Origin of the sequence: Flavobacterium sp. ACN6, assembly GCF_002304005.1 — a bacterium.
Taxonomy (GTDB): Bacteria; Bacteroidota; Bacteroidia; order Flavobacteriales; family Flavobacteriaceae; genus Flavobacterium.
Genome location: NZ_MRCQ01000002.1, coordinates 288,357 through 346,027 on the forward strand (window position 1 = coordinate 288,357; position 57,671 = coordinate 346,027).

General features: G+C 33.4%; 60 protein-coding genes (2 of these 60 cut by a window edge). 41 read left to right on the top strand and 19 right to left on the bottom strand.

Annotation, left to right across the window (positions count from 1 at the left end; genetic code table 11):
* Positions 1–827 carry the 5' portion of an NADP-dependent glyceraldehyde-3-phosphate dehydrogenase gene (locus BSF42_RS04185; RefSeq protein WP_095951865.1) on the bottom strand. Its footprint begins 754 nt before the window's first position, so 827 of the gene's 1,581 nt are visible here — the first part of the coding sequence; the start codon lies at positions 825–827; its stop codon lies beyond the left edge, outside the window.
* A gap of 73 nt (positions 828–900) precedes the next feature.
* Positions 901–1,212, bottom strand: a complete 312-nt coding sequence (locus BSF42_RS04190) for a rhodanese-like domain-containing protein (protein WP_095951866.1) — start codon at positions 1,210–1,212, stop codon at positions 901–903.
* A 364-nt stretch (positions 1,213–1,576) separates the two neighbouring features.
* Here BSF42_RS04190 and BSF42_RS04195 point away from each other — a divergent pair, with 364 nt between their 5' ends.
* On the top strand, positions 1,577–2,203 hold the full coding sequence (locus BSF42_RS04195) for a Crp/Fnr family transcriptional regulator (protein ID WP_095951867.1): 627 nt from the start codon (positions 1,577–1,579) through the stop codon (positions 2,201–2,203).
* Positions 2,204–2,464: 261 nt separating this feature from the next.
* Positions 2,465–3,250, top strand: a complete 786-nt coding sequence (locus BSF42_RS04200) for a sulfite exporter TauE/SafE family protein (RefSeq protein WP_095951868.1) — start codon at positions 2,465–2,467, stop codon at positions 3,248–3,250.
* Positions 3,251–3,381: 131 nt separating this feature from the next.
* Here BSF42_RS04200 and BSF42_RS04205 read toward each other — a convergent pair whose 3' ends face one another.
* On the bottom strand, positions 3,382–3,768 hold the full coding sequence (locus BSF42_RS04205) for a helix-turn-helix transcriptional regulator (protein ID WP_095952065.1): 387 nt from the start codon (positions 3,766–3,768) through the stop codon (positions 3,382–3,384).
* 232 nt (positions 3,769–4,000) lie between these two features.
* Positions 4,001–4,405 carry a hypothetical protein gene (locus tag BSF42_RS04210; RefSeq protein ID WP_095951869.1) on the bottom strand — a complete coding sequence of 135 codons (405 nt, stop codon included), beginning with the start codon at positions 4,403–4,405 and terminating at the stop codon, positions 4,001–4,003.
* Between the two features lie 412 nt (positions 4,406–4,817).
* On the opposite strand from BSF42_RS04210, the gene BSF42_RS22755 reads away from it, so the two are divergent.
* Positions 4,818–4,940, top strand: a complete 123-nt coding sequence (locus tag BSF42_RS22755) for a hypothetical protein (protein WP_256385337.1) — start codon at positions 4,818–4,820, stop codon at positions 4,938–4,940.
* Positions 4,941–5,360: 420 nt separating this feature from the next.
* Here the strand turns inward: BSF42_RS22755 and BSF42_RS04215 are convergent, their stop codons facing one another.
* From BSF42_RS04215 to BSF42_RS04235, 5 genes are all read right to left on the bottom strand, one after another.
* Positions 5,361–6,119, bottom strand: coding sequence for a hypothetical protein (locus BSF42_RS04215; protein WP_095951870.1), 759 nt, complete (start codon positions 6,117–6,119; stop codon positions 5,361–5,363).
* The gene (locus BSF42_RS04220; protein ID WP_095951871.1) at positions 6,109–6,693 is read right to left on the bottom strand and encodes a hypothetical protein; all 585 of its coding nucleotides are present in this window, start codon (positions 6,691–6,693) and stop codon (positions 6,109–6,111) included. The genes BSF42_RS04215 and BSF42_RS04220 overlap by 11 nt, the downstream gene beginning before the upstream one ends.
* A gap of 274 nt (positions 6,694–6,967) precedes the next feature.
* Complete coding sequence (gene cydB / locus BSF42_RS04225; RefSeq protein ID WP_095951872.1) at positions 6,968–8,044, bottom strand: cytochrome d ubiquinol oxidase subunit II; 1,077 nt, start codon at positions 8,042–8,044, stop codon at positions 6,968–6,970.
* Between the two features lie 2 nt (positions 8,045–8,046).
* Positions 8,047–9,393 (bottom strand): cytochrome ubiquinol oxidase subunit I, encoded by a 1,347-nt coding sequence (locus BSF42_RS04230; RefSeq protein WP_095951873.1) that lies wholly within the window; start codon positions 9,391–9,393, stop codon positions 8,047–8,049.
* A 412-nt stretch (positions 9,394–9,805) separates the two neighbouring features.
* The gene (locus BSF42_RS04235; RefSeq protein WP_095952066.1) at positions 9,806–10,399 is read right to left on the bottom strand and encodes an HD family hydrolase; all 594 of its coding nucleotides are present in this window, start codon (positions 10,397–10,399) and stop codon (positions 9,806–9,808) included.
* 213 nt (positions 10,400–10,612) lie between these two features.
* Between BSF42_RS04235 and BSF42_RS04240 the strand changes: the two genes are divergently transcribed.
* The 23 genes from BSF42_RS04240 (at position 10,613) to BSF42_RS04350 (ending at position 34,439) form a co-directional block, all read left to right on the top strand.
* Positions 10,613–12,028, top strand: coding sequence for a rhodanese-like domain-containing protein (locus tag BSF42_RS04240; RefSeq protein ID WP_095951874.1), 1,416 nt, complete (start codon positions 10,613–10,615; stop codon positions 12,026–12,028).
* An 87-nt stretch (positions 12,029–12,115) separates the two neighbouring features.
* On the top strand, positions 12,116–12,679 hold the full coding sequence (locus tag BSF42_RS04245; RefSeq protein ID WP_095951875.1) for a YeeE/YedE family protein: 564 nt from the start codon (positions 12,116–12,118) through the stop codon (positions 12,677–12,679).
* A gap of 10 nt (positions 12,680–12,689) precedes the next feature.
* Positions 12,690–13,169 (top strand): DUF6691 family protein, encoded by a 480-nt coding sequence (locus tag BSF42_RS04250; protein ID WP_095951876.1) that lies wholly within the window; start codon positions 12,690–12,692, stop codon positions 13,167–13,169.
* Positions 13,170–13,797: 628 nt separating this feature from the next.
* Complete coding sequence (locus BSF42_RS04255; protein ID WP_095951877.1) at positions 13,798–15,381, top strand: glycerol-3-phosphate dehydrogenase/oxidase; 1,584 nt, start codon at positions 13,798–13,800, stop codon at positions 15,379–15,381.
* Between the two features lie 320 nt (positions 15,382–15,701).
* The gene (locus BSF42_RS04260) at positions 15,702–16,163 is read left to right on the top strand and encodes a MarR family winged helix-turn-helix transcriptional regulator (RefSeq protein ID WP_095952067.1); all 462 of its coding nucleotides are present in this window, start codon (positions 15,702–15,704) and stop codon (positions 16,161–16,163) included.
* Positions 16,164–16,167: 4 nt separating this feature from the next.
* Complete coding sequence (locus tag BSF42_RS04265; RefSeq protein ID WP_095951878.1) at positions 16,168–16,800, top strand: NAD(P)H-dependent oxidoreductase; 633 nt, start codon at positions 16,168–16,170, stop codon at positions 16,798–16,800.
* A 32-nt stretch (positions 16,801–16,832) separates the two neighbouring features.
* Positions 16,833–17,399 carry a YceI family protein gene (locus BSF42_RS04270; RefSeq protein WP_095951879.1) on the top strand — a complete coding sequence of 189 codons (567 nt, stop codon included), beginning with the start codon at positions 16,833–16,835 and terminating at the stop codon, positions 17,397–17,399.
* Positions 17,400–17,606: 207 nt separating this feature from the next.
* Complete coding sequence (locus BSF42_RS04275) at positions 17,607–18,887, top strand: hypothetical protein (protein ID WP_095951880.1); 1,281 nt, start codon at positions 17,607–17,609, stop codon at positions 18,885–18,887.
* A gap of 295 nt (positions 18,888–19,182) precedes the next feature.
* Positions 19,183–20,583, top strand: coding sequence for an anthranilate synthase component I family protein (locus BSF42_RS04280; RefSeq protein WP_095951881.1), 1,401 nt, complete (start codon positions 19,183–19,185; stop codon positions 20,581–20,583).
* A 148-nt stretch (positions 20,584–20,731) separates the two neighbouring features.
* Positions 20,732–21,175: a hypothetical protein gene (locus BSF42_RS04285; protein WP_095951882.1), complete on the top strand. Its 444-nt coding sequence runs from the start codon at positions 20,732–20,734 to the stop codon at positions 21,173–21,175.
* A gap of 75 nt (positions 21,176–21,250) precedes the next feature.
* Positions 21,251–21,817: an aminodeoxychorismate/anthranilate synthase component II gene (locus BSF42_RS04290; RefSeq protein WP_095951883.1), complete on the top strand. Its 567-nt coding sequence runs from the start codon at positions 21,251–21,253 to the stop codon at positions 21,815–21,817.
* A gap of 160 nt (positions 21,818–21,977) precedes the next feature.
* Complete coding sequence (gene trpD, locus BSF42_RS04295; RefSeq protein WP_095951884.1) at positions 21,978–22,970, top strand: anthranilate phosphoribosyltransferase; 993 nt, start codon at positions 21,978–21,980, stop codon at positions 22,968–22,970.
* Positions 22,971–23,060: 90 nt separating this feature from the next.
* A complete protein-coding gene (gene trpC / locus BSF42_RS04300; protein ID WP_095951885.1) occupies positions 23,061–23,840 on the top strand; it encodes an indole-3-glycerol phosphate synthase TrpC in 780 nt (259 codons plus the stop codon).
* Positions 23,841–24,002: 162 nt separating this feature from the next.
* Entirely contained in the window at positions 24,003–24,635 is a 633-nt protein-coding gene (locus tag BSF42_RS04305) for a phosphoribosylanthranilate isomerase (RefSeq protein ID WP_095951886.1), read from the top strand.
* A 12-nt stretch (positions 24,636–24,647) separates the two neighbouring features.
* Positions 24,648–25,829: a tryptophan synthase subunit beta gene (gene trpB / locus BSF42_RS04310; RefSeq protein WP_095951887.1), complete on the top strand. Its 1,182-nt coding sequence runs from the start codon at positions 24,648–24,650 to the stop codon at positions 25,827–25,829.
* A 129-nt stretch (positions 25,830–25,958) separates the two neighbouring features.
* Positions 25,959–26,279: a gamma-glutamylcyclotransferase family protein gene (locus BSF42_RS04315; RefSeq protein WP_095951888.1), complete on the top strand. Its 321-nt coding sequence runs from the start codon at positions 25,959–25,961 to the stop codon at positions 26,277–26,279.
* 71 nt (positions 26,280–26,350) lie between these two features.
* On the top strand, positions 26,351–27,088 hold the full coding sequence (locus tag BSF42_RS04320) for a carbon-nitrogen hydrolase family protein (RefSeq protein ID WP_095951889.1): 738 nt from the start codon (positions 26,351–26,353) through the stop codon (positions 27,086–27,088).
* 101 nt (positions 27,089–27,189) lie between these two features.
* Positions 27,190–27,951, top strand: coding sequence for a tryptophan synthase subunit alpha (trpA, locus tag BSF42_RS04325; protein WP_095951890.1), 762 nt, complete (start codon positions 27,190–27,192; stop codon positions 27,949–27,951).
* Between the two features lie 46 nt (positions 27,952–27,997).
* Positions 27,998–29,680, top strand: coding sequence for a M1 family metallopeptidase (locus BSF42_RS04330; RefSeq protein WP_095951891.1), 1,683 nt, complete (start codon positions 27,998–28,000; stop codon positions 29,678–29,680).
* A gap of 131 nt (positions 29,681–29,811) precedes the next feature.
* Positions 29,812–30,441 carry a TetR/AcrR family transcriptional regulator gene (locus tag BSF42_RS04335; protein WP_095951892.1) on the top strand — a complete coding sequence of 210 codons (630 nt, stop codon included), beginning with the start codon at positions 29,812–29,814 and terminating at the stop codon, positions 30,439–30,441.
* Entirely contained in the window at positions 30,431–31,753 is a 1,323-nt protein-coding gene (locus BSF42_RS04340; protein WP_095951893.1) for a TolC family protein, read from the top strand. Before BSF42_RS04335 ends, BSF42_RS04340 begins: the two co-directional genes overlap by 11 nt.
* Before the next feature lie 12 nt (positions 31,754–31,765).
* Positions 31,766–32,845 carry an HlyD family secretion protein gene (locus tag BSF42_RS04345; protein WP_095951894.1) on the top strand — a complete coding sequence of 360 codons (1,080 nt, stop codon included), beginning with the start codon at positions 31,766–31,768 and terminating at the stop codon, positions 32,843–32,845.
* A gap of 4 nt (positions 32,846–32,849) precedes the next feature.
* The gene (locus BSF42_RS04350; protein WP_095951895.1) at positions 32,850–34,439 is read left to right on the top strand and encodes an MDR family MFS transporter; all 1,590 of its coding nucleotides are present in this window, start codon (positions 32,850–32,852) and stop codon (positions 34,437–34,439) included.
* Between the two features lie 235 nt (positions 34,440–34,674).
* On the opposite strand, the gene yaaA is transcribed toward BSF42_RS04350, so the two are convergent.
* Positions 34,675–35,433 carry a peroxide stress protein YaaA gene (yaaA, locus tag BSF42_RS04355; RefSeq protein ID WP_095951896.1) on the bottom strand — a complete coding sequence of 253 codons (759 nt, stop codon included), beginning with the start codon at positions 35,431–35,433 and terminating at the stop codon, positions 34,675–34,677.
* 420 nt (positions 35,434–35,853) lie between these two features.
* Between yaaA and BSF42_RS04360 the strand changes: the two genes are divergently transcribed.
* Genes BSF42_RS04360 through BSF42_RS04375 form a run of 4 tightly spaced genes read left to right on the top strand, consistent with a single transcriptional unit; the run spans position 35,854 to position 39,221 of the window.
* On the top strand, positions 35,854–37,284 hold the full coding sequence (locus BSF42_RS04360; protein WP_172426643.1) for a CCA tRNA nucleotidyltransferase: 1,431 nt from the start codon (positions 35,854–35,856) through the stop codon (positions 37,282–37,284).
* The gene (locus tag BSF42_RS04365; RefSeq protein WP_095951897.1) at positions 37,284–37,652 is read left to right on the top strand and encodes a hypothetical protein; all 369 of its coding nucleotides are present in this window, start codon (positions 37,284–37,286) and stop codon (positions 37,650–37,652) included. The genes BSF42_RS04360 and BSF42_RS04365 overlap by 1 nt, the downstream gene beginning before the upstream one ends.
* Entirely contained in the window at positions 37,649–38,674 is a 1,026-nt protein-coding gene (locus BSF42_RS04370; protein ID WP_095951898.1) for a COX15/CtaA family protein, read from the top strand. Before BSF42_RS04365 ends, BSF42_RS04370 begins: the two co-directional genes overlap by 4 nt.
* Positions 38,675–38,699: 25 nt before the next feature.
* Positions 38,700–39,221 (top strand): hypothetical protein, encoded by a 522-nt coding sequence (locus BSF42_RS04375; protein WP_095951899.1) that lies wholly within the window; start codon positions 38,700–38,702, stop codon positions 39,219–39,221.
* A 1-nt stretch (position 39,222) separates the two neighbouring features.
* Here the strand turns inward: BSF42_RS04375 and BSF42_RS04380 are convergent, their stop codons facing one another.
* The 8 genes from BSF42_RS04380 to BSF42_RS04415 form a co-directional block, all read right to left on the bottom strand.
* A complete protein-coding gene (locus BSF42_RS04380) occupies positions 39,223–39,990 on the bottom strand; it encodes a LytTR family DNA-binding domain-containing protein (protein ID WP_095951900.1) in 768 nt (255 codons plus the stop codon).
* 40 nt (positions 39,991–40,030) lie between these two features.
* The gene (locus BSF42_RS04385; RefSeq protein ID WP_095951901.1) at positions 40,031–40,411 is read right to left on the bottom strand and encodes a 2TM domain-containing protein; all 381 of its coding nucleotides are present in this window, start codon (positions 40,409–40,411) and stop codon (positions 40,031–40,033) included.
* A 22-nt stretch (positions 40,412–40,433) separates the two neighbouring features.
* Positions 40,434–40,739, bottom strand: a complete 306-nt coding sequence (locus tag BSF42_RS04390) for a 2TM domain-containing protein (RefSeq protein WP_253250977.1) — start codon at positions 40,737–40,739, stop codon at positions 40,434–40,436.
* Positions 40,740–40,741: 2 nt separating this feature from the next.
* The gene (locus BSF42_RS04395; protein WP_095951903.1) at positions 40,742–41,071 is read right to left on the bottom strand and encodes a 2TM domain-containing protein; all 330 of its coding nucleotides are present in this window, start codon (positions 41,069–41,071) and stop codon (positions 40,742–40,744) included.
* Positions 41,072–41,073: 2 nt separating this feature from the next.
* Complete coding sequence (locus tag BSF42_RS04400; protein WP_095951904.1) at positions 41,074–41,376, bottom strand: 2TM domain-containing protein; 303 nt, start codon at positions 41,374–41,376, stop codon at positions 41,074–41,076.
* Between the two features lie 2 nt (positions 41,377–41,378).
* Positions 41,379–42,737 carry a histidine kinase gene (locus BSF42_RS04405; protein WP_095951905.1) on the bottom strand — a complete coding sequence of 453 codons (1,359 nt, stop codon included), beginning with the start codon at positions 42,735–42,737 and terminating at the stop codon, positions 41,379–41,381.
* A 22-nt stretch (positions 42,738–42,759) separates the two neighbouring features.
* A complete protein-coding gene (locus BSF42_RS04410) occupies positions 42,760–43,380 on the bottom strand; it encodes a hypothetical protein (protein WP_095951906.1) in 621 nt (206 codons plus the stop codon).
* Between the two features lie 514 nt (positions 43,381–43,894).
* On the bottom strand, positions 43,895–46,054 hold the full coding sequence (locus BSF42_RS04415; protein ID WP_095951907.1) for a TonB-dependent receptor: 2,160 nt from the start codon (positions 46,052–46,054) through the stop codon (positions 43,895–43,897).
* Positions 46,055–46,195: 141 nt separating this feature from the next.
* On the opposite strand from BSF42_RS04415, the gene BSF42_RS04420 reads away from it, so the two are divergent.
* From BSF42_RS04420 to BSF42_RS04465, 10 genes are all read left to right on the top strand, one after another.
* The gene (locus tag BSF42_RS04420) at positions 46,196–46,924 is read left to right on the top strand and encodes a carbon-nitrogen hydrolase family protein (RefSeq protein WP_095951908.1); all 729 of its coding nucleotides are present in this window, start codon (positions 46,196–46,198) and stop codon (positions 46,922–46,924) included.
* A 54-nt stretch (positions 46,925–46,978) separates the two neighbouring features.
* Positions 46,979–47,437 carry a DinB family protein gene (locus BSF42_RS04425; protein ID WP_095951909.1) on the top strand — a complete coding sequence of 153 codons (459 nt, stop codon included), beginning with the start codon at positions 46,979–46,981 and terminating at the stop codon, positions 47,435–47,437.
* A gap of 4 nt (positions 47,438–47,441) precedes the next feature.
* A complete protein-coding gene (locus BSF42_RS04430) occupies positions 47,442–48,017 on the top strand; it encodes a sugar O-acetyltransferase (protein ID WP_095951910.1) in 576 nt (191 codons plus the stop codon).
* Positions 48,017–48,406 carry a VOC family protein gene (locus tag BSF42_RS04435; protein WP_095951911.1) on the top strand — a complete coding sequence of 130 codons (390 nt, stop codon included), beginning with the start codon at positions 48,017–48,019 and terminating at the stop codon, positions 48,404–48,406. The genes BSF42_RS04430 and BSF42_RS04435 overlap by 1 nt, the downstream gene beginning before the upstream one ends.
* Before the next feature lie 369 nt (positions 48,407–48,775).
* Positions 48,776–50,053 carry a chloride channel protein gene (locus tag BSF42_RS04440; protein WP_095952069.1) on the top strand — a complete coding sequence of 426 codons (1,278 nt, stop codon included), beginning with the start codon at positions 48,776–48,778 and terminating at the stop codon, positions 50,051–50,053.
* A gap of 101 nt (positions 50,054–50,154) precedes the next feature.
* Positions 50,155–50,757 (top strand): HPP family protein, encoded by a 603-nt coding sequence (locus tag BSF42_RS04445; RefSeq protein WP_095951912.1) that lies wholly within the window; start codon positions 50,155–50,157, stop codon positions 50,755–50,757.
* A 267-nt stretch (positions 50,758–51,024) separates the two neighbouring features.
* On the top strand, positions 51,025–51,564 hold the full coding sequence (locus BSF42_RS04450) for a hypothetical protein (protein ID WP_095951913.1): 540 nt from the start codon (positions 51,025–51,027) through the stop codon (positions 51,562–51,564).
* A gap of 118 nt (positions 51,565–51,682) precedes the next feature.
* Positions 51,683–52,042 carry a four helix bundle protein gene (locus BSF42_RS04455; RefSeq protein WP_095951914.1) on the top strand — a complete coding sequence of 120 codons (360 nt, stop codon included), beginning with the start codon at positions 51,683–51,685 and terminating at the stop codon, positions 52,040–52,042.
* Positions 52,043–52,088: 46 nt separating this feature from the next.
* Positions 52,089–53,147 carry a nucleoid-associated protein gene (locus BSF42_RS04460; protein WP_095951915.1) on the top strand — a complete coding sequence of 353 codons (1,059 nt, stop codon included), beginning with the start codon at positions 52,089–52,091 and terminating at the stop codon, positions 53,145–53,147.
* Positions 53,148–53,438: 291 nt separating this feature from the next.
* Positions 53,439–55,808: a GAF domain-containing protein gene (locus BSF42_RS04465; RefSeq protein WP_095951916.1), complete on the top strand. Its 2,370-nt coding sequence runs from the start codon at positions 53,439–53,441 to the stop codon at positions 55,806–55,808.
* 90 nt (positions 55,809–55,898) lie between these two features.
* Here BSF42_RS04465 and BSF42_RS04470 read toward each other — a convergent pair whose 3' ends face one another.
* A complete protein-coding gene (locus BSF42_RS04470; RefSeq protein WP_095951917.1) occupies positions 55,899–57,077 on the bottom strand; it encodes a Pycsar system effector family protein in 1,179 nt (392 codons plus the stop codon).
* A 26-nt stretch (positions 57,078–57,103) separates the two neighbouring features.
* On the opposite strand from BSF42_RS04470, the gene BSF42_RS04475 reads away from it, so the two are divergent.
* A protein-coding gene (locus tag BSF42_RS04475; RefSeq protein WP_095951918.1) for a metallophosphoesterase crosses the window boundary here: on the top strand, positions 57,104–57,671 show its start. The gene runs 3,167 nt beyond the window's last position; only the first 568 of its 3,735 coding nucleotides appear in the window; its start codon is at positions 57,104–57,106; its stop codon lies beyond the right edge, outside the window.

Here is a 57,671-nt window from a genome sequence, read left to right on the forward strand (position 1 = left end):
TTTTTGGCTTCTAAACCTAAAATTAAACGCAGTCTATTTTTGTTTGGATGCTGATCTTGTAAAGCAATCGCCGATTTACTGTTTCCAATTAATGCCAAAACATCAATTTTTCCAGATTTCATAATCGGAGAAGCCACTTCACGCCCTCTACCGTAAACAATATTGATTACGCCTTTTGGAAAACTGCTTCTAAAAGCTTCTAATAATGGCGAAATACATAAAACACCATGTTTAGCCGGTTTAAAAATCACCGTATTTCCCATAATTAAAGCAGGAATCAACAATGAAAAAGTCTCGTTTAAAGGATAATTGTAAGGTCCAAGACACAATACAACTCCAAGAGGTCCGCGGCGAATCATTGCGTTTACACCTTGTACTTTTTCAAAATGCGAACTGCGTCCGTTTAATTCCTTGTAGCTGTCAATAGTATCGTAAATATATTCTACAGTTCTGTCGAATTCTTTTTGTGAATCTCCAAGGTTTTTTCCAATTTCCCACATCAAAAGTTTAACCACTTCTTCGCGGGTTTCTTTCATTTGTTTCACAAAATTTTCCATGCTTTTTATACGATCCGCTACTTTCATAGTCGGCCATAAGCCTTGGCCCATATCGTATGCATTGGTAGCAGCTTCGACAACTTCTGCTGCTTCTTTATCTCCCATAAAAGGAATAGATCCCAGTAAAGTCGGTGAATATTTTTCAGTTGAAGAAATAGTTGAAAACACAGGTGTGGTTTGCCCTGTCCATTGTTTCAATTCTCCATTTACAAGATAAGTATCTTGATTTATCAGCGTATTTATCTGATATTCTTCTGGTATAAAACTCATAATTTGGTTGTTTAATAGTCTGGTAATTCTATTTTCAAAAGAAAAAAGAGGCTTTAATATGCCTCTTCTCCTTTTATGGTTGTACTGTTTCGCCTTCCCAATCCAGGATTCCGCCAAGCAGATTGTAAGCATTTTGTATACCCAATTCGTTCATTACCTGACATGCTTTTGCACTTCTAGCACCAGAACGGCAGTATACATAGTAATTTTTATTTTTGTCTAATTCTTCGATTTCATAAATAAACCCCTGCCCTTTATTGATATCAATGTTTAAAGCATTTTCAATATAGCCGTCATTAAATTCGTCTTCAGTTCTTACGTCAAGTATAACTGCATTTTCGTCAGCCTCTAACTGTGCAACCCAATCTTCTTGTGATAAATTCATAATAAAATGTCTTTTTGTAAAATTACGACGTTTCTTTCTATAAAAAACGTACCAAATGCGATTTCGATTATAATTCTCAGAAAACGTTTTAGAGAAACTATTATAATCAGTGATTTACAAATTTACTTACTATTTTTAAAAATTCAGTCCACAAAATCGATAGAAAATAGGATTTTTTCATTTACACAAAATACATCTTAAATATAGTTTTATGCCAATCAATACCATTTCAATCTATTATCTTTGTAAAAAATTATATATTTTAATCTCTTTTTGATAAAACTAAAGATATTAAAAAACATCTGTCAGTTCAAGCAAAGTTTACAATCTTACGCTGCTCGATTTGATAAAATCATTTAATTCAATGCAAAATTCATTACAAAATATCTTTCCTAATTTCTCCAGTGAACTTATCGCAACTATTGAAGAAAACGGAAGTCTTCAGGATTTTGAAGCCGGCACTATCTTAATGCGTACCGGACAATACATTAAAAACACCGTTTTAATCACCAAAGGTAAAATCAAGATTTATCGCGAAGGCGAAGATGGCGGCGAATTCTTAATGTATTATTTACAGCCCGGACAAGCCTGTGCTATCTCGATGATTTGTACTGCCAAAAGCGAGAAAAGCCAGATTATGGCAAAAGTTGTAGAAGATGTTTCTGTAATGATGATTCCGCTGCAATTAATGGACAAATGGATGATGGAACACAGAAGCTGGTACGAATTTGTTATCGAAACTTACCGAAGCCGTTTTGAAGAAGTACTGGAAGTTGTTGATAATATTGCTTTCCGTTCTATGGATGAACGTTTAGAATTTTACTTAAAAAGACATTCTGATGCCTGCGGTTGCTCTGAAGTCAATTTATCGCATCAAGAAATTGCTACAGAACTAAATACATCAAGAGAAGTGGTATCCAGATTACTCAAAAAAATGGAACAGCGAGGTTTGGTCAAACTCAACCGAAACCAGATTGAGTTACTGAAATAGTTTTTTTTTAGCCACGAATTCACGAATTTTATTTTTTTCAATCTGAAACGAATAAAATTAGCACTAATTCGTGAATTCGTGGCGAAAATTTTTCCTGTTGTCAGGCTGAGCGAAGTCGAAGCCTTACAAAGCATTTCGACTTCGCTCAATGTGTCATGCGAATTAATGAATTTGTGTCAAAAAAACAGAAAATCTCGTTCTGTGATAAATGTTACTGTGGGATTCTAATTTCCGAAGCAACTTTGCATCAAAATAAATGCAATGGAATATTTAGGATTTTTTGCTTCAATCATAATCGGAATTTCGCTTGGCTTAATTGGTGGCGGCGGTTCTATTCTGACTATTCCTATTTTAGTTTATTTATTTAAGGTAAATCCAGACCAGGCAACGTCATACTCTTTATTCATTGTTGGATTAACTGCTTTATCAGGAAGTTACAGCCATTATAAAATGGGAAACTTAAAACTGAAATCGGCTTTGTATTTTGCAGTTCCGTCGGTTATTTCCATTTTAATTATTCGCGAAGTCATATTTCCTCAAATTGCGGCAACCTTATTTTGTGTAGCGTCTTATACCGTCTCAAAAGATTTCCTGATCATGATTATCTTTTCTGTATTAATGATTACGGCAGCAATTTCGATGATCAAAAAAAATCAGCCAGAAATAAAAACAACCGAAACCAATTATCTGCAGCTAAGCTTAATTGGCTTTTTAGTCGGAATCGTAACTGGGTTTCTAGGAGCGGGCGGCGGGTTTTTAATTATTCCAGCGCTTCTTTTTTTCGCCAATTTACCTATGAAGCAAGCTGTTGGAACTTCATTATTAATTATAACAATTAATTCTTCAATAGGTTTTGCAGGCGACTTATATATCGGAACACCAATCGATTATACATTTTTACTAAGTGTTTCTGCCATGGCTTTAATCGGGATGATTATTGGGAGCCGACTTTCTACAAAAATCGATGGCTCAAAACTAAAACCAATTTTTGGATGGTTTGTGCTTGTAATGGGTTTTTACATCATTACAAAAGAAGTTTTGTTTTAACTTTTAAAATTTGAAGCAGATCGCCAATCTGTCTAGATTTTTATTTAAATATTTTGAATTTAGTTTTACTTGTAGAGTAATCTTTGTCAAAGTTTTTACACTTTGACAAAGATGAAACTAAAAAGTAAGTTTTAAATCTCTCCAAACCTGTCTTTATAACGTTCAAGCTCATTTTCGGTTCGGTTCAGAAGTTTTTCCAGCAGCTGAATTTTGTCTTCGTAAAGCTCTTTTAAAATAGCAGTGTTATCAGTATTAATCAAAATACTTCCGTTATTGTTTCCTGTAATTTTATTAAAATTATTGAAATACTTATCGTAGTCAAAGCTTATAATATCTTCCACTCTAACATCCAAAATCCTTCCTATTTCAACCAATTTTTCGTAACTCAAAGAAGTTTTTCCTTTTTCAATTTTACTGTAACCCGCCTGCGTTACACCTAATCTTTCTGCCATGTATTCTTGAGTATAATTTTTTAACTCTCTAATATTTTTAATCTTGTTTTTAATCGTTGCGGCCATAATTTTTTCTGATTTGGAGGTCATGTATAGTTAAAACAGCCAGCTGTTAAACTCTTTAACAGCGTACCTATACTTATTTTTGGGTAATTTAAGCAGCTCTATAATTGGGAATTTATAAAGCAGCAGTTCGTTAATTTTTTCTTTACTATTGAAATAAACATACATAAAACTGCCATTATGAAAACTATATCATAACGGGAAACATTACATATAAATATTTCTCTATTTTTATTTAAGCAGTTCTTTTTATACTTCTTTCAAACTGAAGTTCTAAGTAGTAATCTATCTGTTTACCAATCAAAGTACGATCTTTAGATTCTATTTTGGTTCTTATTTTATTTTTATAAATATCTTTTACAAAAACAAAATAAATAGATTCTTCTTTATCACTAAATGTTGTCGCTACTATCAGGCTGTAGCAGAAAATTGCAGGAATAATATAATAAAGATTCTCTAGATCAAAGAAAATCATGCAGTAGTAAGCTGCCGCGGTTACGGCAATAAAAGCGCCGTTTTCCAAAAAGTATTTTTTCTTTTTTTTCAGCAGTCCAATCTCTTTTATTTCATCAAAATTGTACTGCCAGCTTTCAGATTTGTAGTGAAATCTAATCTTGTCGGGAAAAATTGTTAAAGGCATAATAAATTGTAGGTAAAAAATAAATTTAAATGTTTTTTGTATAAATTATTTTTTAAGAATCATTGGGGGGAAATTCTTAGCTACGCAATATTAAGCATTAACTTCTTGTTTTTCTTACAACTCAAATTATAGAATATAACTGTTAGTTGTAATTAAATCTTTAATGAAAGTTTATTTTATTTATTAGTACTAAAATGTCCTTAATCGGGAGATTTTTGTTTTGGGCGTTTCCTCCGGCCGGGCTATCCGCTTGTATCTTTTTCTTGTTAAAGGAACAAGAAAAAGGATACCGCTCCTATCCCTAACGCACACTAGGATGAAATGACGTTTTTCGTTTAAAATTTTCCATGAATTGCCTCCAGCTTTAGCTGGAGATAAACAAATCTATACAAATAAAAGGCTTTAGCCAAACTTGCTATTTTGGCTAAAGCCTTATGATCCTTCTAAACAAAAACCTCCAGTTAAAACTGGAGGCAATTATTATAATCAGATTATTGAAGATACCGCTTCTATCCCTAACGGATACAAAGATTAAATGATGATTTTCGTTTAAAATTTTCAATGAATTGCCTCCAGCTTTAGCTGGAGATAAACAAATTTATACAAATAAAAGGCTTTAGCCAAACTTTACTATTTTGGCTAAAGCCTTATGATCAATCTAAACGAAAACCTCCAGTTAAAACTGGAGGCAATTTATATAATCAGATTATTAAAGATACCGCTTCTATCCCTAACGCACACAAAGATTAAATGATGATTTTCGTTTAAAATTTTCAATGAATTGCCTCCAGCTTTAGCTGGAGATAAACAAATCTATACAAATAAAAGGCTTTAGCCAAACTTACTATTTTGGCTAAAGCCTTATGATCCATCTAAACAAAAAACCTCCAGTTAAAACTGGAGGCAATTTATATAATCAAATTAGAAATATCAAAGCTCAAAAATTAAGTCATATTTACAGTTTTTCAGACTTATTGGATTCCTTTGATTTAATAAGTCCTTTTAATTTTGTAAGTGATTGTTTTATATTTTCCGATTTAGTTTTCTTAAGCATCAAATCAATTTTTTCAACCAAATCACTATAATCATAATTTGGATAAGTATTTATCAACTCTATAAAATTTGTATCAATACCGCTAGCTAGTAAATCTAAACCTGCGTTAGTATATGCTTTTTCGTTATTTATTTCATTTAAATAAAGAATCATATTATTAACTAATGTTCCTGTATTCGAGTTTACGGTATTTATTACTGACAACGAATTTGGATCATCAGCTCTTTCAATAATTTCGTCATTACCAAGTTTAAAATATTTTATTTGTAATTCTAATCCAAAATTATAAACTTCGAGATATTCTTTTTCATATAGGTATTTATCGGTTCTATCTGTTGCATTATAAATAGTAACCATATCTCTCCATTTATTAAAAAACTGCTGTCCTAACTCACTTCTATGCTTTAAACCAAGTTGATTATCATCTAGTACAACTTTAAAATTTTGTTCATCCGTAAATTTTTCAACTATTGCTTTCGTTTCTGGATCATCAAATGTTGGCAATTTTTCGTCTGGATTAGCAAATTTTATTTCTCTAATAACATAATCATAATCTTCAATATCCCAATATTTTTTATCCAGTGGAAATTTACTTTCCTCTTTACAACCAATTAAACTTAAAAATAAAAGAGATAAAAAAAGCATTTTATTATTTTTCATATATATAAACTTTCGGGGTTTTAAAATTAATGTGTGTCATTAATAAACTATCAATATTTTTTTCATATTTCTTTTGTTCTCTTAAAACATAACTATGAAAAGTATCATCATCATATTTCCATTGAAATTGCCTTTCACTATTTTTTAAATTTTCAATCAGATCTTCAATCTCTCTTTTACTTACATTCTTTCTTTTAGAGATTTCATTTTTAATCATTCTGGTATAAGCCTCAGTAATTTTAAAATGATATAATTCATGATTTAATAATTCATTGCTAAAAACTTTTCTATTGTAAACATAAGAACTAGATGGATGAAAAAAAGATTCAACTCTTACTGAATCTTTTTCAAAACTATAGTCAATTGTCGTCTTTATATATGCAAAATGCTCATTGCCGTATAATGAAGTTTGAAAAAACTCTAATCCTCTAAAATCATTTAAAGTAATATGATCTATTTCGCTATAGTTTTTAGGACTTCTATAATTTAGAAAATTCACTTTAGTTAAAATAATAAAAGCAACTAGAAGAAAAAGCAAAAAACTTATTATAACTCCTAAGTGTTTTTTTTTCATTTATTATTACTACTTTTTACTAATTAAATTTTGATTTCCATCTTTTGACAAATAACAAAAATACTTACGAAATAAGCAAGTAAAATAGTACCAAAATCTATTTTATTTTTTTGAATGATCAACCTGCAACTTTTTGATGATCCTAAATAGCTTTACTATTTTGGCTAAAGCCTTATAATGCATCTAAACAAAAACCTCCAGTTAAAACTGGAGGCAATTTATATAATTAATTAGTGAAAATTAGCGTGATTCGTGGCAAAAAAAATCAAAAAACTCAATGCTCCCCATATCCAATATCATCCATTTTCCCGCTGAATACACGATATTGAATAATAAAGTAAACAATGACCAGAAATAACGCGATAAAAAACCAGCTCAAGCCAGCGTTTAATCCGTATTCGTGTGCTGCGGTGTTGTAAATCGTTAAGGACGGATTTACATTATTTGTTGAAGGCAGCACATTTGGAAAAATCGAAACCGCTGTAGAAGCAAATCCGCCGACTAAAAATAAAGTCGAAAATATAAAACCGTGACCGTCTTTTTGAAACGAACGGACTTTAAACAATCCTAAAATCCCAACAAAAGTCATTAGCGGGAAAAACCATAAAATAGGATTTTCGACAAAATTATGAAATGGCTTTGGTTCGATAAAATGCCAAATTTGAAGTGAAATACAAACTAAAACCAACAGCACGATATTCAACCCAAAAACCACTTTTTTAAGTTTCGGATTCAGAGAAGAATTTGTTTTATAAATAATCCAGTTTGCACCGTGAATCGTCAAAGCAACAACACTCACAATTCCGAGGAAAAGCGTAAACCAATCAATAATCCCCAACTCATTTGCCTGCGGACTAAATGTTGGATTCCATAAAGGCAGAAAGAAATAATGTGCTTCTTGAGTAGAAACGCCATTTTGAACCATTCCGAGATTGACACCGCGAACGATATTTCCCAAAGCAATTCCGAAAAACAAAGCTAAAAGCAGACTTGCAATTCCGAAAGCTTTATCCCAAATACTTTCCCACATAGGATGATGCACCTGTCCGCGCATTTCTAAACCAATTGCACGAAAAATCAACAGCCATAAAATCATAATCAAAGGCAGATAAAAACCGCTGAAAGAGGATGCATACAGCGTTGGAAAAGCAAAAAACAAAACACCGCCTGCTGCAATCAGCCAAACTTCATTGGCATCCCAAAATGGCCCAATCGAATTTGTTATTACTTTTTTATCTCTTTCCGTATCCGCAAAAAATAAATGAATAATTCCTGCACCAAAATCATAACCATCTAAAACGAGATAAACGGCCAAAATCCCCATTAAAACTACGTACCAAAAAAATTCCATACCTATATTTTTTCTGTTGAAAGTTCCACATGATGCGGTCCTTTATTGATAATTTTTCCAATTAGAAGCAAAAACAACATTCCGAGCAAAAGATATAATCCTATAAACCCAAGTAATGTAAACAATGTATTTCCAGAAGAAACGGTTGGCGAAGCTCCTGCAGATGTTCTCAGTAAATTATAAACCAGCCAAGGCTGTCTTCCTAATTCTGCCGTGTACCAGCCTGTTGTGTTTGCTATATATGGAAATGGCATCATGAACATTAAGGACCATAAAATCCATTTGGTTTCGAATAATTTCCCTCTGATTAATTGAAAAAGAGAAAGTACCATCAACCCAATAAAAACCGTTCCGAGTCCAACCATAATATGATACGCATAATACAATCCAGAGATATTTGTTGGATGAAGATCTTCTTCAAACTGGTCTAAACCTTTAATTTCCTGATCCCAGTTTCCATAAGTCAGAAAACTCAAAATATTAGGAACAGCAATTTTATTATCCAGTTTTTTGTCTTTTACATCGGGCTGACCAATTAAAACAATTTCAGAACCTTTTTTCTCGGTATGGAAAATTCCCTCCATTGCAGCAAAAGTTACAGGCTGGTATTTCACCACATTTTTTGCTAGTAAATCACCCGTTGGAACCGCAACAATAATACTTGAAATCAATCCGAAGATTACGCCTGTTTTCAGGAACAATTTCCCAAAAGAAACATTCTTCTGACTCAAAATATAGAAAGCACCAATTCCAGCCACAACAAAAGAACTTGTAACCAAAGAAGCGGCTTGATTATGCAAATAAGAAGGCCATAACCATGGATTGAGAAATAGGGCTTTGAAATTCGTTAAAACAAATCTGCCGTTTTCCAGAATTTCATATCCAACAGGATTCTGCATCCAGGAATGTGTGGCAATAATTAAATAACCGCTGGCCCAAGAGCCAATCATAATTAATACTCCGGTTACAAAATGCCATTTATGTCCGAGGAGTTTTTCTCCAAATAAAAATATTCCGAGAAAGGAAGATTCGAGAAAGAAAGAAAACATTCCTTCCATTGCGAGTGTCTGTCCAATAATTCCTCCAGTTAACTCGGAGAATTTTGCCCAGTTGGTTCCAAATTGAAATTCCATCGGAATTCCTGTTACAACGCCCATTGCAAAATTAAGGGCGAAGATTTTCATCCAGAAATGGGTGGCGTGATTGTATTGTTCTTCTTTAGTTTTTAAGTATTTCCATTTGAAGTAAACTATAATGAGCGAAAGACCCATTGTAAGCTGTGGAAAAAGATAATGAAAAGTAATGGTGAAGGCAAATTGCATTCGATCATAAAAGAGCATTTCTTCCATAAGTGGTATTTTGTTTATGAAGTTCTACAAATTTACCCATTAAAACCCGAATTACCCCGCTTTAAAAAAAGTTTATCGCCTGATATTTGTTAAACTTTTCAACAATTTGAAGGGTAGAAATGACACTTATGCGTTACAGCAACTTTGTCAAAGTTCGAAACTTTGACAAAGTTTACGTCTTAAATTTTTAAACACCTAGATACATAGATTTTAAATATTACAAAAGAAACTCGTTTCTACATAGCTGTATGTGTGCGTATGTAAAACATAGCCCGCGGTTTCAACCGCGGGAACGCAATGCATCAATCCGTATTTCCCAACCCGCGGTTTCAACCGCTCTGACGCAATGCATAATCCCAATACGTTTCCCACGGTTGAAACCGTGGGCAATGTTTGATTACGCTGGCTATATTTAATCTTTCTTCAAAATCCCTTTTTCAACGCTGTCATTAATCAAACCTTCAGCATAATTCCATAAAGATTTTGAACCATTTTTGATCACGCTCTTTTTTTCGTAGACCTTGTCGTATTTCACATCAAACTCTTTCCAGGTTCCGCCATTGTTAGACGTGTTTTGCAATAAAGGCTCCAGTCTGTCCATAGATCTTGCAAACTTGGCTTCGTTGGTTTCTCCGGCTTCAAATTCTTCCCAAATTGAAATAAATTCTTCTGCTTGTTTTTTCGGAAGTAAACCAAAAATACGATTTGCGGCTACTCTTTCTTCATCAGTATTATCATGACTTTTTAAGGTATCATACATAAAAACATCACCAGAATCGATTTCAACAATGTCATGAATCAAGACCATTTTTACCACTTTCAAAACATCAATCGGTTCATCTGAATGTTCTGCTAAAACAATTGCCATTAAGGCTAAATGCCAGCTGTGTTCCGCATCATTTTCGCATCGGTCGCTGTTAAATAATTTCGTTTTTCGCTGAATGTATTTTACTTTATCAATCTCTTTTATAAAAGCAATTTGATTTAATAAATCGTCTGTGTTCATATAACTGATTATTTTTTTTCTTAAAAATGACATTCGTCATATGCAAAATTAAAGCTTAAAGCTTAATTGCTCAACTTTAAATCAATTTATATAACTCCTATGGCAGCATCAATATTATTTTTTTAACAGAAATCAAATTTCTGTAACATTAGTCACCTATTTTCCCAGAAAACAGCCTTACATTTGTAACCCACATATTTTAGATTTCATATCATGAAAATAGAACAAATTTACACCGGATGTCTTGCACAAGGTGCTTATTATATTACCTCAGATGGTGAAGCGGCCATTATAGATCCGCTAAGAGAAATACAACCTTACTTAGATCGTTTGGAACGTGACGAAGTGAAATTGAAATACATTTTTGAAACCCATTTCCACGCCGATTTCGTTTCTGGACACGTCGATTTAAGCAAAGAAACGGGCGCGCCAATTGTTTATGGACCAAACGCTGCCTGCGAATTTGACTGCATTTCTGCAAAAGACGGACAAGAATTTAAAATCGGAAAAGTTACTATAAAAGCATTGCACACTCCTGGGCATACCATGGAAAGCACTACTTTTTTACTTATCGATGAAAACGGAAAAGATCACGCTATTTTCTCTGGCGATACTTTATTTATCGGCGATGTCGGCCGTCCAGATTTAGCTCAAAAAGCTGCGGGAATGACACAAGATGAACTGGCGGGAATTTTATTTCACTCTTTAAGAGATAAAATCATGACTTTGGCCGATGACGTAATTGTTTATCCTGCGCACGGTGCGGGAAGCGCCTGCGGCAAAAACATGAGTAAAGAAACAGTTTCGACAATTAGAAACCAGAAAGCGACAAATTATGCTTTGCGCGCCACTATGACCGAAGCTGAATTTATTGAAGAAGTAACCGATGGTTTACTTCCTCCTCCAGCCTACTTTAGCATGAACGTTGCAATGAATAAACAAGGTTATGAAAGTTTTGAATCGGTTTTACATAACGGAATGAAAGCTATAAAAGTTGATGAATTTGAAGCTATTGCAGAAGAAACTGATGCTTTAATTTTAGACACGAGAAGTGCCGCCGATTTTAGCAAAGGATTTATTCCGCAGTCAATTAATATTGGAATCAATGGTGATTTTGCACCGTGGGTTGGAACTTTAATTGCAAATGTAAAACAGCCTATTGTATTGGTTACTGCTGCCGGAACGGAAGAAGAAACTGTAACACGTTTAAGCCGTGTAGGTTTTGATACTATTATCGGACATTTAGAAGGCGGATTTGAATCTTGGCACAAGGCAGGTTTTGAAACAGATACCGTAAACAGAATTACAGCCGAACAATTTGCCAGCGAAGTGAATATCGAAACAGATAAAATTATCGACATTCGCAAAGAAACAGAATACGCCGCAGAACATATTGAAGATGCATACAGCAAACCTCTGGCTTATATTAATGACTGGGTAAAAGACATTAATCCAAATGAGCATTTTTATCTGCATTGTGCCGGCGGTTACCGCAGTATGATCGCCGCTTCTATTTTACAGGCACGCGGATTTAGAAATTTCTCTGAAGTTGATGGTGGTTTTGGAGCAATTTCAAAAACAAATCTTCCAAAATCAGATTTTATTTGTCAAAGTAAAGTATTGAAATAATTTTAAGGTACAAAGAGGCAAAGGTTCAAAGCTGCAAAGTTTTTTCCTTTGAACCTCTGTACCTTTGAACCTTTGAACCTAAAAAATATGCTAGAAATTTTAAAAGAACCTTGGCCTTGGTACGTTTCGGGTCCGTTGATTGGATTAACTGTTCCAATTTTATTAATTATTGGAAACAAGTCTTTCGGGATTAGTTCTTCGCTTCGTCATATTTGTGCGGCTTGTATTCCCGCAAATATTTCGTTTTTTAAATACGATTGGAAAAAAGAAAGCTGGAATTTATTTTTCGTTTTCGGAATATTTTTGGGCGGAGTAATCGCTGCTTACTTTTTATCGAATCCGAATCCAGTGCAGATTACTACTGAACTTTCAGAACAATTGGCTGGTTACGGAATTACAGATCATACTGGTTTGGTTCCCGCACAGCTTTTCTCTTGGGAGAGTCTATTAACGCTTCGCGGCTTTATTATGATTGTTGTGGGAGGCTTTTTAGTGGGCTTCGGAACGCGTTACGCTGGCGGATGCACCAGCGGACATGCGATTATGGGAATTTCAAATTTACAATGGCCTTCAGTTGTCGCTACAATCTGTTTTATGATTGGCGGTTTCGTTATGTCACTTTTGATTTTACCTTATATTCTTTCACTTTAAAATATCAAAAATGAGTACTTTAGAAAATAAAAATACCGATACAGAAGGAATCAACGCAAGTCTGAAAAAAGAAGCCGGATTTGCCAACCTTAAATATCTAATCGTTGGAATCCTTTTCGGAATTGTATTCGTAAAAGCAGAAATCATCAGCTGGTTTCGCATTCAGGAAATGTTTCACCTACAGTCATTCTTTATGTATGGCGTAATTGGAAGTGCAGTTGCTGTTGGCGTTATATCTGTTTTTATCATCAAAAAATTCAATATTAAAACACTTCAAGGCGAAAAAATCGAAATTCAGCCTAAAACCTTCAACAAAGGACAAATTTATGGCGGACTTATGTTTGGTTTTGGCTGGGCAATTACAGGCGCTTGTCCAGGTCCGCTTTTCGCGCAAATTGGAACCGGTGCAACGGTAATCGTAGTAACATTATTAAGTGCCATTGCAGGAACTTGGTTTTATGGATTGATTAAAGATAAATTACCTCATTGATTTTATTGTTTCTTTTGTTTCAGGTTTCATGTTTCACGTTGTCTTAGAGAACTTGAAACCTGAAACCTGAAACTTAAAACCTGAAACTTGAAACTTGAAACCTTAAATAATAAGGACGTGCCACCATCGCGATAAAAGGGCCAATTCACTTTACGCTCATTCGCCCTTTTACCGCGATGCTGTCGGGCTATCCGCACTGCTTCGGCAGTCAGCTTCTATCCCTCATGCGGACAAACGGGATTATAAAAATATTTTTTTTGCACCAAACCCGACAGGTTTTTTAAAACTTGTTGGGTTTGTTTTTTGTTTCATGTTTCATGTTTCATGTTCAAACAGGTGTCCCTACAGGACACAATCCGAAATAATCCATTTTTTTTCTACCGACGAAATATTCCTAGCGGAATATTAAATAATTGTCTTTTCACTAAAAAGACAATCTACATCAAACCTGACAGGTTTCTATTTTTGTTTCAAGTTTCAAGTTGCTTAACGAAAACTTGAAACTTGAAACTTGAAACTTGAAACCTGAAACTTGAAACCTGAAACTTGAAACAAAAACACAACTAATCTAATTTCGTTTTGTTAAGTTTGCTTTTAACAATTACATCCCTCAAAAACAAACATAAAAATGAATCGTTCTGAACAGTTATCCAAATTACAAAATACCGAACATTGGGACGTAATAATCATAGGCGGAGGTGCAAGCGGTCTTGGAACCGCTCTTGATGCTGCAAATCGAGGTTATACGACACTTTTACTCGAAGCGGTAGATTTTGCCAAAGGAACTTCAAGCAGAAGTACAAAATTGATTCATGGCGGTGTTCGTTATTTAGAACAAGGAAATATTCACCTTGTTCGGGAGGCATTAAAAGAAAGAGGTTTGCTGGCTCAAAATGCCAGTCATTTGATCAAAAACCAAACATTTGTAATTCCAAACTACAATTGGTGGAGCGGTTACTTCTACACTTTCGGATTAAAAATTTACGATCTATTGGCGGGTTCTTTAAGTTTAGGCAGTTCCAAATACATTTCAAAGAAAAAAACTATTGAAATGCTTCCTAACGTAGAAGAAAAGGGTTTAGTAAATGGTGTTATTTATCACGACGGACAATTTGACGATTCGCGCTTAGCAATCAATATTGCGCAGACGGCTGTAGAAAATGGAGCCTGTCTTTTAAATTATACAAAAGTTGTCAATTTATTAAAAGACGATAAAAATCAGGTAATTGGTGTTCAGGCAGTCGATCAGGAAACTGGAAAAGCTTATGACATAAAAGGTGCTGCAATAATAAATGCTACGGGCGTTTTTACAAATGCTATCATGAAACTCAACGACAACGTTTACAAGAAATATATTGTTCCGAGTCAGGGAATTCATCTTGTATTTGATAAATCTTTTCTGCCCGGCGAAGAAGCATTAATGATTCCGAAAACAAAAGACGGAAGAGTTTTATTTGCTGTTCCGTGGCACAATCGTGTTGTAGTTGGCACAACTGATACTTTAATAAAAAAACAAAGTTTAGAGCCAATTGCATTAGAAAGTGAAATTGAATTTGTTTTGGAAACCGCACAACGCTTTTTAGCCAAAAAACCAACAAGGGCAGATGTACTTTCTGTTTTTGCAGGTTTACGTCCGCTAGCTGCGCCAAAAGAAGAAGGAAAAAGCACAAAGGAAGTTTCCAGAAGTCATAAAATCATCGTTTCTGAAACTGGCTTAATAACCATTACCGGAGGAAAATGGACTACTTATCGAAAAATAGCTGAAGATATAATAGACAAAGCAATAACTAAAGGCAAACTTCCTCACAAACCTTGTGGCACAACACATTTAGCTATTCACGGAAAAAAAGCGACGACTAATGCTGACCGCAAAAATCACTTGTACATTTATGGTAGTGATATTTCTAAAATAGTACAGTTACAACAAGAAGAACCCGAATTAAAAGAAAAACTACATCCTGATCACGAATTTACGATGGCAGAAGTAGTTTGGGCAATTCGCTACGAAATGGCTAGAACTATTGATGATGTTTTAGCAAGACGTGTTCGCCTTTTGTTTTTAGATGCAAGAGCTGCCATTCAGTCTGCCGAAAAAATTGCACGACTATTAGCCAAAGAACTCGAACATGATGAAAATTGGATATCTAAAGAAATTTCAAATTTCAAAGAGATTTCTAATGGTTTTCTACTTTCAGAGTTTAGAAACAAGTAGTTTTCAGCGATTTCAATTCACTAAATCATTAAAAACACAAAAATATTGTCATTTTTCGCTTTTCACATTTTTGAAAAAACATCATTTTATGGTATTTCAAAAATACATTTACAAATCTTTTTCTTAAGATCATCTTTTAGTTAAATATCAACAAATCAAAACTTTAAACCAAATAATTATCTATTTTTATTGTCGTTTTGAATTCAGTTATCATTTCAATTCCTACACATTTTTTCAATTAACAAAAATTTAACATGACACTTGTATATACAACTATTAAAAGTTCTACATTTGTATATACAAATTATACACTTACGACTATGACAATTGAAGAGGTTATTAAGAGTACTGTTAAGATGGATAATGAGAAAAAGGTTATTCTAAATATCATGTACACGCAGAATGTGATTCAGGATCATTTCAACGAGTTAATTAAACCGTATGATCTGTCTGGAGAACAATATAATGTGTTACGTATATTAAGAGGACAAAAAGGACAGCCTGCTAATATGTGCGTCATACAAGAACGAATGCTTGCAAAAACAAGTAATACAACACGCTTGGTAGATAAATTATTATTAAAGGAGTTTGTAACTCGAAATGTTTGTCCAGATAATCGAAGAAAAATTGAAGTCTTGATTACTCAAAAAGGATTAGATGTTTTAAAAGAATTAGATCCTAAAGTAGATGCGCACGAACGTGCATTTGCAGAAAACATAAGCTCTGAAGAGCTAGAATTATTAAATACATTATTAGAAAAATACCGAACCCAACAAAATTAATATTATGAGCACACTTTTAGAAAATCTAAACTGGAGATATGCAACAAAAAAGTTTGATGCAGCAAAAAAAATCTCTGAGGCAGATTTAAATACTTTAAAAGAAGCTGTCAGATTAGCGGCTTCTTCATACGGATTACAGCCATATAAAGTGGTTATCGTAGAAAACCCTGAATTAAGAGAGCAGTTAAAAGCTGCCGCTTACGGACAAACTCAGATTACAGATGCTTCTCAATTATTTGTTTTTGCAAATGATTTAAATGCAGGACCAGAATCTGTGGCTGCTTACATTAAAAACATCAGCGAAACAAGAGGCGTTCCTACTGAAGCTTTAGGCGGATTCTCAGATATGATGAATGGCGTGATCTCAAATTTATCACAAGATGCTAAAAATATCTGGACAGCAAAACAAACTTATATCGCTTTAGGAACTTTACTTTCTGCAGCTGCTGAATTAAAAATCGATGCCACTCCAATGGAAGGTTTCAATCCTGCTGCATTCAACGAAATTTTAGGTTTCGATAAATTAGGTTTAAACGCTTCTGTTATCGCAACTGTAGGTTACAGACATGATGAGGACGATTCTCAGCATCACAAAAAAGTTAGAAAATCTCACGAAGAATTATTTATCACTCTATAATTATTATTAATCCAAATTCAATTTAAACAAACATGAAAAATTTAAAAACAATTGCAATAGCATTATTCGTAGCAGCGGCTAGTATTTCAGTAAATGCTCAAACTAAAAAAATCGACGTAAAAGCATCTACTATCAAATGGGTAGGTAAAAAAGTAACTGGAGAGCACTCTGGAACTGTAAACTTTAAAGACGGAGCTGTAGTTTTCAAAGGAAAAAAATTAACTGGTGGTTCTTTCACTGTTGATATGACTTCATTAACTGCAACTGATTTAACTGGAGAATACCAAGGAAAATTAAACGGGCACTTAAAAGCTGACGATTTCTTCGGAACTGATAAATTCCCAACTGCTAAATTAGTTTTCAAAAAAATCGGTTCTAAATCTGCTGACGTTTATACTGTAACTGCTGATTTAACTATCAAAGGAATTACTAAACCTGTAACTTTTGACATCACTGTAGCTGGAAACACTGCTACAACTGCTTTCAAAGTTGACAGAACTAAATACGATATCAAATACAACTCTGGTAACTTCTTCGAAAACTTAGGAGACAAAACTATCAATGACGAGTTCGAATTAGCTGTAGCTTTAAAATTCTAATATTCTTTAGGCTTACTAATTCAAAAGAATTAATAACCCCTGCAGCAAAACTGCAGGGGTTATTTTTTTATATAAACTTTTCAAAAATTTAACGTTCTTAATAGTATAGTAACGCTTTCGTAATAACCATCAGGGCTTTGATTAACATACGGCTTCTAATTTTGGGGAAATTAAAAAAATCAACAACTAGAAATTAAAATCATAGTTATGAAAACAAAATTACGTATTGCTTCTATCCTATTAACTGTCAGCTTTTTTGTACATGCCCAACAACAGCCAAAAGGAATTACAGGAAATACAAACTGGATGAACAATTGGACAAACTTTAAACCAGCCGCTAATGACTATAGTGAAGCAACCAATATAATTGCCGGAACAATTGACAAAGACACCAAATTATTAAAACGTAACACTTACCATTTGGTCGGCGTTGTGTATGTTACCAATAATGCTACTTTGACTATCGAACCAGGAACTGTAATTCGAGGTGACGATAAAACCTGCGGTACGCTTGTTATTACTGCCGGTTCTAAAATTATGGCAGAAGGTCTAGAAACCGACCCAATTATTTTTACATCAGAAAATGAAATAAACAATAGAAAACCAGGTGACTGGGGCGGAATAATTGTTTTAGGGAAAGCGCCGATAAATTCTTTAGGCGGTGTTCATACTTTACCTTTTGATCTAGAACCGACTTTAAATCATTATGGTGGTCAGGATGCTGAAGATAACTCAGGAATTTTAAAATATGTTAGAATTGAATATGCTGGAAGAAAGTTAAGTGCTTCAAAAGAACTAAACGGGCTTTCTCTTGCCGGCGTTGGAAGAAAAACAACTATCAGTAATATCCAAATCAGTTTTTCTAATGATGATTCTTTTGAATGTTATGGAGGTGATCTAAATATGAGTAACTTAATCTCATTTAGAACTACTGATGATGATTTTGATTTTACACAAGGTGCTCAAATTAATCTTAGTAACAGTATCGCAATTCGTCATCCATTTTCTTCTGATATTTCAGGCTCAAGATGTTTTGAGGTAGATTCGTACGAGAAAGTTGCGAATACGGATATGACTAAAAAAATGACTAAAATTAACGCAAGCAATATTACATTGGTTAACTTAGAAGAGAACAATCAAGGTTTAGTAAGAGAATCTGTTTATGTAAAAGAAAATACATTTTTTAACTTAACCAATAGTGTAGTTTCTGGATTTGCTCCTTTCGTTTTATTGGAAGGAAATATTGGAAATGGCGAAGCGAACTTATCAAAAATCATTTTAAAAAATGTTATTGCCAATAACTGTAACGGCGAAATTGAAAGCGAAGCTGCAAGCAATACTTCTGGAATAAAAAACTATTACGGCAATCCTGCAAACGGAATAGAATTTACTAAAATTAAGCTTAGCGAGTTATTTACACTTCCTAATATCAAAGGAAATCCAGATTTTAGATTAAATGTAAACAACACTATTGCAATTGGAAATTAAAGAGTTATCACAGTGTATTTGAACGAAATTTAACAAAATTTACAGTTTCGAAAAGTTTTTTTTTGATTTTTATATACTTCAATTCAAATTACATTTATATCTTTGTCACAACAAAAACAGAAATGAGAACAATTTTAAACAATACTTGGTGGTGGAACAATTTACGTCAAACGTCGTGAACTAAGCTTCCTATGGTATTGTAAAAACTATAAATATAAAAGGCTTGTCATCACGACAAGCCTTTTTTTTTGGTCAAAATTTTAAAAAAGCATTAACGAATTAAAAACTATAAACATTGAAACCTTTTAAACTTAATACACATTACAAACAAATACTGGCAGACACTGTCACGCCTGTAAGCATTTATTTTAAAATAAGAGATAAATTCCCAAACAGTTTATTATTAGAAAGTAGTGATTATCATGGAAATGACAATAGTTTCTCTTATATCTGCTGCAATCCTATCGCTACTGTAAAAATCGAAAACGAGATTATCTCTAAAACTTTTCCAGACGGAACTTCAGAGAAAATTACTATTGATGCTTCGACTAATATTCCGCAGGTAATTCAGGAATTTTCAAGTCAGTTTAAATCAGAGAAAAATGATTTTAAATTTATTAATAACGGTTTATTTGGATACATTTCTTACGATGCTGTTCGTTATTTCGAAAAAGTTTCAATTGCTAAAAAAGACAATGCAACCGCAATTCCAGATGTATTTTATGCTGTTTACCAAAATATTATCGCAATCAACCACTTTAAAAATGAGGCTTATATTTTCTGCCACAGTTTAGACGGAAAAAATAACATTGCAGAAATCGAACAGTTACTGCAGTCTAGAAATATTGCTTCGTATAAATTTGCGAAAGAAGGTGAAGGTTTCTCTAATTTAACCGACGAGGAATTTAAACAAAATGTTGCTCTAGCAAAAAAACACTGTTACCGCGGCGATGTATTTCAGTTAGTATTATCTCGCAGATTTACCCAAGGTTTTAAAGGTGACGAATTCAATGTTTACAGAGCTTTAAGAAGTATTAACCCGTCTCCTTATTTATTCTTTTTTGATTACGGAGATTTCAAAATATTTGGTTCTTCACCAGAAGCACAAATTATTGTAAAAGATAGAAAAGCAGAAATTCACCCAATCGCTGGAACTTTTAAAAGAACCGGAGATGACGAACGTGATGCACTTTTAGCAAAAGAACTTTCTGAAGATAAAAAAGAAAACAGCGAGCACGTAATGCTTGTTGATCTAGCTCGAAATGATTTAAGCCGAAACGGTCACGATGTAAATGTTGAAAAATACAGAGAGGTACAATTCTTCTCGCACGTAATTCACCTAGTTTCAAAAGTTACAGGACATTTACATGAAAAAGCTACTACAATGCAGGTCGTTGCCGACACTTTTCCAGCTGGAACATTGAGCGGTGCACCAAAACATAGAGCCATGCAGTTAATTGAAGATTTCGAAAAAACCAATCGTAATTTTTACGGAGGCGCAATTGGTGTTATGGATTTTAATGGAAATTTTAACCATGCCATTATGATTCGAACTTTCCTTTCAAAAAACCATCAATTACATTGTCAGGCAGGAGCAGGAATCGTAGCAAGTTCAGACGAAGAAAGCGAAATGCAGGAAGTCTATAATAAATTAAGAGCTTTGAATACAGCGCTGGAAATGGCAGAGAAGATTTAGTATTCAGTCTCAGTTTTCAGTCACAGTTTTTAGTCAGAGAAAATTAGAAACATAGCCAAAGGCTTTAACTGTTGGAGACATAGATTGGCAAAAACCTGGAACCTAAAACCTGAAACTTGAAACAAATAAAAAACAAACCATAAAAATCATGAAAAAAGCAATTTCAATTTTATTTTTAATCATTACTATGACGGCTTGTAATTCAGAAAAAAAGCAAAATTCAATTGAAGGAACCTGGCGATTGATAGCAGCGGAAACGACAGAGAAAGATTCTACTTTCTCGACTTTCAATAAAAACACCAAAATGATTAAGATTATCAATGATTCTCACTTTGCTTTTTTAAATCATGATTTGAAAAACGGGAAAGACTCTACATCAGCGGTATATTTTGCGGGGGGCGGAAAATATACTTTGAAAGACAGTATTTATACCGAAAACCTAGAATATTTTAACAACCGCGATTGGGAAAATGGAAAATTTGAATTTGTTGTGAAAGTTCAAAACGATACCTTAATTCAGAAAGGAATTGAAAAAGTAGAAAAATTAGGAATCAACCGAATTATTACAGAAAAATACGTTCGAGAAAAATAGAAAAGATAATCAGTTTTCAGTCGCAGTTTTCAGTCACAGAACCTGAAACTTGAAACCTGAAACAAAACAAAAGACATGAAAAAAATACTAGTTATAGACAATTACGATAGTTTCACCTACAATTTAGTACACTATCTAGAAGATTTGAACTGCGAAGTTACCGTTTACAGAAACGACGAATTCGAAATTGATGACATTGCTTCTTTCGATAAAATTTTACTTTCTCCAGGACCTGGAATTCCAGATGAAGCCGGTTTACTAAAAGCCGTAATTGAGAAATACAGTCCGACGAAAAGCATTTTGGGAGTTTGTTTAGGACAACAGGCAATTGGAGAAGTTTTTGGAGGCACTCTTTCAAATCTGGACAAGGTATATCACGGAGTTGCGACCAACGTAAAAACAGTGGTTTCAGACGAAATCTTATTTGAAGGTTTAGGAAATGAATTCGAAGTTGGAAGATACCACTCTTGGGTTGTTGATGCTAATCTGCCAGACGTTTTAGAAGCTACTTCAATAGACGAAAATGGACAAATTATGTCACTTAGACACAAAAATTACGATGTAAGAGGCGTTCAGTTTCACCCAGAAAGTGTTTTAACCCCAAACGGAAAAAGGATTTTAGAGAATTGGATTAAGAGTTAGAATTTAGTCACAAGTTTTAAAGTCGAAAGTCATAAAGTCACATCACTAAAACGCAATCTTTCTGTATTTAAAACTAAAATAAGCATTAATCAATTTAAAATAAAAATCTAATATTTGAAGACTTTAAGACCTTCGACTTTAGACTTTAAGACTTATATAAATGAAAACTATATTAAACAAATTAATCAATCACGAAGTGCTTTCTAAAGAAGAAGCAAAAAATGTATTGATTAACATTTCAAGCGGTCAGTACAATCCAAGTCAGATTTCATCATTTTTGACTGTATTTATGATGCGAAGTATTACAATCGACGAACTTTCGGGTTTTCGCGAAGCTTTATTAGAATTATGTATTCGCGTTGATTTATCAGCTTACAATACAATCGATTTATGCGGTACAGGCGGTGACGGAAAAGATACTTTCAATATTTCAACTTTAGCTTCTTTTGTAGCTGCAGGCGCAGGAATAAAAGTTGCGAAACATGGAAATTACGGTGTTTCTTCAATTTCAGGATCGAGCAACGTAATGGAAAAAATGGGAATTAAATTCAGCAGCGATCCTTCGTTTTTAGAAAAATGTATCGATCAAGCAGGAATCTGTGTTTTGCACGCTCCCCTATTTCACCCAGCAATGAAAAATGTGGGACCAATCAGAAAAGAATTGGCTGTAAAAACATTCTTTAATATGTTGGGACCAATGGTAAATCCGTCATTCCCGCAGAATCAATTAGTTGGAGTTTTCAACTTAGAATTAGCAAGAATGTATGCTTATTTATATCAAAATACCGACGTGAATTTTACGATCCTACATTCGCTTGACGGTTACGACGAAATTTCATTAACCGGCCCAACAAAGACAATTTCAAATCATATGGAAGGAATGTTAAAGCCAGAAGATTTTGGTGTTCACCTTTTATCTCAAACAGAAATTGAAGGCGGAAAAACTATCGAAGAATCGGCTGCAATTTTTACCAATATCATTTCAGGAAAAGGAAATGAAGCACAAAACAATGTTGTTTTAGCGAATGCTGCAATGGCAATTGCAACGGTTACAAAATGCTCTCCTTTAGAAGGTTTTGAATTGGCAAAAGAAAGTCTTTTATCTGGAAAGGGATTAAAAGCATTACAAACATTACAAGAACTAAGCAGGTAAAAAAAATAGTTTCAAGTTTTCTTTGTTTCAGGTTTCAAGTTGTTGAAACGTAACCTGAAACTTGAAACCTGAAACCTGAAACAAAATAAAATGAATATACTCGATAAAATAATCTTTGATAAACAACGCGAAGTTGTTCTTAAAAAATCCATTATTCCAGTTTCGCAGTTAGAAGCTTCGGTATTTTTTGAAAAACAAACTATTTCTCTCAGTCAGAAATTAAGAGAAAGCAATTCTGGAATTATCGCAGAACATAAACGCCGTTCTCCATCAAAATCAATCATAAACAATAATTTTACGGTTGAAGAAGTCGTTAAAGGCTACGAAAATGCTGGCGCTTGCGGCATTTCAGTTTTAACCGACGGAAAATATTTTGGAGGATCTTTAGACGATTTACTTTTGGCAAGAGCTTCAGTAAATATTCCACTTTTGCGAAAAGAATTTATTGTAGACGAATATCAGATTTTAGAAGCCAAAGCACATGGAGCCGATTTGATTTTGCTAATCGCAGCGGTTTTAACCCGTGAAGAAATTAAATCATTGTCTGAATTTGCTAAGAAATTAGGTTTAGAAGTTTTACTCGAAGTTCACAATCAAGAAGAATTAGAAAAATCAATTATGCCGACTCTAGACATGATTGGTGTGAACAACAGAAACTTAAAAACATTCGAAGTAAGTTTAGATTTCAGCAAAGAATTAGCTTCTCAAATTCCAGATGAGTTTGTAAAAGTTTCAGAAAGCGGTATTTCGTCAATCGAAGCCATTCAGGAACTAAAACCTTACGGCTACAAAGGCTTTCTAATTGGAGAAAACTTCATGAAAACGCACAATGCAGGACAAGCAGCTGTTGACTTTATTAGTCAGCTGTAGGCAATACGCTATAGGCTGTAAGCTTTTAGCAAAAAGTAAATAAAAAATTAGTACAAAGAAAAGCTTAAAGCCTACTGCCTAAAGCCTAAAGCATTAAAAAAAAATCAGCACAAAGCAAAAAAGCCTAAAGCTTATTGCCTAAAGCCTAAAGCATCAAAAAAAATGAAACTCAAAATATGCGGCATGAAATATCCCGAAAACATTCTCGAAGTAGGCGCACTCCTGCCCGATTATATGGGATTTATTTTCTGGGAAAAATCCGCGCGATACTTTAACGGAACCATTCCTGAATTGATTAAAACAATCAAAAAAGTGGGTATTTTTGTCAATCAGAGTCAGGAAGAAATTTTGGAAAAAGTGACAAAATACAATTTACAAGCCGTTCAGTTACACGGAAATGAATCTGTTGAATTTTTATCAGAATTAAAAAAGCAACTGCCGAAAAAAATCGAAATGATCAAAGTTTTTTCAGCCGATGAAAATTTTGATTTCGAAATTATAAAACCTTTTGAAAGTGTCTGCGATTATTTTCTGTTTGACACAAAAGGCAAATTACCAGGCGGTAATGGAACAACTTTCGACTGGACCATATTAAAAAAATACAATTCAGAGAAACCTTTCTTTTTGAGCGGCGGTATCGGAATTAACGAATTAAAAGCCATTGAAGAAATTTTAAAAAGTAAATTACCTATTTATGCTGTCGATGTAAATAGTAAATTTGAAATCGAACCAGGGCTGAAAAACAGAAATCTATTTAGCAACTTCAAACGAAAATTTGATGTTGCCAACTTTTAAACTTTAAATAAAATGAGTTTTAACGTGAACGAAAAAGGATATTACGGAGAATTTGGAGGAGCTTATATTCCAGAAATGCTCTATCCAAACGTAGAAGAATTACGTCAAAAATACCTAAGTATAATGGATGAACCCGATTTTAAAGCGGAGTTCGACCAATTGCTTAAAGATTATGTTGGGCGCCCTAGTCCGCTGTATTTTGCAAAGCGTTTATCTGAAAAATACAATACAAAAGTTTATCTAAAAAGAGAAGACTTAAACCATACCGGCGCGCACAAAGTAAACAATACAATCGGACAGATTTTATTAGCAAAACGTCTGGGTAAAAAAAGAATTATTGCCGAAACGGGAGCTGGACAACACGGTGTAGCGACAGCAACTGTCTGCGCCTTAATGGGAATTGACTGCATTGTTTATATGGGCGAAATTGACATTGCGCGCCAAGCACCAAACGTGGCTCGTATGAAAATGTTAGGTGCAGAAGTACGTCCTGCACTTTCGGGTTCAAGAACGCTAAAAGATGCTACAAACGAAGCAATCCGCGACTGGATCAATAATCCTGTTGATACACATTATATCATCGGTTCGGCGATTGGACCGCATCCTTATCCAGACATGGTGACGCGTTTCCAGAGCATTATTTCAGAAGAAATAAAATGGCAGTTAAAAGAAAAAGAAGGCCGTGAAAATCCTGATTATGTGGTTGCTTGTATTGGTGGCGGCAGTAACGCTGCAGGAACATACTATCACTTTTTACACGAACCAGAAGTGGGAATTATTGCCGTAGAAGCGGCTGGAAAGGGCGTTGACAGCGGTCACAGTGCGGCAACAAGTAAATTAGGTAAAGTTGGTGTTATTCACGGCTGTAAAACTTTGTTAATGCAGACTCCAGACGGACAAATTACAGAACCGTATTCGATTTCTGCAGGTTTAGATTATCCTGGAGTTGGTCCTATGCATGCACATTTAGCACAAACAGGTCGCGGCGAATTTTTCTCTGTAACCGATGACGATGCTATGAATGCGGGTCTTCAATTGACAAAATTAGAAGGAATTATTCCAGCAATCGAAAGCGCGCACGCATTTGCCGTTTTAGATCAGAAGAAATTTAAACCTACAGATGTTGTCGTAATCAGTCTTTCTGGCCGCGGGGATAAAGATTTAGATAATTATATTGATTACTTTAAATTGTAATAAAATTTGTAATTTGGACGTTCCCTACGGGCGGGCTGTCCGCTATATCTTTTTTATGGCAGAAAAAGCCATAAAAAAGGATGCCGCTCCCATCCCTAACGCAAACAAATAAAGAGAAAAATCATAATTATGGAACTATTATTCTCATACGGAACATTAAGATCTAAACAGGTTCAAATGCAGATTTTTAATAAAGTTTTAGTCGGAACCCAAGATCAGATATTAGGTTTTAAACTAAAAAGTTTACAGATTGAAGAAGAATTTGGAATGGCAGATTATGTTGTTGCAGTCCCGAGCGAAAACTTGGAAGACATTATACATGGTGCTGTTTTTGAGGTTTCTAATTCAGAATTATTAAAAGTAGATCAATTCGAATCCAATTCATACAAAAGAGTTCACGTCACACTAAAATCTGGAAGAGTGGCTTGGGTGTATACCGAAAATAAATAATTGATAATATAAAAAAAACAACTGGCAGGCCTTTAAAATCTGTTAGAAATATAAAGACTGTACAATTCAAAATGATTTTAGCTGCTGCCCAAACAAAACCAAAACGCGCGGATATTAATGCAAATTTATTAGATCATTATCATCTTATAGAATTGGCAGCACAAAACGGCGCCAATTTAATTGCTTTTCCCGAAATGTCTATTACTGGTTATGAAAGATCAGATGCTGCGGAACTGGCTTTTACAAAAGACGATTATAGATTGGATCATTTAAAAACATTAGCTGTAAAAAATAATATCATTATTGTTGCCGGAGCTCCAATTCAGATCGAATCACAGCTATTTATTGGCGAATTTGTTATTTCTCCTGATAATTCAGTTTCAATTTATACGAAGCAGTTTTTACATGAAGGAGAAGATGAATTTTTTCAATCTTCTTTTGATAATAATCCAATAGTTACTATTGAGAATCAAAAGATTGCATTCGCTATTTGTGCCGATATTGATAATCCGCTGCATCCAGAAAATGCGAAGAAAAACGAAACGGATATTTATATTGCCAGCATTTTCTTTTCACCAAACGGAATCCCGAATGCTTATCGCAATTTGCAGGATTATGCACAGAAACATAAAATGAATGTTTTAATGTCGAATTTCTGTGGCGATTCTTGGGGATCTCCAGCTGCTGGACAAAGTGCTTTTTGGAACAATAAAGGAGAATTGATTGGACAAATGAATGATTCTGATGCCGGTATTTTATTAGTAGAAAATAAAAATGACGATTGGACTAGTCGGGTTATTATTTACTAGCATTGACTCCTGCAAGGTTTTCAAAACCTTGAAGGTATAATTAAATAACAAAAAACACCTACAAGGTTTTGAAAACCTTGTAGGTAAAAAACATACATAAAATGAACAGAATAACTCAAAAATTACAAGAGGACAAAAAGATACTTTCGATCTATTTTTCTGCTGGATATCCAAGTTTAAATGATACGGTGCAGATTATTGAGGATTTAGAAAAAAACGGAGTTGACTTAATCGAAATCGGACTTCCATTTAGTGATCCTTTGGCAGATGGGCCAACAATTCAAGCTAGTTCTACTCAGGCACTTCATAACGGAATGACCTCTGAAATTCTTTTTGATCAACTGAAAAATATCCGTGAAAGCGTAAAAATTCCGTTGATTATTATGGGGTATTTTAATCCGATATTACAATACGGAGTGGAAGCTTTTTGCGAAAAATGCGCTGCAATTGGTATCGATTGTTTAATTATTCCAGATTTACCAGTTGATGTGTACGCAGATGAATACAAAACGATTTTTGAAAAATATGGTTTGCTAAATGTATTTTTAATTACACCGCAGACTTCAGACGAACGTATTCGTTTTATCGACAGCGTTTCAAACGGCTTTATATATATGGTAAGTTCTGCGAGCGTTACAGGATCGCAATCTGGTTTTGGAAATGTACAGGAAGATTATTTCGAAAGAATTGCCAATATGAATTTGAAAAACCCTCAGATTGTCGGCTTCGGAATTTCAAATAAAGAAACATTCAATCAAGCAACTAAATATGCGAAAGGAGCAATTATTGGAAGTGCTTTCATTAAACATTTAAGCGAAAGCGGCAGTGGAAAAATTGAGGAATTTGTTGGAGAAATTCGATAAATAAATGTAATTTACACGGATTTTATAATTCTTAAAAAATCCGTGTATGCAGCTATTTTTGATAATTAATAAAAAAATATTTTTTCTTTTTATACTCAATCTGCTCTTTTGCTCACTTCATGCACAGGAAAATATAGCTGCAAAAATCCCAACAAAACAAGACACTTTAAACGGCTCTATAACTCCAGAAAGAATCTGGTGGGATATTCAGTACTGTGATTTAAGCGTAAAACCAGATTATTTAAATAAGACAATCTCTGGAAAAAATGAAATTGAATACAATGTAATCCATAAAAAACATTCAGATTTAATGCAGATCGATTTAGTCAGTCCGCTTAAAATTGATAGTGTTTTTCAAAAAGGAAAAAAGATTGAATATACTCAGGATCAAAATATCTGGTATTTAAAAACACCTCAAAAACAAGCTTTAAAAAACAATAAAATTCTTATTTACTATTCTGGTAAACCAACAGAATCTATTAAGCCGCCTTGGGACGGAGGTTTGGTTTGGGAAAAAGATTCGCTTGGCCGTCCGTGGATTTCTGTTGCCTGCCAATATAAAGGCGCGAGTTTATGGTATCCCTGCAAAAACACCATGTATGACGAACCAGATAGGGGCGCGAGTATCAGCATTTCTGTTCCAGATTCTTTAACTGCAATTGGAAATGGGCGTTTAAAAAGTAAAATCAAAAATCCTGATCATACCACAACTTATAAATGGGAAGTAAAAAATCCCATTAATCATTACGGAATTACTTTTTATATTGGAAACTATATAAATATCAGACAGCCATTTAATGGCGAAAATGGTAAGCTCGATCTAGATTTCTGGATCCTTGATTACAATAAAGCAAAGGCAGAATCGCACTTAATTCCTGGTTCTATTACTGCAATTAAATCATTAGAACATTGGTTTGGCCCCTATCCTTTTTATGAAGATGGATTTAAGATTGTTGATGCATCTTATATTGGTATGGAACATCAGAGTGCAATTGCTTACGGCGGGGCCTATAAAAATGGAACGAATAAAAAAGGCGGTGATATCTCTAATACAGGCTGGGGCAAAAAAACAGATAAAATTATCGTTCACGAAATAGCACACGAATGGTTTGGCAATAATCTTACAGCAATAGATATCGCTGATCGATGGATTCAAGAAGGATTTGCTGGTTTGGGCGAAGAACTTGTAATTGCAGATATATGCGGGCGAAAAGCCGGTAATGAATTTATGGCAGGAAGATTCAGAACTATAGAAAATGACAAACCTGTGATAGCCCGATACGGAATAAATGAAGATGGCAGCAACGATAATTATGTCAAAGGATGGGCAGCTATGCATATGATAGGAACTATCATTAATGACGATGATAAGTTTCGAAAAATACTGCGTGGCTTAAACCAAGATTTTCATAATAAGACCGTTACCACAAATGAAATCGAAACTTATATAAGCACAAAATCAGGGATTACTTTTGACTATTTATTCGATCAATATTTAAGAACTACAAAGGTTCCTATTTTACAATATAAATACAAAAACGGCGAACTAAGTTATCGCTATACCAATTGTAATCAAAATTTTAGTATGCCAATAAAAACCAACTGGTCTCAAGATAATTGGATACATCCAACTACTTCCTGGCAGACTTTACAAGTTGAAAATGAAGAAACTACAGCCGATTTAAAAATCAATCTTAACTTCTATATCACACTTCAAAAGGTAGAATAATACTTAAAAGCAAACATATAAAGAGCCTAAAACTACTACACCGTTTTATGTTAATATTATGTTAAAATAAAATTAAACAAGCGTTTAAATTAAACAAGTGTTTAATTTTGCATCCGATTAGAAACAATATCATGTCACAGATCGAATTAAACGAGAAAAAAATTCAGATTCTTAATGTTGCAGAGAAGCTATTTTCTGAAAAAGGATTTGAGGGGACATCAATACGGGACATTTCAAAGGAGGCAAAAATTAATATTGCCATGGTTTCGTATTATTTTGGGTCAAAAGAAAGACTTCTAGAAGCTTTGATTTTTCACAAAACTGTTGATTTAAAATTACAACTCGAAAATTTATTACACGAAAATCTTGAACCCCTTGAAAAAGTCAATAAATTAATCGAAATTTACATCACCAGAATCTGCCTTAACAAAGGGATTTACAGAGTTTTACATTTTGAACTCAACAATAAAAAAAGAGAAAAAAGCCTGAATGCCTTTACAGAACTGAAAAAAGGAAATTTAAAATCTGTAGAAAGTATTATCAAGCAGGGTCAGGCTCAGGGAGTTTTTAGAAAAGATATTAATATCCAACTGATTACACCCACAATTATTGGAACCTTTTTTCACTTTCACATGAATAGATCTTTCTTCGAAGAATTATTGGATTTAAAAACAGAAGAAATGTTTAACAATTACATTAAAAACGATCTTACAAAGCACATTCAACAAACTATAAAAGCGCTACTTGTTTATGAAAATTAGTCAATTAATGCTCTTTGGAATATTCTTTATCGGAATATCGTCAATTGAAGCACAAGAAAAAACAAGTTTAACTTTAGATGAAGCCGTAAAAATGGCTTGGGAGAAGAGTAACGAAGTTACGCTTGCCAACACTAAGGTAAACACAAAAAAACACGAGTTAACAGCCGTAAAAAACAATCAGTATCCTGATCTTAAAATTTCTGGACAATACCAGCGATTAACAAAAGCGTCGATTGATATGCACAATGAAGGGGAAAGTGCAGCTTCACTGGCTTCTCCAGACCGCGCAATGCTAGCAATGGCTAATTTGAGCTTACCTATTTTTGCCGGATTTAAAATTCAAAGCAGTATCGATTCGTACGAAAGCTTATATGAAGCTGAAACTGCATATGCTGCGAAAACAAAAGAAGATGTTGCTTTAAGAGTAATAACTTACTATACAGCATTGTACAAAGCACAAAAAACTTTAGATGTCTTAAACGAAAATCAAAAAAGTGCTAAGCAACGTGTAACTGACTTTGTCGAATTAGAGAAAAACGGAATTATTCCGAGAAATGATTTATTGAAAGCGCAGTTATTGGTTTCAAAAACGCAATTATCTATTGATGAAGCGAATAACAATCTAAACAACATCAATTTCTATCTGACCACTTTATTAAAGTTAGCTCCAGAAACAAAATTGCAGGTTAATGAGGATGATTTCTTTAATTTAAAAACAAACAATGCTCCTACAACTGATGCATTGGCACTTGAAAGCAGAAAAGATTTAGAAGCTATTCGTTTACAATCAAAAGCTTCAGAAGCAAATGTTAAGATCGCAAAATCGGGCTACTACCCTACGTTATCTTTACTTGGGGGTTATACTGCATTAGATCTTAAAGACATTATTACTGTAAAATATGCGATGAATTTTGGTTTAGGTTTGTCTTATGATTTATCTGGAATTCTAAAAAACAGCGCACACGTTAAAGAAGCAGAAAGCAGAGCTTTGGAAGTAAAAAACACAGAAGCTATTATGACGGATCGTATTAAAGTTGAAGTTCAGAAATCTCTTGAAGATTACGACTTAGCGATCAATCAAAGTGTAGTTTATGAAGAAGCACTTCAACAGGCTGCTGAAAATTACAGACTTGTAAAAGACAAATTCGATAATGGTTTGGCAGATACCAATGACTTGGTTGAAGCTGATGTTGAGCAATTAAGCGCAAAAATTAATACCGCTGTTGCAAAAGCATCAATCATCCAAAAATATTACGAATTACTTTCAGTATCAGGACAATTATCACAATCATTCAATCTTTCTAAAATATAATCGATATCTCTCATGGAAAAGAAAAAGACAAATAAAAAATTCATCATCATACTAGCCGTTTTGGTTTTAGTGGGGGGAACTTACGGAATATCAAAATACATGCACTCTTTAGCTCACGAGGAAACAGATGATGCTCAAATTGAGAAAAAAATGAACCCGATTATCCCGAGAGTTTCAGGATATATCAGCAAAGTATATGTGAAAGATAATGATTATGTAAAAAAGGGCGATACTTTATTTACTATCGATAAGAGAGATTATCAATTGAAAATTGATGAAGCAAATGCTGCTTTATTAGGTGCTGAAGGTCAATTTGAAGCTGCAAAAGCTGATATTGGAAGCGCATATGCAAGCATCTCAGTTTCTGATGCACAAATGAGATCTGCAGGCGGTTCTATCGAAAGCGCTAAAATTAGATTGAGACAGCTTACAAACGATTTTAATCGTTACAATAACTTGTATAAAACACATACAATTACCAAACAACAATTTGAACAAGCTCAGGCTGCAAAAGACGAAGCTGAAAATCAAGTACGTGTTTTAGAACAACAACAAAGAGCAAGTTCTTACCAAAAATCGGTTATTCAATCAAAATCTAAAGTTTCTGACAAGCAAACAGAAGTTGCTGCAGCAAACATCAAAAAAGCAAAAACGATGCTTGATGTTGCGCACTTAAATCTTTCTTATACAGTTGTAACTGCAGCTATTGACGGTCAGGTTTCTAAAGTTGATATTCAGCCAGGACAATTAGTTCAGCCAGGACAATCTTTATTCTACATTATTAATAATACTGAAGCTTGGGTTGTGGCTAACTTTAAAGAAACACAATTAAACAAAATGGTTGTGGGACAAAAAGTAAGCTTGAAAGTTGATGCTTATCCAAACTATGAGTTTAAAGGAACTTTGACTTCATTTTCTCCAGCAACAGGATCACGTTTTTCATTACTACCTCCTGATAATGCAACAGGAAACTTCGTAAAAACAATTCAGAGATTACCAGTAAAAATTAGTTTAGACCAATCAAACGATCCTGAGAAAGTAAAACTTTTAAGACCAGGGATGAATGTTGATGTAGACGTACATTTAAAATAAATAAATGGCAGCAGCAATACAAGCAGACGACGATTTAGTAGAATACGGTTACCGACGCGTGATTATTACAATTACAGCTGTACTTTGTGCATTGCTTGAAATTGTTGATACCACGATCGTAAACGTAGCTCTAACAGACATGCGCGGAAGTCTTGGTGCTACCTTGACAGATGTGGCGTGGGTTATTACAGCATACGCAATTGCGAATGTTATTGTAATTCCGATGACGAGCTGGTTATCACAGCAATTTGGAAGACGTAATTATTTTGTGGCTTCTATCATAATATTTACGGTCTGTTCTTTTTTGTGTGGTAATGCCAGTAATATTTGGGAACTTGTGGCCTTCCGATTCGTACAAGGTATGGGTGGTGGAGCGCTTCTGGTAACAGCCCAAACGATTATTACAGAAAGTTATCCGGTTGCCAAACGCGGAATGGCGCAGGCAATTTACGGAATGGGTGTAATTGTTGGTCCAACTTTAGGTCCGCCTTTAGGAGGATATTTAGTAGATAATTATTCTTGGCCTTATATTTTCTATATCAATATTCCATTAGGAATTATCGCAACTATTTTGGCTATAACTTTTGTTAGAAGTCCGAAATATGGAGAGAAATTAAAAGCAAATCAGGTTGACTGGTGGGGAATTATTTTACTTACTGCCTTTATTGGTTCTTTACAATTCGTACTAGAACACGGTCAGCAAGACGATTGGTTTAACGATTCACTTATTGTAACGCTAAGTGTGGTGACAGTTTTAGGATTAGTTCTCTTTATTTGGAGAGAGCTGACTTACAAATATCCAATTGTAAACTTAAGTGTTTTAAAAGATGGAAATTTACGAATTGGAACAATTATGTGTTTCATTCTTGGTTTCGGTTTATATGGTTCAACGTTAATTATCCCAATTTATACGCAGTCTATTTTAGGATGGACCGCAACTGATGCAGGATTATTATTAATTCCAGGATCTATCACAACGGCGATTATGATGCCATTTGTTGGAAATATGATTCAGAAAGGTGTTCCTCAAGGTTATATGGTTGGAGTTGGATTTTTAGTTTTCTTCTTCTTTACCTTTATGATGTACAGCCGTATGACACCTGATACTGGTGTTGAACATATGTACTGGCCTTTAATTTTAAGAGGAATAGGTCTTGGATTACTTTTCGTTCCAATTACCACACTTTCTCTTTCTACTTTGAAAGGAAAACAAATTGGTGAAGGAGCCGCTTTTACCGGAATGATGCGTCAGTTAGGTGGATCTTTTGGTATTGCCATTATTACAACTTTCATTACACGTTTCAGCCAATCGCACAGAGTAGATTTGATTAATAATTTAGATCCTGCAAAATTCGAAGTACAGCAGCGTGTCACTGGTATGCAGCATGCCTTTATGGCGAAAGGCTACAGTGCAGATGTTGCTTTGAAAAAAGCCTATCAGGCAATAGAAATGTCAGTAATGAAACAAAGTACTGTAATGGCCTATATGGATATCTTTATGTACTTAGGAATTATGTTTTTATGCTGTATTCCGATTATTCTTTTCATCAAAAAAGGAAAGAATAAAATTAATCCCGCAGATGCGATGCATTAATATTTAATAATTATTTATAATACCCAAAAAAGCCGAGTTTATTTCCTGTAACTCGGCTTTTTTATGTATTTATGTTTTTATGTTTTTTTTTGTTTCAAGTTTCAGGTTTCAGGTTTTGTTAACTGTGTTAACCTTGCGTAATCTTTGCGCCTTTGTGTTTAAATAATCTCAAAGTAAAGAAACCTTTGTCCCTCTGCCCCTCTGCGCCTCAAAACCTCAGAACCTCCAAAAAAACCTATCTCGTAAAAACCAAATGATTTCCTTTAGATAGATTTGCATCAAACTTATATCCTTCATAATCAAAACCTTTTAAGTCATCAATAGTTTCAGCGTTTGTATCGATAATATAACGCACCATCATCCCTCTCGCCTTTTTGGCAAAGAAACTGATCATTTTTAGTTTTCCATCTTTGTAATCTTTAAAATCTGGCGTAATTACAGGAACTTTTAAAGCTTTTACATCAACTGCAGAAAAATATTCGTTACTCGCTAAATTCACAAATAATTCGTCTTTTTTCAATTCTTTGTTTAAGGCTTTAGTAACGGCAGGTTTCCAGAATTCGTGCAGGTTTTTATATTCGCCTACAGGTAATTTTGTGCCCATTTCTAAACGGTAAGCCTGCATTAAATCAAGCGGTTTTAAAACACCATAAAGACCAGACAAAATTCTAAGTTTATCCTGAAGTGCATCTAATTTATCTAATGGAATTGAATAAGCATCTAAACCGGTGTAAACATCACCATCAAAAGTATAAACTGCCGGACGGGCATTTTGTGGTGAAAAAGGAGTTTTCCATTTTTGATTGCGTTCCCAATTTAAATCGGCCAATTTATCTGAAATAGACATTAGCTCCGATAATTCAGAAGGTTTTTTAGGTTTTAAAACTTTATGAACCTCTCTTGCTTCTTTTAGAAATGATGGTTCTGTATATTGAGATGTTGGTAATTCTTTTTCGAAATTTAATGACTTCGCAGGCGATATAACAATTTTCATGTGTACGTTTTTGTATGATTCAAAAATACAAATTGAAAATTTAAAAATATATTATTGCAATTGATTTGTTTTATGAATATATAATCCGTCTATATCAAAAGTCCCAGCGGGACAACATATTTATAGAACTAATATTTTAGATATTCAACAAAAGCCTCAGCGGGGCGAAATTATTTCTCTAAAAACGAATATCGCTCCGCAGGAGCTTTCAATAAACTTTGAAAAACTTTCTATAAATATTTTGCTCCTACGGAGCATTCATTCATTGAAATATAATTTTACTAAAAATTGCTATTAGAAAATGAGAATTTATATAAAAAAGTGCCCTTTACATTATAATAGGCATTTTCTATGTTGTAAATTTGCAGACGTTTCATTCTCTTCAAAAAAGAAATGTAATTTTTTAAAATTCTTGAATTCGTGGCTATACAAACAAATTATAAGACTGCTCTACAAAATAAAATTTTCGATGTTATTTCGAAAGCATCTCAAGAACTTAACGTTGAAAGTTATGTAATTGGCGGATTTGTTCGCGATTTACTCCTAAACCGTGGTTCCAAAAAAGATATTGATGTTGTTGCAGTTGGAAGCGGTATCGAACTAGCTTTGAAAGTATCTGAATTACTTCCTAAAAAACCAAAAGTTCAAGTTTTTAAAACTTACGGAACAGCAATGTTACGTTTTGAAGATACCGATATTGAGTTTGTCGGCGCACGAAAAGAATCTTATAATTTTGACAGCCGAAATCCGATTGTGGAAAACGGAACTTTGCAAGACGACCAAAACCGTCGTGATTTCACAATCAACGCGTTAGCATTATCTTTAAACGAAACTAACTTTGGCGAGCTTTTAGATCCGTTCGATGGTTTAGCAGATTTAGAGAACAAAACAATAAAAACACCTTTGGATCCAGATATTACGTATTCTGATGATCCTTTGCGTATGTTACGTGCGATTCGTTTTGCAACGCAGTTGAATTTTGAGATTGAAGAAAATTCGCTAAATGCTATTACAAAAAATGCTGATCGAATCAATATTATCTCTGGTGAAAGAATTGTAGACGAGTTAAACAAAATTCTCTCTACAGATAAACCTTCTGTCGGATTTTTACTTTTATATAAAACAGGCCTTTTAGATATTATTTTACCTGAATTGACTGCTTTGAATCAGGTAGAAGAAATTGAAGGTCATACACATAAAAACAATTTTTATCACACGCTTGAAGTTGTAGATAATATTTGCCCCAATACAGATGATGTCTGGTTGCGCTGGTCGGCTTTACTTCATGATATTGGAAAAGCGCCAACAAAACGTTTCAGTAAAAAACAAGGCTGGACTTTTCACGGGCATGAATTTCTAGGCGGAAAAATGGCAAAAAAAATCTTTGAACGCCTGCACATGCCATTGAACCACAAAATGAAATTTGTGCAGAAAATGGTAATTATGAGCTCTCGTCCAATTGTTTTGGCGCAGGATATTGTGACGGACAGTGCGGTTCGCCGTTTGGTTTTTGATGCCGGTGAAGATGTAGAGAATTTAATGACTTTATGCGAAGCGGATATCACAACTAAAAACCCTTCGAAGTTCAAGAAATACCATAAAAACTTTGAACTCGTTCGTAAGAAAATTGTTGAAGTTGAAGAGCGCGATCAGGTTCGTAATTTTCAGCCGCCAATTTCAGGTGAAGAAATTATGGAAATGTTTGACTTAAAACCTTCACGCGAAATTGGAGTTTTAAAAGAAGCCGTAAAAGAAGCTATTTTAGAAGGCGATATTCCAAACGAATATCAGGCGGCTTATGATTTTGTGATTAAAAGAGCTGAGAAGTTAAACTTAAAGCCTAAAAAATAATGGACACTTTAGGGGCTATTTTTTGTATCATTTTAGTATTAATAGTTTTAGGAACTAATATTATTTTTATTAGAAAAATTAATAGAACCAACGATAGTCGCTATAAATATAAAATCTTCTTTTTTTTAATTAGTATTGTTTCCATATGTGCCATAATGATTATAGCTGCGTTATTTCAAAATATAGTTTTAATTGACTATTTCAAAATAACAGATATTGAAAGCTTTCAATATAGAATAATTATTATAACTGCGCTCTCAATTACTAATATGATAGCAAACTTTACTTTATTAAAACTTTATGTAAAAAGAAGAGAAAGAAAAAGCAAAAACAAATTTAACGGAATAGAATTAATTGGAAAAGAATGAAAAAAGAGAATAAATCAGTAATTATTTGGTTACTATCAGGTTGTGTTTTATTGTTTTTAATGGTTGTCGTTGGCGGAATTACCCGTTTGACTAATTCAGGTTTATCTATGACCGACTGGCATTTGGTAACTGATACTTTCCCACCCTTAACAGATGCCAAGTGGCAGGCCGCATTTGATGAATATAAAAAGTTTCCGGAGTACCAAAAAATCAATATTCACAACGATTTTCAATTAGCAGATTATAAATTCATTTATTTCTGGGAATGGTTTCACCGTTTTATCGGTCGTATTATTGGTTTGGTTTTCTTTGTTCCTTTTGTTTATTTCTTAATCAGAAAAAAACTGGATCGCTCAACTATCAAAAAATGTGTTATTCTTCTAGCAATGGGAGGTTTTCAAGGGTTTTTAGGATGGTTTATGGTAAGAAGCGGGTTAATTGACAATCCAGATGTGAGTCATTTTAGACTTTCATTGCACTTAACTTTTGCCTTTATTACTTTTGCTTATACACTTTGGGTGGCACTGGATTTAATCTACCCTGAAAAAAACACCCGAATTAATATTCCACTAAGAAACATTGGCCGATTTGCTTTAGCAGCTTTACTAATTCAAATTATTTACGGCGGATTTGTTGCTGGATTAAATGCTGGATTAATTCACAATCATTGGCCGTTAATGAGCGACGGACAATTTATTCATGATTCTGTTTACATAGAACAGCCAACATTAATCAAAAATCTTATCGAAGGAAAAAGCGGCGTTCAGTTTGTACACAGAACTTTTGCTTATGTTGTTGTAGCTTTTATTTTGTTCTTATATTACAGAAGTACCAAAATTTCGTTGACAAATACACAATCGAACGGAATTAAAACTTTGGTTGTTTTTGTTTTCATACAATTTCTTCTGGGAGTTTTTACTTTGTTATATAGTGTTCCATTGGCTTTAGGATTAATTCACCAAATTATGGCGTTTTTCCTTTTGAGCGCCATGACTTTTACATTGCATCGATTGAGTAAATAACGTATCTTCCATTAAAAAAACGAAGATGAAAAAAGTATATTTTTTATTTTGCATTTTATATGCTTGTTTTATATATAGTCAAAACACACCTAAACCCCTGATAATTTTTAATGGCAAAAATATAGGTTACAAGAATCCAGAAGATGTTTTGAAAACGATAAAAAAGCAAGACTTAGCGAACCTAGGAATTTTTAAGGGAGATACTGAAGACGCTATAAAAAAATATGGTTCAAATTCTGGTGTAGTTGTAATTACAACCAAAAAATTTATTTTAGATACATTTTACAAAAATAATATCGAAAATTCCCCTTTAAAAAAGGAAATTCCAACGACCGATATTTTATCTAAAATTGGTATAATAATAAGTAAGGCTGAAAATAAAAATCAGCCTTATGAAGAACTTTCGAAATATATAAATATTGATCTTTCTGATGATACTGTCCTGAAAATTGCATCAATTACTTTTATAAAACCTGTTGATGCGGTTAAAATGAACCGTGATTGGAAATTTGGAGCTATAGAAATTATGTCAACTCTTGATAGATAATTTACCCAAGCCAAGATTTAAAATCCTGCACTTTTTCACGACTTACAACTACCTCATCATCTTTGTAAGTTGGTAAAATTACTTTTAGACGAGAATTGGTATAAACCTGAATTTCTTTAATTGCTTTTAGCGGGACAATAAATTTTCTACTTACGCGGAAGAAATCCTTTTTGTCAAGTTCTTGTTCTAAAATTTCTAAAGTAGAATCAATTAAGTAATCGCGATTGTCGCACGTATGAATATAAGTTCCCTTGTTTTCGCTGAAAAAACATTCAATTTCTTCTGTGGTAATGACTTTTAAATGCTGACCAATTTTAACTGTAAATCTCTTTTTATAAGTCTTCTCAAATGGATTTGAAAGCATTTGGCGAATCTGCTCAAAGTCAAGCTGCAAATTAGAACTTACTGTTGCTGCTTTTGGAAGACGCGATTTAAATTTTGAAACTGCTGTTTCCAAATCATCTTCATCAATTGGTTTTAAAAGATAATCGATACTGTTGAGTTTAAAAGCTTTTAACGCATACTCATCATACGCAGTTGTAAAAATGATAGCACTTTTAATATCTATCTTTTCAAAAATTTCAAAAGACAAACCATCTGATAATTGAATATCTAAAAATATCAAATCGGGATGCTGGTTATTCTTAAACCATTCGATAGATTCTTCAACCGAGTGAAGCATGGTTTCTACCTTTACATCTAACTTTTCAAGTTTTCTTTGCAGCAATCTTGCAGCTGGTTTTTCGTCTTCTATAATTAATGTGATCATTTACTATATTGTAAAAATTTGAAAAAATATGAATTCAAAGTTACTCCCATTTATTTTTATTTGAATTATCTCTATCCATATATTTTTGAATTTTCTTTTCCTCCCAGTCTGAACCAAAAAACCATTCTGAACCAAAAACGGATAATGCGTGAGCAGCTAAACCAATTCCCCAAAAGAAAGCAGTTGAATACGTATTCCATTTTGATAAACCGCTAAAATCGATTCCGTCTGTTAGATTATTTCTAGTTAAACTAGACAAAATGATAATAATGTTCACAATGATAAATACTCTTAAATGCCCGTAAAAACCTTTTATTTTTTTTACTTTTTTGTATGCAGCGTTGTAACTTTCATCTGAACTATATTCGCCAGAATGCTGCTGTGCATATGCTTCGTACATTTCTTTTCTAAAACGTCCCATGTTTTTTATTTTTTTTAAATACTTATTTCCACTTATTTTTATTCTGTTTTTCCTTCTCCATTAGTTCCTTGATTTTTCTTTCTTCCCAATTTTTTCCTAACACAGGGAAAATTTCAAAAACCTTTAATCCATGAAAAACTACTCCTACTCCCCACCACAATAATGGCCAGAAAAACCATAAATATTGCGGAGATGTATATAAGTTTATAAAAATCAAAATCGCATTTACTAATATGAAAGAGAGGAGATTTCCGTAAAATCCTTTTATATTTTCAACCTTTTTTCGCGCTTGAATATATCTTTCTTCTTCGTTTAAATTCATTTCCATGATTACTCCCATTTTTGTTTTCTATTTCGTTTATCTAAAATACTTTTTACTTTACGTGCTTCCCATTCATCATCAAAAATTTTGAAAGAGGTAAACACATCGATCGCTGATCCAATCACTACTGCAGACCACAAAATCATTACTATATTATTTAAAAGTTTAATCGGAAATACATTTAAAGGCAATTCTGTATATTCTTTTAAAAGGAAAATAGTTAACCCGACTGCGTAAAAGAACAACTGCTTGTAGAAAGACTTTAGCTTTACAACTTTTCTACTTGCCATTTGCTTCAGTTCCGGTTCTTGCTGCTCATTATCAAATTTTGGTTCCATAATTATTCCCAAGTTTTTTTATTTTTTTCTTTCTCAAGAATTTCTCTGATTTTTTTCTCTTCCCATTTTTTATTAAAGAAAGGCGGAAAACTAAAAACTTTCAATCCGTGCAAAATGACAGCCATTCCCCATCCCATCAAACACCATATAAACCATAAATATCCTGGAGAAGTCATAACATTTACCACAATTACAATTGGATTTACCAGTAAATAAACTGTCAAATGCTCATAAAACTCTTTTATTTTTTTTACTTTTTTTTGAGCATCATAATAACGGTCTGCTTCTGTAAAATCTTTTTCCATGATTATTTCCAGTTTTTTTGTTTGTTATCTTTTTCTAGAATTTCTCTAATTTTTCTTTCTTCCCAATCTGAACTATAGCCAAAAACTTTAAAAGCATGCATGGTTATACCAAATCCCCAGCCTAAAGCAGAAAACCAAAACCATTGAAATCCAGGTGAAAATCTTAAATTAATAAAAACTAAAAGCGGAACCACACAGCAATAGGAAATAATATTGGCATAAAATCCTTTCAATTCTTCTACTCTTTTTTTGGCTCTATAATAGGCTTTTGCTTCGTCATTATAATCTGCACTTGTTTCCATAACAGTAATTTGTTTTGTTAATATTGGAATTTTAACAGTGAAATTTTTATCGTCTTGCTCTACCATCACTTTTCTATCCGTTATAATTCCATAACGATTTACAATATTTTGCAGTCCAACTCCTTGTCTGTCCTGCAAAACTTCTTTTTTCTGAAGATCATTTTGAATGGCCAAACAATCCTTGTCAATAAAAATTCTAATATGCAGTGGTTTTTGTTCACTTACCACATTGTGTTTCACCGTATTTTCTAATAAAAGCTGTAATGAAAGCGGTACTACTTTGGCATCTGGATTTATATTTTCTGTTGGGAGCTCGTAGAACAAGCTATTTTCGAAACGCATTTTTAACAGATTCATGTAGGTTTTTGCAAATGACAATTCATCTTCAACAGAAACCAATTCTTTATCTTTCTGCTCTAAAACATATCTGTAAATTTTAGACAAGGAAGTTGTAAAGCGCTGTGCATTATCTGGATTTTCTTCAATTAAAGAACTTAAAACATTTAAGCTGTTAAAAAGAAAATGCGGATCGATTTGATTTTTTAAACTTTCGAATTTTGCATTTGCTGTTCCAGCGATAATTTTTTGCTGCGTTATTTCAAATTTTGAGGCTCTTTTCCATTTCACCATAAAACTTCTGGCCTGCATAAAAGTCGAAACTCCTAAAGATAAAATGATATAAAAAAGATGAACCCATAACATTCTTGCTCCAAAAAACACCTCTAAAGTCACATTTTGCAAGACAACGAAAATAAAATAATTTATTCCTAAAACTACAGGAACTGTATAAAGAACAGTTACCAATATTCCGTAATAAACCCTCAGGTTTGTTTGTTCGAGCCAATCCCATTTTCTATCCAGAAAAACATTGATAAATCCGTTACCAAAACCCAAACCGAAAGAATAAAGACAGCTTATAAAAAAAGTTAAAAGAACGTTTGTAACATTTAAATCATCTCCTAAACAAGCTGAAAATATTACCGCAAATACCATTGCAATCTTGAAACATGCGATAGTTCCGTTTTTTAAATCAGAAAATGTTCTTCCGTCATCTTTCATATAATCAGCTTAATTTATTTTATTATTTACAAGTTTTTTGAACTTCCAAAGCTCTTTCTAATCCCCATTTTGGAGAAAAAGGCGTTGCAGGTTTAAAAGTATTAAAAAGTTCAATAGATTTATCAACTTGCACACATAAAGGTTTTGTATCAACTCCTGTCCATTTTGCGCCTCCTAATTGGTAATCAGCTTCACCAAAAACTGCTCTTGGGTTATTTGGATCAATTGCTTTTGCTTTTGCATAAGCTTCCATTACCTTTCCAGAATATTTCATTCCGTTTGTCATTGGGTCGGCAACAACATATCCTGTGTAAATTAAAGCCTGTAAAACATATAATTCTGAATTGTTTTGGTCTTTAAGAAATTCAACATCCAAAGCATCTTGCGCTTTTGTTAAAAGCAAATCGATTTTTGTTTTATCTTTTTCAGTAAAAACCGATAATGTATTTACTAAACCAACATAATAATTAGGAAGCCAGCTTGTTTTTTCAGCAGCTGCGATTCTTTCAAACATGGCAGAAGCTTCAGCATTTTTTCCTTCTTTCCAAAGTCCGAAAGCTTTGTTCATTCCTTGTTCAAATTGTGTTTGTGCAGATAATAAACTGCAGATAAATAACGTAATAATGGTGATAATTTTGGTCATGATTTCTTTTTTTTAAGGTTATAAGGTTTTGATTTACTGAGATTCTAAGTTTTTTTTGGTTCTAAGTAGATAAGCTTCTAAGTTTTTTCTTAGTATCTTAGAAGCTTAGCAACTTAGTACCTTCTTTATTATACTTCAAAAGTATTACGGTTTTTACTCTTTTAAAATTAAATGATACTGAGTTGTTGATTTTTGTTACTGAATTGTTTTTTTTTAAGGGGCAGAGGTTCAGAGGTGCAAAGGTTCAGAGGTTTTCTCTACTTGCTTTCAAAAAACTTTGTTCCTTTGAACCTTTGTTTTTTTTTTAAGGGGCAGAGGTTCAAAGGAGCAAAGGTTCAGAGGTTTTCTCTACTTGCTTTCAAAAAACTTTGTTCCTTTGAACCTTTGTTTCTTTTTTTAAGGGGCAGAGGTTCAGAGGTTTTCTCTATTCGCTTTTTAAAAACTTTGTCCCTTTGAACCTTTGCTCCTTTGAACCTTTGTCCCTTTGAACCTTTGCCTCTCTGCACCTAAAAATCTACAAATTTTTAAGCTGATTCTCATTTTTATTCTGGCTGATTGTCCAAAAGAAGCCCACGAAGAAAAATCGGTCTGCGGTTGGAACTACTGCTTGTCTTTGATAAACACCGGCTTGATCTGGCGTTCTGGCGTAATCGTATCCAAAAACATTTTGTGTTCCTAAAATATTTGAAACCGAGAAATAAAGGATTTTTTGAGTTGTCAATAAATAAGCCCAGTTAAAGCTCAAACTATTGTATGCTTTGGTTTTTCCGCTCATAAACTGTGTTTGGTTCGGATCATTGTACGGACGACCTGTACTGAAACTATTGGTAAAACCAATCTGCGATTTCCAGTCTGTGATAAAATATTTCGTTACAACAGATAAATTATGATTGGCTACAAAACTTGGAGTCGCCATATTTGGGAAGTTTTTGTATTGTCTTTCTGAATCGATATACGAATATGAAATCCAGTACTCTAAGTTTTTGTACAAATTACTGTCTCTCCAAAGTAAATCGAAACCTTTTGCATAACCCGATCCGTTGTTATTGAAAACCGAATTGTATTGAATGTCTCTTGTATCGTATTGAACTAAATTGCTGTAATCCTTATAATATAATTCTGTTCTAAGCAGTTGTCCAGGTTTTGTAAACGTATAATTCAAAATATAATGTCTCGCTTTTTCACTTTCAAATTGATGGTATTTTGAAAATTTGATATAATCTACAACTGGTGTCTGCGAAAAATCTCCGTAAGCAAATGAAAACTGACTGCTTTTTGAAACTTTGTATGCCAATGATGCTCTTGGCGCAATATTGTTTTCGTTTAATAAACTATTATTCGAATATCTCAAACCAACTTTCATTGCTAATTTTTTAGAGAATAAAATATCCCCTTCTGTGTAAGCAGCAAAAATGTTCGAATCGTAACCATTTGTAACAGCAATAGAACTATTGTCGTCAAAATTTTCAGTGAATTTTGTAATAAAATAATCTGTACCGAAAGATAGTTTAAAGTAATTCGAAACTTTTTTTGTCACTTTTAATTTCAACTGCGCAGCATTTTCATTATTGTCAATATCACTACTATCATACTTCAATTTATTTTTACTATAACCGTAACTAATTCCAGACGTTAACTGCCATCCTGTCCCGATAGTTCCCTTGTATGAAGAATTCAAATAAAAATTATTATTGTTCATATCAGTTCGAATCGGATTTTCAAAATTGATGTTTTTCTGATTTAAATCGAATTTCTCTGAATCGAAAGAAGCATATAATTTAAAGATTCCATTTGTAAATTTGTATCTGTAAACCGTTTCTCCTCCAAGCGATTGATAGGGATTGTTCCAATCTACATTTTGAGGAATTGCCGCTTGATAAGGCGCTAAATTGATGTATGCCATATTTACGCTCAAAGTACTTTTTTCCCATTTTTGCGTATTTCCTAAACTCAAACCAACTGTCATTAATCCGATATCTGTTTTTTCATGATCTTCTTCATCATTAGTATTCAAAAGCAAAACACTAGATAAAGCCTCGCCATATTCAGCCGAATAACCTCCGGTAGAAAAAGCAATTCCGCTAAATAAGAAAGGAGAAAAACGGCTTCTAGTTGGCAAATTATTAGTTGTCGCTCCGTACGGCTGCGCTACGCGAATTCCGTCAACAAAAGTCTGTGTTTCATTGGCTTCTCCTCCACGTACAAACAAACGTCCGTCTTCACCAACACTTTGCGTTCCTGGTAAAGTCTGCAAAGCCGCTACAATATTTCCGGCAGACCCTGCAGTTGTTACAATATCTAATGGTTTTAAAACAGAAACTCGAGCTTTGTCTCCAGATTCCAAAGTTCCAGCAGTAATAACAACCGCATCGAGAGCGTTCATGTTTTCTCTTAATTTTATGGTTTGATTTTTATAATTACTAACATCAATTTCTGTTTTGAAGGTTTCGAAAAGTAAAAAACTAATTATGATAAATTGATTTCCTGTCGTGGTCGTCTCAAAAGAAAATTCTCCCGTTTCAGAACTTGTTGCTCCGTCGTAAGTTCCGTCAATATAAATATTAGCGCCCACAACTGGTTTTCCTTTTTGGTCTACTACTTTTCCAGAAATAGTATTCTGAGCAAAAGAAAAAACAGTTAGTAATAATAAAATAAAAGTAATTCTGGTTTTCATGATATTGGTTTTTGATGAAGCAAATGTATTTTAACAAATTCTGTTAAAAAATATATAATAACCCAATTGTAGAATTTTGCGGATGAGTTGTAAATTCCTAATTCGTATATTAGCTTTTGTTTCCTTATTAATAAAAAGTCAATGAATATTGCTATAGCACAAATAAAATCAGTAAAAGGAAATATTCCTGCTAACATCCAAAAACATATTGCATTTATTAATCAGGCTTCTTTGCTTAAAGCTTCTTCTATTTTTTTTCCAGAACTTTCTTTAACTGGCTATGAACCAGAGCTGGCTAAAGATTTGGCTGTAAATCTAAATGACAATCGACTTGATGTATTTCAGGAAATTAGTGACTTAAAAAAGATTACTATTGGAGTTGGAATTCCAACTTTAAGCCATGAAGGAATTTTAATCAGCATGTTGATTTTTCAACCTGAACAACCTAGATTTCTGTATTCAAAACAACAGCTTCACGAGGATGAATTTCCTTATTTTGTAAATGGAAAAGATCAGGTTTTAGTTAATATTGAAGATGAAAAAATAGCACCCGCAATTTGTTATGAAAGTTTACAAATAAATCATGCCGATAAAGCCGTCGAACTTGGAGCACAAATTTATATTGCAAGTGTTGCTAAGTCTAAAAATGGGATCGATAAAGCATACGCATATTATGCAGAAGTTTCTAAAAATTATAAGATTCCCGTTTTAATGTCAAATTGTATTGGAGAATGTGACAATTTAGTGAGTGCGGGCTGTAGTGCTGTTTGGAATAAAGAAGGAAAATTAATGGCTCAATTTGATAATCAAGAAGAAGGTATAATTATTTTTAACACACAAACAGAAAAAGTTACAAGACAAATTATTTAACGAATTTTATTTTTTTATACCTTTAAAAATCAAACAATTAAAACAAGCATCATAATGTCAGAAAGCAAAAGAATTTCAAACTTATATCAATCCATTTATAACGGAAATCCGTGGCTTGAAGTTAATTTAGCCAGTACTTTAGAAAATGTAACGGCAGATCAGGCTTACAGAAAAGCAAATCCAAATCTTAACACGATTTGGGAAATTGTGAATCATCTGATACAATGGAGAAGAAATATTTTGGAGCGCATGCAGGGAGAAGTAACGATCACACCAGATCATAATTATTTTGTACCCGTTTTAGATCAGTCAGAAGCTGCGTGGGAACAATCACTGCAGACATTGGCAAAATCGCAGGAATCATGGAATGCCTTTTTTCAAGATTTTAATGATGAGGATTTAGCTAAAATATATGTCAACAATGGTCATACATATTACGAACATCTTCACGGAATTATTCAGCATGATGTTTATCATTTAGGACAAATTGTTATTTTGAAAAAGCTTCTTTAATAGGATTATGACAGAAAAAGAAAAAATGATCTCTGGCGAATACTACAACGCCTTTGATCCAGAATTATTAAAAGGCCGCCGCGCTGCCAAAAATCTTTTGCACAGCTTAAATGTAAAAGAATACAGAGTTACCAAAAAAGCAAAAGAAATTTTAAAAGAATTGATTCCGAATTCCGGAGCAGGTTTATATATCGAACCGCCATTTCATTGTGATTATGGTTATAATATTTTTTGCGGTGACAACGTTTACTTTAATGTGAATTGTGTTGTTCTAGATTGCGCGCCCGTAAATATTGGCTCAAATGTATTTATTGCTCCCAATGTTCAAATTTATACTGCATCACATCCGCTTGACGCCGAATTACGAAAAACGCTGGAAAATGCTTATCCTGTTACTATTGGAGACGATTGCTGGATTGGCGGGAATTCGGTTATTTGCCCTGGTGTTACAATTGGAAAAGGCTGTGTGATCGGCGCTGGATCTGTTGTAACAAAAGACATTCCTGACAATTCATTAGCTGTTGGAAATCCAGCAAAAGTGATTAGAAAATTAAACCAAGAACCTGAATCAAAAAAATAATGCTTACCCTTAACAAAGTTCATCACATTGCCATTTTGTGCTCTGATTATCAAAAATCTAAAACCTTTTATACTGAAATTTTAGGTTTAACAATTATAAGAGAAATCTACCGCGAAGAACGCCAGTCTTACAAATTAGATCTGGCTTTAAATGGTTCTTATATTGTAGAGTTATTTTCATTTCCAAATCCGCCGCAAAGACCTTCTCGACCGGAAGCCGTTGGTTTAAGACATTTGGCTTTTGAAGTGATTAATCTAGAAGAAACGATTGCTTTTTTAGATTCAAAAAACATCGAATCAGAACCTATCAGAATTGATGAAACTACAGAAAAGCGCTTTACTTTTATCGCAGATCCTGATTTACTGCCGATTGAGTTTTATGAAAGATAATTTTTTTTCTGCCGCGAAGGCGCTAAGACGCTAAGGATTTTGTTTTATCTGTTGATCTCAAATTTTTCTTTTATGTAGTCCTGAGGAACAAAAAATTACACACGGAAATCTACAAAGGTTTACAAATTTCTGTACGGACATACTAGTGTGATTCTTCGTTCCTCAGAATGACAAAAATTAGATATTCCAAAAAAACAGAACAAAAAATTTGTGTCTTCGCGACTTTGTGGCAAGAATATTTACCTGAAAGAATTTTCCTGTTTTTATTAGTTTTAACACACTATATTACGATTTTCCTATAAAAAACCGAATTTGATTCTTAATTTTGTAATCCGCATAAAAAAAAATGCGAATTCAAATTTACTTCTGATGAACAAAACGGCGCAAATCAAAAAAAATCATCAATTTATTAAGTTCCGAAAATTAGTTATTGTTTCTATTTTAATTGGCTTTCTTTCTGCCTTTCTCGGAATTTCACTAAAAAAAATTACTGAATATTACGAAGAAATCTTTTTCCACGAAGTATCAGTTCATCCTCTATTTTATATCATTTTTCCAGTTTTCGGATTATCTGTTATTTATTTTCTAAGACAGTATCTTTTCAAGAAAAAAGAAAATAAAGGAATCAAAGAAGTTTTTGAAAGCACCAGTTCGAGATCTAAAAACTTACCTTCATATAAAATTCCATCTCACTTTATAAACGGATTATTGACTGTTATTTTCGGAGGTTCAACTGGAATCGAAGTTTCTACAGTTGTTGCTACAGCCACAATTGGTTCGGTTGCCCACGAAAAAGAAAATGTTTTCCGCCAATATAAAACTGAATTAATCTGTGCGGGTGTTGCAGCGGGAGTTACAGCACTTTTCAGCAGTCCGATTGCGGGAATTTTATTTGCTTTTGAGGTGATTTCAAGAAAAGTAACAAGAGCATTTATCATTTCAAATGTAATTGCTGTTTCGATTGCTTTTGGTCTACTTACAATTTTAAAAGAAGAACCTTTATTTGCCGTATCTATTACAACTTGGCATTTAAAAGCAATTCCTTATTTTATTCTATTAGGAATTTTAGCTGGAATGAATTCTGTTTATTTAACCAAATGTGTTTTATTTTTCAAATCTCAATTCGGAAAAATAAACACTCATTATTATAAAATCATTATCGGATCTGCCGTATTAAGTATTTCGCTTTTTATTTTCCCCCAATTATATGGAGAAGGTTATCACGCTATAAAAGGGATCTTTGGTTCCAACCAGCTTCCATTAACCATTACATTAGCAATGACTTTTATCGGAATATTGATTTTAAAACCAATTGTAACTTCTATCACGCTGGCTTCTGGTGGTGACGGCGGTGTATTTGCTCCAAGTTTATTTATCGGAGCATTTTTAGGATTATTATTGGCATCAATCTTAAACAGCTTTTTCCATGTAAATGTAATTCCCGTTAACTTCATGATTATTGGAATGGCAGCGGTTTTAAGCGCCAGCATACACGCACCTTTTACAGCAATATTTTTGGTCTGTGGCTTAACGAATGATTATACTTTGTTCCTGCCAATACTTGTAGTTTGTTTGATTTCAAAATACACTGCAAAAACGATTTACCCTTATACTGTTTATAGTTACGCCCCAAGCTTAACAAAATAAAAAGAATTTTTAAGTCCTAAATTTCGCAGATTCTAAAAGATTTTTAATCATTTTGATCTGCGAAATTTACGGCAAAAAATACCACAACGAATATTTTACTTATGCCCACTCCAAAAATTAAAAGAAGCTATCGCAAAACACGTTATATTCTTTACAAAGAAACTTTAATCGATTTTAAAGAACATTTTTGGTCGTTTTTAGGATCTTTTGTCGGAATCGGAATTTTGGCTTACGTACAATCGCTTCATTTTTCAGGAAGTGATGCCGTTTATTTAATTGGTTCTTTCGGAGCGTCGAGTGTTTTAGTTTATGGAATTATTCAAAGTCCATTTTCGCAGCCTCGAAATCTGGTTGGCGGTCACGTTATCTCTGCGCTTGTAGGCGTAACGGTTCACAAACTGGTTCCAGATATTATGTATATCGCGGCGCCATTGGCCGTTTCGATTGCTATTATTTTAATGCAGATTACCAAAACACTTCATCCGCCTGGTGGGGCAACGGCTTTAATTGCAGTTATTGGAACCGAAAAAGTAAAAGCTTTGGGCTATATGTATGTGCTTTCGCCTGTTTTAAGTGGCGTTCTTATTCTACTTTTAACGGCTTTGATTTTTAATAATATGACTTCGACCAGAAGTTATCCAAGTCACAGTTCGTATCACAAACATTATCACAACATACGAAAGAGATTAAAAGGGAAATTATAATTCTAGATTAGTCTCCTGAAAGCATTTGAAAACCTTACTGTAGACTATGATTATCCTTAAAACCTACAAGGTTTTGGAAACCTTGCAGGTTGGAAGACGTGTTTATCAATTGGAACGTGGGCTTCTCCCGAATTCTCGGGATGCTCAGCCTGACAATCGGAATGTGCTCAGCCTGACAACAAAAAAATCTTTTCAACAAATCGTAATTCGAGATTCGTATTTCGTTTTTTATATTTTACCTTTGACCTCTCAATAAAAACAAATATTATGGTTTATAAATTTAGAGTAATTCTAGACGCCGAAGAAGATATTTTTAGAGACATTGCGATTCTTGAGGAAGATACCCTTGAGGATTTACATAATGCTATCTTCAACGCTTTTGGCTTTGACGGATCAGAAGTCGCTTCATTTTATACTTGTGATGAAACTTGGAATCAAGAAGATGAAATTCCGCTTTTTGATACTGGAGATGTTCCTGGCGAAATAAGAACCATGAATGATTATCCTTTGTCTAGTATCCTAGATCGCGAAAACACTAAAATTATCTACGTTTACGATTTCATCAGTATGTGGACTTTCTTAGTTGAATTAGCCGCAATCGAAGATGAAGCCGTTGGAGCTGTTTATCCTGAAACTTTATTTTCTCACGGCGAAATGCCAGATGAAGCTATCGAAAAAAACTTTGAAGCGGATATGCACGATGATATCTACGGAGAATTTGAAGATGATTTAGACGAAGACGATCTTGACATGTTCGAAGGCGATGACAGCTTTGAAGATTACGGATTTGAGGAGAATTGGAATTAATTTTTTTTCAGGTTCAAAGGATCAGAGGTTCAAAGGGTCAGAGGTTTTTCTTTTAAATCTTCGACTTAAAATTATAGGAATATTTTTATTTTTGTGTTTAATTTTTTAAATATCAAAAATGAAAACTTTTCGAGACCTTTTAATCTGGCAAAAATCTATGAACTTAGTTACCGAAATTTACCAATTAACAAATTCATTCCCAAAAGAAGAAATTTATGGACTATCTTCCCAAATTAGAAGATGCTCTATATCAATACCGAGTAATATTGCTGAAGGATATGGAAGAGACGGGAATAGTGATTATTTACGATTTTTAAATATCTCGATTTCATCATTATTTGAAATGCAGACTCAGCTCGAAATTTCTTTCAATCTAAAATATATAACCGAGTATCAATTCACTAAAATAAATGGAGAAAGCAGAGAAATAGAACGAATGTTAAGTGCTTTTATCAGAAAAATAAAAGACAGAAAATAACCTTTGTCCCTTTGAACCTCTGCCACTCTGAACCTAAATAAAAAAAATGATCAACCTATTCAACACCCACATCGAGACGCTTTCTATACACCGCGTAGGAAACAAAAGCCGTAACGAAGCCATTTTTTTATCAGAACAGCCATTTAATCTAAATGATGAAATTGTGCCTTTGATTAAAGAATACTTTTTTAAGCCTTTTCGAGAAAAAGAAGAAAACTATTATCAGTTTGCACACGAAGTGGACTTGGACTACAACGACATGTTTAAATATGCAACTGAAATTTTTGCTGATCCGGCAAATGTTCAGGAAGTTTCTAAAAACATTACAAAGCATTTATACGAGCAGTCAAATCATCCGCATATTAAAAACGGAGAGGTTTATGTAACTTATTTGACTAATCTAAGTATTGATAATAATGTAGTAGATGCAATCGGAATTTTTAAAAGCGAATTGCAGGCTGACTTTTTACAATTTGAAGAAAAAGACAGCAACCTGGAAATGATCTTGCAGCAAGGTATCAACTTGAGCAAATTAGATAAAGGATGTTTAATTTTCAATTACAAAAAAGAAGAAGGATATAAAATTTTAACTGTAGACAGCAACCGTTATGACGCGCGTTACTGGTTAGAACACTTTTTATCTGTTGATGCTTTTGAAGATGAAAATTTCATCACTAAAAAATATTTAAAATTCTGTCAAAACTTCGCAAAAGATGTTGTTTTGCCAGCAGAAGACAAGAAAGAGGAAGTAATGTTTATGAACCGATCTGTGAATTATTTCGCTAAAAATGATCAGTTTGAAGAGCAGAATTTCTTGAATGAAGTATTAGATAATCCAGACTTAATTCCTGAATTCAAAAACTATAAAGTTGATAAAGGAGAAAAATACAGCATCGAAGATGTAACCTCATTCCCAATTGCCAACGCAGCAGTTTCTGACGCTAGAAAATCGATTAAAAACGTTATTAATCTGGATACTCATATTCAGATTAAAATGGATTTTATCAACCCTGAAAGTGCAGAAAAATTTGTTGAAAAAGGCTGGGATGAAGAAAAACAAATGTATTACTACTTAGTGTACTTCAACAAAGAAGAAAAAAGCTAAGAAGTTTTCATTTTTCTATTACTTACTTAAAACAGAAAACGGCAGTTACAAATGTAACTGCCGTTTTTTTATGCCCTAAATTCTATAGATAAATAATTTAGGAGGCTCAAAAACGCAATATCAAACCTATTATTCTATGACATCGGAGTTAATTTTTTGTTAAAACAAATGCGCTATTTTAGAAACCCTCTAGAATCAAGGGTTTTATCTATTGAATAATAAAGGAAAGAAATCGTAAAATACTGTTCATTCTTAATTTATCCTTAAATTTGCATTAAAAAATAAACTAAGATGGATATTCATTTTTACGAAGAAAGTCCTTTCACCACCATTATCTCATTTCATAAGCTAATTGAATCTTTTGAAGAAATTGCTTTATCAAATGTTGATTACAGATCAAATTACGCAAAAGCCATTTTACAACAGATTGAATCTATTCCGGAATTAAGGACAGGAATTCAAGATTATTCTGTTATTAAAGAAAATGAAGCTTTAATCAAAAATATTCTAGCTGATTTATTTCCTACAGCATTAACTCACAATGAAATAAAAGCGGTTACAATTCCCTTTCAAAACATCTCTTTTAACTATTCTGAACGTTTCAAAAAGATTTTGAAAAATGCTGGAGATGAATTTTACATGGAAATTCGTGATTTCGATGAACATCAATTCTACATTAATAACTGTTGTTTGATTTTGAGCAATTATTACAAACAACATATTGATTTCAACAAGCCATTTTTCTACGATATTCCAGACGAAAGTGGTGTCGAAAAACATTATCGTATTTTGTACAATGCTGATTTCATGGAAATTATTCCAACCGAAAATTCAATTCCTTTAACTCAGGAAGATATTGACCAGCTGATTGATAATTACAATGATATTAATCTATGGAAATCTAAATTCCCAAAAGGAAGCTGGATTTTAAGAGGTTTCGGAATTGTTTCGCTATTTGATGCTACTACCGAAAGTGCTATTTCTACCTTAAAAAGTAACTTATTGAAACCTGGTGTAAAAACCGTTACAAGTGATCAGGAAGTTTCTAATATTTTTCAGTCAATTTTTAATCTTCCCAATTTAAAAGTCGGATTTATTATTTACAATCCAGAAGAAGAGAAATTTATCAGACCAGTTAAATATGAAACCCAGCTTAAAAGTTTCTTACTTTCTTCGGATCAGGAAGTAGATTGCCGAAATGCCTTTTTTGGATGCTCATTTGAAAATCTGCTGGACAAAAAAGAACCTTTTGTTATTTCTAATGTTCAAAAATTCACAGACGAGTCAACGAATAAAAGACTTGGCGAGCATTTATTGAAACAAAATATTCACAGCTGTATTTTTGCTCCCGTTATTAAAGACGGCCATTTATTGGGTGTAGTAGAATTGGTTTCGGAAAAGGCAAGAGATTTAAATAGTGTCAATGCTACAAAACTAGAATTGGTTTTGCCGTATTTAACCGACACTATCGACCGCTACAATACAGATATGCAGCATCAGGTTGAAGCGATTATTCAGCGAGAATATACTACGATTCACCCGAGTGTTTATTGGAAATTCAAAAAAGAATCGCAGAATTACTTTCAGAATAGCAATCACACAAAAGATTATATTTTTAAAGAGATTGTGTTTAAAAATGTATTTCCACTATACGGACAAATCGATATTAAAAGTTCTTCTGAACATCGAAATGAAACAGTAAAAACTGATTTGAAAAGTCAGCTTACAGCGCTTTTGGAAATTTTCGATAATCAGGATCCAAATTCAAATCTGGTTCTTTTGGAACAAAGAAAATTTGAACTGGAATCGCTAAGAAGCGAATTGGATTTCCCTTTAAAAGCGGATACCGAACAACATATTCAACGTTATATTGAAGAAGAAATTCATCCAATACTTAAGAATACAAAAAGTAACGAAAAAAACGAAAAATTAGAAAAACTATACTTTGAAAGTCTGGACGAAAAAACAGGAATGTTTTATCATGAAAGAAAGAAATTTGACAATGCCATGTCTATTATCAATAAGAGACTGGCAACCGTTTTAGATAAAAAACAAGTCGAGGCTCAGCAAATTTATCCGCATTATTACGAGCGTTTTAAAACGGATGGCGTAGAACACAATTTATATATCGGAGCTTCGATTTCGCCGACAAAACCATTTGATATTATGTATCTGCACAATCTTCGTTTGTGGCAGTTACAGACTTTATGCGAAATGGAATTGGAACATCATGAATTGAAAGAGTCGCTTCCGTATGAATTGGATGTTACTTCGCTGATTCTGGTTTTCAGTGCTCCGCTTTCAATTCGTTTTAGAATGGATGAAAAACGCTTTGATGTCGACGGAACTTACAATGCTAGATATGAAGTCGTTAAAAAAAGAATTGACAAATCGAACATTAAAGGAACAAACGAAAGAATTACGGAAAAAGAAAAAATTACGATCGTTTATTCTCAAAACAGCGAAGAAGCAGAATATTTAAAATATATTAAATACTTGCAGCACAAGAAAATACTTGAGCCTTCGATTGAACAATTTGAAGTAGAAGATCTTCAAGGTGTTTCTGGTTTGAGAGCGATTCGTGTAAAAGTCATTAATAACATTTCAAATCCTGGAGTAAAAAAGATTACTTATCAAGATTTATTAGATGAGCTCAACTAAAAGCTAGACTTTTTTTATGAATTATTGAGTTTAAAGCTTTGTCAAAGTTTGAAACTTTGACAAAGCTGCTAAACTCATATACTTAAACTTTTAAATTGACTTAAAAGCAATTACAAAAGAGATTACTGTAATAATCAACCCGAACATAAAAAAGTTATAGGCAATTCGGAGTAAGTTGTATTTACGTTGTAAAACCAATCCTAGGTAATACAAGTCCTTAATCATTGTGGAGTACAAATAATCGCGGTCTTTCATCATTTCGTTCATAGCCCAGTCATAATCTTCAAGAGGCATTTTATAGAAATTTCCAAAAAACATTAAATTCACTTTTTTTGCTTCAACATCGCCCCGCGTAAAAAATCCAGAAGTTACTTTTGGTCTGGTCGAAAGAATGGCAAAAATGATTGTAATTACACTAGACATCAACATTATAAAAGTCGGAATAACCAAGTGCGCATTCTTCGGACTATCTAATTTTGGAATAATAGAAGATAAAGCAATCGAAATAATAATTGCGTTTACAGACAACAAAATATTGGCTTTACTGTCGGCAATGCCGCTTAAACGAGTATGATTTCCAAGTGTTACACGAAATAAAGTATCAATCCCTCGATCTGGTTTTTCTACTTTTTCTTTCTTTTTATTTTCTTGTTCAATCGCTGCAGCCGCTTTTAATTCCTGTTTATTTATTTTTTTCTGAATAAGAAGTAAGTTCTTTTCCTTTAAAGGCTGCCATTTTCTCAGCGCATAATCGGTGTAGAAACGGTGTTTATTCAATAAAAAATTCAAATTTTCTCTCGTCCATTCGGAATTAGAAAAACTTACAATTCCAGTATTCTTAAGCTCTAGACGCAATAATTCGCAGGTTGTCGTATATTCTTCTCCCATTAAATGGGCATAATCTGCGTCTTTGATTATTTTTTCTAAATGTGTTCTAGGCTCATATTCTTTGGCTGTAGCCAAAATCAAACTCGAAACAAGCGTTATAAACTCTTCCGATTTTCCTTTTTGATGTAAAAAATCAGCAGCTATTTTTGTACTTGCTTTTTCATGATTTTCATATCCTTCAATATATCCAGTGTCATGAAACCATGCAGCAACCAAAAGAGCCTCTTTATCCTCACCTTCTACATCTTCTTTCTTGCATAACTCTTTGACTGCTGAGAATACTGTAAAAGTATGGCTGAAATTATGATAAGAATATAAATTAGAAAGTTTATCTTTGAGTAAATTACTGACGAAATCTTCGGATTGTTCTATTAGATTCATAAAGAATATTTTTATACCACTAAATTATGAAATTGTTTTTGGATAATCATTTTATTGCAAAAATTAAAACAGGAACAGTTACTTTCGTACTGCTTTTCCTAGTTTATTCTTGCGCAACTCACAAACCGCAATACGGAAAAAATGTAAGCGCAAACGAAAATGAAAACGCAACTGATACTATAAAAATTGCACACACTTTTTATCTTGTCGGAGATGCTGGAAATGCCGATGAACTACAGGCACAGCAAACCCTAGAGCTTTTACATCAAAAGCTGAAAAAGGCGAATAAAAAGTCAACTCTGCTGTTTTTAGGAGATAATATATATCCTAAAGGCTTTCCGAGTGATAAAAATGCTGCAGATGTTGCTTTGGCAGAAACAAAGCTGACAAATCAATTAAATCTGGCTAAAGGTTTTAGAGGAAAAACAATTTTTATTCCCGGTAACCACGACTGGTACAGCGGTATTAAAGGTTTAGAACTACAGGCTGATTTTGTTACCAAACAACTTAATGATAAAAAAGCTTTCTTACCGAGAAAGTCTTGTGCCATTGAAGATGTCAAAATTGATAGTACTACTACGTTAGTAACTATTG

Coding starts and splice junctions, on each gene's coding strand:
- BSF42_RS04190 (WP_095951866.1), bottom strand. CDS start 1,212: ATGAATTTATCACAAGAAGATTGGGTTGCACAGTTAGAGGCTGACGAA.
- BSF42_RS04195 (WP_095951867.1), top strand. CDS start 1,577: ATGCAAAATTCATTACAAAATATCTTTCCTAATTTCTCCAGTGAACTT.
- BSF42_RS04200 (WP_095951868.1), top strand. CDS start 2,465: ATGGAATATTTAGGATTTTTTGCTTCAATCATAATCGGAATTTCGCTT.
- BSF42_RS04205 (WP_095952065.1), bottom strand. CDS start 3,768: ATGGCCGCAACGATTAAAAACAAGATTAAAAATATTAGAGAGTTAAAA.
- BSF42_RS04210 (WP_095951869.1), bottom strand. CDS start 4,405: ATGCCTTTAACAATTTTTCCCGACAAGATTAGATTTCACTACAAATCT.
- BSF42_RS04215 (WP_095951870.1), bottom strand. CDS start 6,119: ATGAAAAATAATAAAATGCTTTTTTTATCTCTTTTATTTTTAAGTTTA.
- BSF42_RS04220 (WP_095951871.1), bottom strand. CDS start 6,693: ATGAAAAAAAAACACTTAGGAGTTATAATAAGTTTTTTGCTTTTTCTT.
- cydB (WP_095951872.1), bottom strand. CDS start 8,044: ATGGAATTTTTTTGGTACGTAGTTTTAATGGGGATTTTGGCCGTTTAT.
- BSF42_RS04230 (WP_095951873.1), bottom strand. CDS start 9,393: ATGGAAGAAATGCTCTTTTATGATCGAATGCAATTTGCCTTCACCATT.
- BSF42_RS04235 (WP_095952066.1), bottom strand. CDS start 10,399: ATGAACACAGACGATTTATTAAATCAAATTGCTTTTATAAAAGAGATT.
- BSF42_RS04240 (WP_095951874.1), top strand. CDS start 10,613: ATGAAAATAGAACAAATTTACACCGGATGTCTTGCACAAGGTGCTTAT.
- BSF42_RS04245 (WP_095951875.1), top strand. CDS start 12,116: ATGCTAGAAATTTTAAAAGAACCTTGGCCTTGGTACGTTTCGGGTCCG.
- BSF42_RS04250 (WP_095951876.1), top strand. CDS start 12,690: ATGAGTACTTTAGAAAATAAAAATACCGATACAGAAGGAATCAACGCA.
- BSF42_RS04255 (WP_095951877.1), top strand. CDS start 13,798: ATGAATCGTTCTGAACAGTTATCCAAATTACAAAATACCGAACATTGG.
- BSF42_RS04260 (WP_095952067.1), top strand. CDS start 15,702: ATGACAATTGAAGAGGTTATTAAGAGTACTGTTAAGATGGATAATGAG.
- BSF42_RS04265 (WP_095951878.1), top strand. CDS start 16,168: ATGAGCACACTTTTAGAAAATCTAAACTGGAGATATGCAACAAAAAAG.
- BSF42_RS04270 (WP_095951879.1), top strand. CDS start 16,833: ATGAAAAATTTAAAAACAATTGCAATAGCATTATTCGTAGCAGCGGCT.
- BSF42_RS04275 (WP_095951880.1), top strand. CDS start 17,607: ATGAAAACAAAATTACGTATTGCTTCTATCCTATTAACTGTCAGCTTT.
- BSF42_RS04285 (WP_095951882.1), top strand. CDS start 20,732: ATGAAAAAAGCAATTTCAATTTTATTTTTAATCATTACTATGACGGCT.
- BSF42_RS04290 (WP_095951883.1), top strand. CDS start 21,251: ATGAAAAAAATACTAGTTATAGACAATTACGATAGTTTCACCTACAAT.
- trpD (WP_095951884.1), top strand. CDS start 21,978: ATGAAAACTATATTAAACAAATTAATCAATCACGAAGTGCTTTCTAAA.
- trpC (WP_095951885.1), top strand. CDS start 23,061: ATGAATATACTCGATAAAATAATCTTTGATAAACAACGCGAAGTTGTT.
- BSF42_RS04305 (WP_095951886.1), top strand. CDS start 24,003: ATGAAACTCAAAATATGCGGCATGAAATATCCCGAAAACATTCTCGAA.
- trpB (WP_095951887.1), top strand. CDS start 24,648: ATGAGTTTTAACGTGAACGAAAAAGGATATTACGGAGAATTTGGAGGA.
- BSF42_RS04315 (WP_095951888.1), top strand. CDS start 25,959: ATGGAACTATTATTCTCATACGGAACATTAAGATCTAAACAGGTTCAA.
- BSF42_RS04320 (WP_095951889.1), top strand. CDS start 26,351: ATGATTTTAGCTGCTGCCCAAACAAAACCAAAACGCGCGGATATTAAT.
- trpA (WP_095951890.1), top strand. CDS start 27,190: ATGAACAGAATAACTCAAAAATTACAAGAGGACAAAAAGATACTTTCG.
- BSF42_RS04330 (WP_095951891.1), top strand. CDS start 27,998: ATGCAGCTATTTTTGATAATTAATAAAAAAATATTTTTTCTTTTTATA.
- BSF42_RS04335 (WP_095951892.1), top strand. CDS start 29,812: ATGTCACAGATCGAATTAAACGAGAAAAAAATTCAGATTCTTAATGTT.
- BSF42_RS04340 (WP_095951893.1), top strand. CDS start 30,431: ATGAAAATTAGTCAATTAATGCTCTTTGGAATATTCTTTATCGGAATA.
- BSF42_RS04345 (WP_095951894.1), top strand. CDS start 31,766: ATGGAAAAGAAAAAGACAAATAAAAAATTCATCATCATACTAGCCGTT.
- BSF42_RS04350 (WP_095951895.1), top strand. CDS start 32,850: ATGGCAGCAGCAATACAAGCAGACGACGATTTAGTAGAATACGGTTAC.
- yaaA (WP_095951896.1), bottom strand. CDS start 35,433: ATGAAAATTGTTATATCGCCTGCGAAGTCATTAAATTTCGAAAAAGAA.
- BSF42_RS04365 (WP_095951897.1), top strand. CDS start 37,284: ATGGACACTTTAGGGGCTATTTTTTGTATCATTTTAGTATTAATAGTT.
- BSF42_RS04370 (WP_095951898.1), top strand. CDS start 37,649: ATGAAAAAAGAGAATAAATCAGTAATTATTTGGTTACTATCAGGTTGT.
- BSF42_RS04375 (WP_095951899.1), top strand. CDS start 38,700: ATGAAAAAAGTATATTTTTTATTTTGCATTTTATATGCTTGTTTTATA.
- BSF42_RS04380 (WP_095951900.1), bottom strand. CDS start 39,990: ATGATCACATTAATTATAGAAGACGAAAAACCAGCTGCAAGATTGCTG.
- BSF42_RS04385 (WP_095951901.1), bottom strand. CDS start 40,411: ATGGGACGTTTTAGAAAAGAAATGTACGAAGCATATGCACAGCAGCAT.
- BSF42_RS04390 (WP_253250977.1), bottom strand. CDS start 40,739: ATGGAAATGAATTTAAACGAAGAAGAAAGATATATTCAAGCGCGAAAA.
- BSF42_RS04395 (WP_095951903.1), bottom strand. CDS start 41,071: ATGGAACCAAAATTTGATAATGAGCAGCAAGAACCGGAACTGAAGCAA.
- BSF42_RS04400 (WP_095951904.1), bottom strand. CDS start 41,376: ATGGAAAAAGATTTTACAGAAGCAGACCGTTATTATGATGCTCAAAAA.
- BSF42_RS04405 (WP_095951905.1), bottom strand. CDS start 42,737: ATGAAAGATGACGGAAGAACATTTTCTGATTTAAAAAACGGAACTATC.
- BSF42_RS04410 (WP_095951906.1), bottom strand. CDS start 43,380: ATGACCAAAATTATCACCATTATTACGTTATTTATCTGCAGTTTATTA.
- BSF42_RS04415 (WP_095951907.1), bottom strand. CDS start 46,054: ATGAAAACCAGAATTACTTTTATTTTATTATTACTAACTGTTTTTTCT.
- BSF42_RS04420 (WP_095951908.1), top strand. CDS start 46,196: ATGAATATTGCTATAGCACAAATAAAATCAGTAAAAGGAAATATTCCT.
- BSF42_RS04425 (WP_095951909.1), top strand. CDS start 46,979: ATGTCAGAAAGCAAAAGAATTTCAAACTTATATCAATCCATTTATAAC.
- BSF42_RS04435 (WP_095951911.1), top strand. CDS start 48,017: ATGCTTACCCTTAACAAAGTTCATCACATTGCCATTTTGTGCTCTGAT.
- BSF42_RS04440 (WP_095952069.1), top strand. CDS start 48,776: ATGAACAAAACGGCGCAAATCAAAAAAAATCATCAATTTATTAAGTTC.
- BSF42_RS04445 (WP_095951912.1), top strand. CDS start 50,155: ATGCCCACTCCAAAAATTAAAAGAAGCTATCGCAAAACACGTTATATT.
- BSF42_RS04450 (WP_095951913.1), top strand. CDS start 51,025: ATGGTTTATAAATTTAGAGTAATTCTAGACGCCGAAGAAGATATTTTT.
- BSF42_RS04455 (WP_095951914.1), top strand. CDS start 51,683: ATGAAAACTTTTCGAGACCTTTTAATCTGGCAAAAATCTATGAACTTA.
- BSF42_RS04460 (WP_095951915.1), top strand. CDS start 52,089: ATGATCAACCTATTCAACACCCACATCGAGACGCTTTCTATACACCGC.
- BSF42_RS04465 (WP_095951916.1), top strand. CDS start 53,439: ATGGATATTCATTTTTACGAAGAAAGTCCTTTCACCACCATTATCTCA.
- BSF42_RS04470 (WP_095951917.1), bottom strand. CDS start 57,077: ATGAATCTAATAGAACAATCCGAAGATTTCGTCAGTAATTTACTCAAA.